This is a genomic window from Pseudomonas sp. SDO5271_S396 (assembly GCF_054071795.1).
Window position 1 is genome coordinate 1 of record NZ_JBSVWB010000045.1, and the last position, 52808, is coordinate 52808.

The following is a 52808-nucleotide window of genomic DNA, read 5'->3' on the forward strand; positions in this document are numbered from 1 at the left end:
CTGCAGATCATCGCCAGAATGGCTGGCGCAGCCTGCCAAAAACAGGCTGGCACAAAGGTATAAAACAAAACGCATCATTCTTCTTCTCCCGCAGGCTCGCGCCCCGGTTTACTTCAGGCCTTGCCCGGAAAACATCAGAACTTTGTCACCGGCGTATTGCACGCTGATAAAGCTGTTTTTATCGCCCCAGGTACAGCTGGACATGCCCAGTGCGCCGGAACAATCGGTCGGCTTGCCCAACAGCGACTCCACCTCGGCCTTGGCCATGCCAGCCGAAAGCTTCGCGTAATTTTCCTGATTGACCTTGCTGCAGGCGCCCAACAGCACGCAAAAAGCCAGCAGGGCGAGACGGCGTAACGACATGGAATAACTCCTGGAGAGACAAAGCAGCGTGGGTATCTGCCAGAAGCTTAGAAGGGAAAACAGGTGTCTGGTTCCCGATGAACAAAAACAAAAAAGCCCCGAAAACGCTGAAACGTTTCGGGGCTTCTTTAAGGGTGATCCGGCTCACAACCAGGCCAATCACCTATCGCATCGACTTACTGCTTGTGGTACGCCGTCACACGCTCGACTTCTTCCTTCGAACCCAGGAACACCGCCACACGCTGGTGCAGGCCTTCAGGCTGGATGTCGAGAATGCGCTGGTGACCATCGGTGGCCGCGCCGCCAGCCTGTTCCACCAGGAACGACATCGGGTTGGCTTCATACATCAGGCGCAGCTTGCCGGGCTTGGACGGCTCGCGGCTGTCGCGCGGGTACATGAACAGGCCACCACGGGTCAGGATGCGGTGCACATCGGCCACCATCGCCGCCACCCAACGCATGTTGAAGTTTTTCTTCAGCGGGCCTTCCTCGCCTTCCATCAACTCGTTGACGTAGCGCTTCACCGGTTCTTCCCAGTGACGCTGGTTGGACATGTTGATGGCGAATTCCTGGGTGGTCGCCGGGATGGTCAGGTCTTCGTGGGTCAGCACGAAGCTGCCCATTTCACGGTCCAGGGTAAAGCCCTTGACGCCATCGCCCAGGGTCAGCACCAGCATGGTCTGTGGGCCGTAGATCGCGTAGCCGGCCGCGACTTGCTGGGTGCCCGGCTGCAGGAAAGCCTTTTCGTTCAGGGCTTCGTTCTGGCTCAGGTACTCGTTCGGGCAACGCAGTACCGAGAAGATGGTGCCGACCGGGGCGTTGATGTCGATGTTGGACGAGCCGTCCAGTGGGTCGAACACCAGCAGGTAGGCACCTTTAGGGTATTTGCCCGGGATCTGGTAGGCATTGTCCATCTCTTCGGACGCCATGCCGGCCAGGTGACCGCCCCATTCGTTGGCTTCCAGCAGGATTTCGTTGGAGAGCACGTCGAGCTTCTTCTGGACTTCGCCCTGCACGTTTTCAGTGCCCATGCTGCCCAGGACACCCCCCAGCGCGCCTTTGGAAACGGCATGGCTGATTTCCTTGCAGGCACGCGCCACCACTTCGATCAGGAAACGCAGATCGGCAGGAGTGTTGTTGCTGCGGGTCTGCTCGATCAAATAGCGACTCAAGGTAACGCGGGACATGTAAGGCTCCGGAGAATGGGGGGCTGAAAACCCGCGCAGTTTAGCGCGAGTCGGGGCGTATTTCCTCTAATCAGAGGATTTAACTCCAATAGAGTTCACGGCGTTCCCGCAGGCCGGCGCAACAAACTGTAGGCCATGGCCCCCAGCGCTGCCACACCCAGCAGGAGCACGGCCCACAGGCCGAGTTTCTTCCAGTCGGCGCCCGCCTCGGCTGTGGCGACTACGGCGGGCGTCTGGACCTGCGCCTCCCCGGACACCTTGGCCTGCCCCAGGGTTTTCAGGCGCTCGGCGCTGTAGTCCGGGATCAGCGTCGACAGCGGCAGGTTTGCCGCCTTGACCGAGGCACTGCCCAACGCCAGGGTGAACGGTGGCTCACCCCGCGCCAGGAACACCAACTGCGTGGTGCGCACCGCAAACCGCAACGCCGGGGCATCGACGCCCAGGTCGCCGCCACGCTCATCCACCTGCAATTTAAGCTCGGTGATCACTTGGCCGGGCAACGGCAATTCATCCTGCACCACGTCCTGGCCATTCTGCGCCAGGCGATACAGCACACCCTTGCTCAACGGCTGCCACGCCTGCTTGGCGTCGCGACGCCCCGACAAGGTCACGGGGGCCAGCGTGTTCGGCTGCTTCAGTTCGACGCGCAGGCGTTCGACACTCAAGCCCGCCGGCAGCTGCCAGCTGTATTCCCCGGCCTTGAGCCGTGTGCCCGCCAACGGTGGCGACCACACCAGCGGCAGCGGCAGACTGCTGCTGGTGGCGCTGGTCAATTTGGCTGACGTCAACATTGGCGCCGCCTGCCCTTGCCAGAGCAAACGCAGGTAACGCGCAGGCTGCCCCGGCAGGCTCACGTCATGCTGCTCGACCCGCTCGTCGGCGAACGACAGGCGCGCCACCTGGCCATCGCCCCACGCCTGCCAATGCTGCAAGTCATCACTGGCTTCGATGCTGAACCGCTGGAAGCCATCACGTTCGCGGCTCCAGTCCAGGCTCAGTTGCTGCAACGGCGCCTTGATCGCGCTGGCATCCAGCACCCACCCGCGCCGCATTTGCTTGCCGGGCTTGGCCGCACCGGACGGTTTGACCTCCAGCAACGTGCCATCGGTGGTGGTCTTCATCACCACGCCGGGCAGGGCTTCGCGGGTGTCGGCGGCGTATAGCGGGAACCACTTCACGTCCGTGACAGTGCGACTTTCGGAGCGTTGGGCCGACTGACGCGACAGCGCATACGCCTGTGGCTCGCCCGCAGCGTTGAATATGCGTACGTCGCCGAGGTCTGCCTGGCGCGCATTCAGTTGCACCGCCAGTGGCAACTCCAGCCGATACCACGGGCCGCTGCCACTGACGCTCAGCGGCACCTGGGTGGTGAAGTCGGCAGGCGTTTCCTGCGCCCACACGGATAAAGTCGTACACAAGCCCAGCACAACCACGCTCAACTGACCGTTCAAGAGGATGCTCCTTCCGTTTCCAGCACCGGCTCGACACGCTTGGGCGGCAATGGCGCGAAATAGCCCACCACCAGCAGCAGCCCGCCCACACCGATGAACGACACGATCCGCGCCAGGCCGCCACGGTTGCTCAGTTCCACAAAGAACAGCTTGGCCACCACCACGGCGATCAACGCCGCACCGATCAGCCACACCTCGCGACGATGGCGCAGGTGGCCGCCAATCATCAGGCCCAGGGCGATCAGGGTCCAGACGATCGACAGCCCGGCCTGCACCAGCATCGACTCCAGCAACGCATCCAGATGGAACGGCACGCCGCCCCAATGGTGGGCCGTGCGCATGACCAGCGCGGTAAAGAACGCAAACAGCGAAATACCTGCCACGCCCTGCGCCAACAACTCGATGCGCAGCCCGCGCTGCGGCGCCACACTGCGCGACCACACGTAAATCCCCAGCAACGCAAACAGCAGGCCCAGGTCGAGCGGGTTGAGCAACGGTACATAGGGCAACGGTTCGGCTGCACCGTCGCTGAACATGTTCGCCAGCCAGAACCAGCCCAGCATCAGCACCGCCAGCGGCAGTGCGACCAGCACACGGTACTCGCGCGGATACGCCGACACCGGCCACGGCCATCCGCGTGGCGCAGCCGCCAGCACCAGGTACAGACTCGGCAGAATCGCCCAACCCAGCCAACGCCACGCGTTGTATTCGCTGGACAGCATCATCAGACCGTAGCGCAGCTCCAGTGCCAGCACGCCGATCAGCATCCAGCAGCCCAGCACATGGGCCGCGCTCAATACGTTGGCAGGTACCAGCAGCGCCAAACGACGCAGCGAAATGAAATGCAGGGTGAACACTGTCAGCCACGCCAGCCAGCCGAACTGCGCCGCCGGGTGGTAAAACTCAGTCCACGTGCCCCACAACACGAGACTCGCCGCAGGCATGAGCAACGTACTGGCGATACCCAAGGCGACCCAGCGCAAACGAAGCGCTAGTGCCGTCCAGATCACCACGCTCAGCGCAGCCGCCAGCAACAACAGCGAAGCATGCAGGGTCGCAGGCGCCAAACGCCACACTTCTATGATCACCGCCAAGGCCCACCAGGCCACGCCCCAGGCCAGCAACGCTGTAGACAGCCGGCCGCGGGGCAGGCGCCACGCGCCGACCATTGCCGCCACGGCGATGATCAGCGGTGTCCAGGCGTTGGTCACGGGGTCGAGCGCAAATAGCGCGCCGCCCAACACCTGCCCGACAACGCCACAACGCACGACCACTGGCGAACCGATACGCTGGCCCGTCCACAGGATCGCCAGGCCAGCAACGGCCCAACTGACGATGCTGCCTTGGGTCGAAAACAACAGCGGCGCCAGCAAGTAAACGCAGCCCAGGCCGAGTACGGCGAGCCAGGGTGCACCCAGCCGTTCCCAGCGCAGGGTATGTTCCGGCGCAGCGGTGTGCAATTGATAAAAGCTGAACAACAGCGCCGCGCCCAACAACAACGCGCCCAAGGGGGGGCCCTGCAGCAAAGTGTCCTGGCTGTCGCGCAGTTCGCCGAGGAAAGCGAGCGACGCTCCCAACTGCAGCAACAAGGCGAACGCTCTGGCCACGGGTCGCTGCTGGCGCATGCCGAGCCAGAAGATGCCGGCCCCCTCCACAGCCCACGCCGCTGCCGTCCAGCGCGCATCGAGCCCCAGAGGAATCGCGAGGCTGGCAAAGATCACGCCCAGCGCCAGGCAGGTTTCGGCCAGCAACAAGGCACGCCCGCCGCTGAGCAGCCGCGCCAGCCCCAGGTAGATAATGCCAAGGCCCAAGGCGCTGAATGCGGCAGCAAATTCCAGGTGTTGCACCAGCGCGAACTGCAAGCCGAAGCCCACCAGCGGCGGACCGAACAACAGGCTGCCGTCGACATAATCGCCCTTGGCCGCCGACCAGCGCAGTAACGCGTCGCGGCCTTCAGGCGCCTCCTCCCTCTCCGACAACTTGCGCCGGGCGAACAGCAGGCCGATGGCCAGGTACATCAGAAAAAACAGAATCAGAAACGGCTCGGTGCTCCAGAGCAGCTCCGGCGTGTAGGAGCGCATGCCCCAGGCGAAACCGATGCCGAACGTGCCGACAAACCCGATCAGGTTGAGCAAGCGCCAGGCCTTGAACCAGGCTATCGCGAGGATGCCCGCGTTAAGCAACGCGAAATAACTGAACAGTGCGACGTGGTTACCAGCGCCGGTGGACGCCAGGATCGGCGCGGCGAACCCGCCGAGAGCCGCCGCGCAAGCCAGACCGAGCGCATCCTGGGTAATCGCCAGAATCGCCGAAAACACGGTGACCGCCACCAGCAAACCCAGCGCCGCACCGGGGTCGATCAGCGGGTGCAGACGCATCGCAGCGAATACCGTGAGGTACAACACCGCAATGCCGGTGCCTTGCAGTATCAGCCCGTACTGGCCGTTGCGCAGCCGCAGCCACCAGCCCAGGCCCAGCAGGCCCAGCGCAGCGGCGGCGACACCGGCGTAACGCAGCTCGATCGGCACCACCATGCCTTCGGTGGCGTAACGCAGCAGAAATGCCAGGCCGAGGAACAGCAGCACCACGCCGACGCGCAGTACGGTATTGCCGCCCAACAGCCAGTTGCGCGCACCGCTGATGGCGCGTTCGATCAGGTTCGGGCCGCGAGGTGTAGCGGGTTCTTTGGGAGGTGGTGCCGGTGCCCAGGCGTCATCCGGTAACGGCTGGCTGGCTTCGGCGGTGATGGCAACCGGCGCCAGGTCGGCCGGCAGCTCCCAGACCAGGTCGGCGGCCTTGGCGACAGGTGCGGGCTCGGGAACGGGGGATTCGACAATCACACTGCTCGCAGGCGCTGGCACTTCCAGTTGCCGCAGGCGATCACCCAGCGCTATCAGCGCCTTCTGCGTGGTTTCCAACTGACGTGCCTGTTGGTCTGCCCGATTCGCAAGCTGCGCCAGGCGGATGGCCTGGCCAATGCCCAAACCCAACAGCGCACCAATGCCCGCATCGCTGAACGACTCGTCAAGCGTCCAGCCAAGCGCCAGGCCAATCAGCATGAAAATCCATTGCATGGTCGATATCCCTAGGCAAATCGAGCCCTAGTATATCGACGCGGACCTAATGTGGGAGCGGGCTTGCCCGCGATTGCGGTGTACCAGTCGACATATCTGCAAACTGACAGTCCGCTATCGCGGGCAAGCCCGCTCCCACAGGGGGTATCGTGGTGTTTAGTCGAGGGCTTTCCAGATCTCGGTGGCGTATTCGCGGATAGTCCGGTCCGAACTGAACCAGCCCATCCTTGAAGTATTCAGCACCGCCGAACGCCACCATGCCTTCGAGTCATGCCAATGCGCCTCGACCCGCGCCTGGGCGTCCCAGTACGAATCGAAGTCGGCACACACCAGGAAACGGTCGTAGTCGATCAGCCCGTCGATCAGCCCCACATAGCGCCCCGGGTCATCCGGCGAGAACACCCCGCCCCGGATCGCTTGCAGCACGTCGTTCAAACGATGGGACGCGGCAATGTCCGGCCCGGCGTTGAATTCACCGGCATGTTTGCGCGCCTCCACCTGCTGCGCACTGAGGCCGAAGATGAACATGTGGTCGGCGCCGACACGTTCGTGCATCTCCACGTTGGCGCCGTCCATGGTGCCGATGGTCAGTGCGCCATTGAGGCCGAACTTCATGTTGCTGGTGCCCGACGCCTCGAAGCCGGCGGTGGAGATCTGCTCCGACAAATCCGCCGCCGGAATGATGCTCTCCGCCAGACTCACGTTGTAGTTGGGCAGGAACACCACCTTGAGCAGGCCGCGCACGGTCGGGTCATTGTTGACGGTGCGGGCGATGTCGTTGGTCAGCTTGATGATCAGTTTGGCCTGGTGGTAACTGGCCGCCGCCTTGCCCGAGAAGATCTTCACCCGTGGCACCCAGTCGGTGCCCGGCTCGGCACGAATCGCCTGGTACAGCGCCACGGTGTGCAACAAGTTCAACAACTGGCGCTTGTACTCGTGGATACGCTTGACCTGCACATCGAACATCGCCGCCGGGTTGACCGACACGCCCAGACGCTCATGGATGATTTCGGCCAGTGCGCGCTTGCTGTGCAGGCGCTGCTCGGCGAAGGCCTTGCGGAAGGTCTGCTTCTCGGCGAAAGGCTCCAGCTCAACCAGGCGCTGCTCGGGCTTGTCGAGAATATCCGGCCCGAGGGCCTCCACCAGCATCTCGGTGAGCTTGGGGTTGGCCTGGTACAGCCAGCGGCGAAAGGTGATGCCGTTGGTTTTGTTGTTGATGCGCTCCGGGTAGAGCTTGTGCAATTCGGAGAACACCGTGCTGCGCATCAGTTGGGTGTGCAGACCGGAAACGCCGTTGACACTGTGGGAGCCGAGGAACGCCAGGTTGCCCATGCGCACGCGACGACCGTTGTCCTCTTCGATCAGCGACACGGCGCGCAGCACGTCGAAATCATGGATGCCCTTGGCCCGCAACGAATCGATGTGCTGGGCGTTGATCAAATAGATGATCTGCATGTGCCGGGGCAGCATGCGTTCCATCAGCCCCACCGGCCAGGTTTCCAGCGCCTCGGGCAACAGGGTGTGGTTGGTATAGGACAGGGTTTCGACGGTCACGTCCCACGCCGCTTCCCACGGAATATCGTGCAGGTCCACCAGTTGGCGCATCAACTCGGCCACGGCGATGGACGGGTGGGTGTCGTTGAGCTGGATGGCGGCGTGTTCGCCCAGGCTGAGCACCGAGCCGTGCATGTTCTTGTGCCGGCGCAGCAAATCTTGCAGGGAGGCGGAAACGAAGAAGTATTCCTGACGCAGGCGCAGTTCCTGCCCCGCTTCGGTGCTGTCGGCCGGGTAAAGCACCCGCGAAATGCTTTCGGCGCGGGCCACTTCGGCGACGGCGCCCAGGTGATCACCCGCGTTGAAGCGCTCCAGGTGCAGATCTTCGACAGCGCGCGCACGCCATAAGCGCAGCGTGTTGACGCTGGCACCACGCCAGCCCACTACCGGGGTGTCGTAGGCCACGGCCCGTACGGTCTCGTTGGGCCACCACACCTGGATCATCTTGCCCGAGGCATCGGCCTTGGTTTCGACGCTGCCGCCAAAGCCAATCGGGTAGATCACTTCGGCCCGCTCGAACTCCCATGGGTTGCCGAAATCCAGCCAGCGCTCGGTCTGCTCCTGCTGCCAGCCGTCGACAATCGCCTGGCGGAACAGGCCGTGCTCGTAACGAATGCCATAGCCATGACCCGCCACGCCGAGGGTCGACATGCTCTCCATGAAACATGCGGCCAGGCGCCCCAGGCCACCGTTGCCGAGTGCCGCATCGGGCTCCAGCAGGCGGATGCGCTCAAGGTCCACGCCCAGTTCCGCCAGCGCTTCGCGGGCGATCTCCAATACCCCGAGGTTGCTCAGGCTGTCGTAGAGCAAACGGCCAATGAGGAATTCGAGGGACAGGTAATACACCCGCTTCTGGCCTTTGCGGTAAATGCGCCGCGTATGGTCCATCCAGTGATCGACCATCTGGTCGCGGGCCGCCAGGGCAATGGCTTCGAACCAGTCGTGGTCGAAGGCGTGATCCGGGTCCTTGCCCACCGCGTAGGTGAGTTTGGTCAAGACGGCATCGCGAAATGCGGCTACCTCTGCTTCTCGTGCAAGCGGTTCCTGAGACATCGGTGCGACCTCGGGCGAGATTGAAGGAGTTGCTAGAGCCTAGTCGGTCTGACAGACGGTAGACGCTCTGGTTCGGCACTTTTTTAACGCATTTAACTGGGCAAGGTTTTGATGCATTGGCCGTGCCTGCTTTGACGCCAGCGCGCCTTTTGGCCGAAACCCACAAAATATTGTTCAAAAAATCACCAATCCCGGTATGATCGCGCGCCCGGATAACGCCACACCTTTTGGAACCCCGATGAAGCCTCAACTGATCGCCGCCGCGGAACTCGACCGTCTTGAAACGTGGCAGAAATACTCCGCCCATATGTGCGGCGGCTGCGTGTCCAGCTGCTGCACGCTGCCGGTCGAAGTAAAGATCAAAGACCTGATCCGCATCGGCATCGTCGACGAGTTCGAGCGCGGCGACCCGCCGAAGAACATCGCCAAACGCTTGCAGAAGGAAGGCATTGTCGAGCGCTTCAATTCCAAGTCCGAGATTTTTACCCTGCAGCGCATGAGCAACAACGACTGCCTGTACCTGGATCGTAAGAGCCGCTTCTGCACTATTTATGACAAGCGCCCGGATACCTGCCGCAATCACCCGAAAATCGGGCCGCGCCCGGGGTATTGCGCGTACAAGCCGAAGGAAGTGGTGCGCGAGACCCGGTTCAAGACTCTCGATAAGTTCTGATCCAAATCTTGTAGTGGCTTCAAGGGCCTCATCGCAGGCAAGCCAGCTCCCACATTTTGATTTGTGAACACATTCAAGTGTGGGAGCTGGCTTGCCTGCGATGGGGCCAGCAGAGAAAAACACACAAACCGCAGGCATAAAAAAACGCCCCCGGCCTTTCGACCGGGGGCGTTTTTCATTCAGCCTGAGTTAACTCAGTTCTTGGCTTTCTTGGCAGCGCGGGTACGCTCGCCTTCGTCCAGGATCTTTTTGCGCAGACGGATCGACTTCGGCGTCACTTCGCACAGCTCGTCGTCCTGGATGAATTCCAGGGCCTGTTCCAGGGTGAAGCGAACAGGTGGAACCAGGGCGATGGTTTCGTCTTTACCCGAAGCACGCATGTTGTCGAGCTTCTTGCCTTTGGTTGGGTTGACGCCCATGTCGTTGTCACGGCTGTTCAGACCGATGATCTGACCGTTGTAGATCTCTTGGCCGTGTTCAACGAACAGCTTGCCACGCGCCTGAAGGGTTTCCAGGGAGTAGGTCAGCGCCTTGCCGGTTTCTACCGAGACCAGAACACCGTTCTGACGGCCGGACATGTCGCCGGACTTCATGGTGTCGTAGCGATCGAAGATCGAGGTCAGGATGCCAGCACCGTTGGTCAGGGTCAGGAACTGGTTACGGAAACCGATCAGACCACGCGCAGGGATGTTGTATTCCAGACGTACACGGCCCTTGCCATCCGGCACCATGTTGGTCAGGTCGCCCTTACGCAGGCCCATCTCTTCCATCACCTTGCCCTGGGATTCTTCCGGGGTGTCGATGGTGACGTTTTCGAACGGTTCCTGCTTCACGCCTTCAACCTGACGGATGATCACTTCCGGACGGCCTACAGCCATCTCGAAGCCTTCGCGACGCATGGTTTCGATCAGTACCGAGAGGTGCAGCTCACCACGGCCGGAAACCTTGAACTTGTCAGCCGAGTCGCCTTCTTCAACGCGCAGTGCAACGTTGTACAGCAGCTCTTTGTCCAGACGCTCCTTGATGTTACGGGAGGTCACGAACTTGCCTTCTTTACCGCAGAACGGCGAGTCGTTCACCTGGAAAGTCATGGAAACGGTTGGCTCGTCAACGGTCAGCGGCTTCATCGCCTCGACGTTGTCCGGGTTGCACAGGGTGTCGGAGATGAACAGCGACTCCATACCGCTGATGCACACGATGTCGCCCGCTGCCGCTTCTTCAACGTCGATGCGGTGCAGACCGTGGTGACCCATCAGCTTCAGGATGCGGCCGTTGCGTTTCTTGCCGTCGGCGCCGATGGCGACAACCGGGGTGTTCGGCTTGACGCGACCACGGGCGATACGGCCAACACCGATAACACCCAGGAAGCTGTTGTAGTCCAGTGCAGAGATTTGCATCTGGAACGGACCGTCACGGTCAACCGCCGGCGCCGGTACGTTGTCGACGATCGACTGGTACAGCGGGGTCATGTCTTCGGCCATGTCGGTGTGGTCCAGACCGGCAATGCCGTTCAGGGCCGAGGCGTAGACGACTTTGAAGTCCAGCTGTTCTTCGGTGGCACCCAGGTTGTCGAACAGGTCGAAGATCTGGTCCAGAACCCAGTCCGGACGCGCGCCTGGACGGTCAACCTTGTTGATGCACACGATCGGACGCAGGCCGGCTTCGAACGCCTTCTTGGTCACGAAACGGGTTTGCGGCATAGGGCCGTCCTGGGCATCGACCAGCAGCAGCACGGAGTCAACCATGGACATTACGCGCTCTACTTCGCCGCCGAAGTCGGCGTGGCCCGGGGTGTCCACGATGTTGATGTGGTAGCCGTTCCAGTTGATGGCGGTGTTTTTGGCCAGAATGGTAATGCCGCGCTCTTTTTCCTGGTCGTTGGAGTCCATCACGCGCTCGTCGTTGAGCTCGTTGCGCTCCAGGGTGCCGGATTGACGCAGGAGTTTGTCTACCAGGGTGGTTTTACCATGGTCAACGTGGGCGATGATGGCGATGTTGCGTAGATTTTCGATCACTTGTGTATCTCGATCAGAGGATTCGGTGTGCTGACAGGTCGTGGCAGCGATTAACAATAGAGTCAGGCCTTGCCGTTACAGCTTGACGGCAGAGTCGGGGGGCCGATGACGCAGGCCACAGGCAAACAGCCCCGGGCTCTTAGCTCGGTCGATAAACGCGCACATTGGCATGCCCCTCACTGAGCAGATGGTGGGCATGCAGGCGACTCATCACGCCTTTGTCGCAATACAGCAGGTACTGACGGCTGTTATCCAGTTCCTTGAAACGCGCGTTCAATGCATAGAACGGCAGCGTTTGTACGTCGATGCCGGCGACTTCCAGCGGCTCGTCTTCAGCGGCATCCGGGTGACGGATGTCGATGACGATCTGGCCAGCCAGGGCTTCGCTGACTTCTTCGATCTGCACATCCTGGCCCAGTTCGTCGATCACGCGATCGATCGGGACCAGCCTGGCGTTCTCAAGCGCACGCTCCAGAACCGCCATGTCGAATTCTTTCTCTTCATGCTCCACGCGGTGACGCTTGGCGTGGGTCTTGGGGTTCACCGAGATGACCCCGCAGTATTCCGGCATATGGCGGGCAAAGTTGCCGGTACCGATCAGGTCCGCCTGGTCGATGATGTCCTGCTTGTGGCTGGCGATCAGCGGGCGCAACACCAGTTTTTCGGTGACGCAATCGATGATCGACAGGTTCGGCAGCGTCTGGCTCGACACCTGGGACAGCGCTTCGCCGGTCACCAGTGCGTCGATGTGCAGGCGATCAGCGATTTTCGACGCCGCGCGCAACATCATACGCTTCAATACGACACCCATATGACTGTCGTCGACTTTGCCGAGAATTTCGCCGAGCACTTCCTCGAACGGCACGCTCACGAACAGCACACGCTGGGAGCTGCCGTATTTCTTCCAGATATAGTGCGCAACTTCCATCACGCCCAATTCGTGTGCACGCCCGCCCAGGTTAAAGAAGCAGAAGTGGCTCATCAGGCCACGGCGCATGATCTGATAGGCCGCGACTGTCGAATCGAAACCGCCGGACATCAATACCAGCGTCTGTTCCAGCGCACCCAGCGGGTAACCGCCGATGCTGTTGTGCTGGCTGTGGATCACGAACAACCGTTGGTCGCGAATTTCGATGCGCACTTCGATTTCAGGCGATTTCAGCGAAATTCCGGCTGCACCGCACTCGCGACGCAGCTTGCTGCCGACGTATTTCTCCACGTCCATGGAGCTGAACGGGTGCTTGCCGCCGCGCTTGCAGCGCACCGAAAAAATCTTGCCCTCGATGGCCTGGCCGAAGTGCTGCCTGCACTTCTCGGTGATGTCATCGAAGTCGCCCAGCGGGTACTCGTCCACTTGCAGAAAATGCGCGATGCCCGGCATGCAGCTCAGGCGTTCGGTCATTTCTTTCAAGGCTTTGGCGTCGGTGACGCGGGTTTCCAGCTCGAGGTTGTCCCACACGCCGTTCACCACCACAGCCGGGTCCAGATCGCGGAGCACGGCACGGATGTTCTTGGCCAACTGACGGATGAAACGCGTCCGTACCGGTCGGCTCTTGATGGTGATCTCGGGGAAGACTTTAACGATTAATTTCATGGAAACAGCGCGCGCCAGGCCTGCTGAAAAAGGGGGGCGCGGATTATAGCGGAAATCGCTCAAGGTTTAACCAGTTAATATGTACAGGTGCCTCAAGGCACCATAAAGGTGCGCAGATGAGAAAAAATGCCACATTACAGTGCGATATTTTTTCCATTCGAGCGCAATGCACCTTTATAGGGGCTATTTTGAGGCAAAAAACCCATGTCGGGGCACTGGCATGCAATTTGCTCTCTTGTGAGGCAGGTTGCCATGGCGGAGTATCCGCGCCGGCATCACCCATATTCTAGGGCTAACTCCACTACCCCAGCCCGAAGCCACCCGGAGGACACTATGTCGAAGTCGGTTCAACTCATCAAAGATCATGACGTTAAATGGATTGATCTGCGCTTCACGGACACCAAAGGCACTCAGCACCACGTGACCATGCCGGCTCGCGACGCGCTGGAAGACGACTTCTTCGAAGTCGGCAAGATGTTCGACGGTTCCTCCATCGCTGGCTGGAAAGGCATCGAAGCCTCCGACATGATCCTGCTGCCGGACGACGAAACCGCCGTTCTGGACCCGTTCACCGAAGAACCGACCCTGATCCTGGTGTGCGACATCATCGAACCTTCGACCATGCAAGGTTACGACCGCGACCCACGCGCCATCGCTCACCGCGCCGAGGAATACCTGAAGACCACCGGTATCGGTGACACCGTCTTCGCAGGTCCGGAGCCAGAGTTCTTCATCTTCGACGAAGTGAAGTTCAAATCCGACATCTCCGGCTCCATGTTCAAGATCTACTCCGAGCAAGGTTCGTGGATGTCCGACCAGGACGTGGAAGGCGGCAACAAAGGCCACCGTCCAGGCATCAAAGGCGGCTACTTCCCGGTTCCGCCGTTTGACCACGACCACGAAATCCGTACTGCCATGTGCAACGCACTGGAAGAAATGGGTCAGACCGTCGAAGTTCACCACCACGAAGTGGCAACTGCCGGCCAGAACGAAATCGGCGTCAAGTTCAACACTCTGGTGAAGAAAGCTGACGAAGTTCAAACCCTGAAGTACGTTGTACACAACGTTGCTGACGCCTACGGCCGCACCGCGACCTTCATGCCGAAGCCTCTGTACGGCGACAACGGTTCGGGCATGCACGTTCACATGTCCATCGCCAAAGACGGCAAGAACACCTTCGCCGGCGAAGGCTATGCCGGCCTGTCGGAAACCGCCCTGTACTTCATCGGCGGTATCATCAAGCACGGTAAGGCCCTGAACGGCTTCACCAACCCGGCGACCAACTCCTACAAGCGTCTGGTACCTGGCTTCGAAGCCCCGGTGATGCTGGCCTACTCGGCTCGCAACCGTTCCGCCTCGATCCGTATCCCTTACGTCAACAGCCCACGTGGCCGTCGTATCGAAGCACGCTTCCCGGACCCGGCTGCCAACCCGTACCTGGCTTTCGCAGCACTGCTGATGGCCGGCCTGGACGGTATCCAGAACAAGATCCACCCTGGCGACGCCGCCGACAAGAACTTGTACGACCTGCCGCCTGAAGAGGCCAAAGAGATCCCACAAGTGTGCGGCAGCCTGAAAGAAGCCCTGGAAGAGCTGGACAAGGGCCGTGCGTTCCTGACCAAAGGCGGCGTGTTCAGCGACGACTTCATCGATGCCTACATCGCCCTGAAAAGCGAAGAAGAAATCAAGGTCCGCACCTTCGTACACCCACTGGAATACGAGCTGTACTACAGCTGCTGATCCGGTAGCGCTGCTTGACGCGGCGTAAAAAAAACTCCCAGTCGGCGCAAGCCGCTGGGAGTTTTTTTGTGCCTCGGTTTACGCCAGCGCATCCCACCCGCGTACCAGACCGAGCAGATGCACGACCCCGTACAACAGGCAGATCACGGAACTGACAATGATGAAGCGAGTGCTGCGCCCGGTGCCGATCAGGGCGAATGGCCCAAGCAGTGCGCGCACAAGATAGATCAGCGTGATCACGCACAACGCAGGGCGCAACAAGGGGAGCGGCCCTATAACCCCGGCGCCGGACAAGGCGTAAGCGCCCCAGCTGGCAAGCACCAAGGCAATCGCGAGCGTGATGACGGCGGGAAACCAGCGCCCCTCCTGCGCCGCAACGGCCATGCGCTCGCCCGCACCAAACAAGCGATACCAGGAGGGGCCCACCAGAATCACGCCAATGTGCGCCAAGGCCGCCACCAGGCTGAGCCCTCCTCCTATCAACAGTGCCACGTTGTATCCATTTGCCATGCGGTCACTCCTTGCTGCACACCTGTGAGGATCAGAGAGCGCCTTCAGCCAAGTTCATCGCCTCGGCCTCTCGCACCAGGTAGGGCAGTTTATTGGGCTTTTGACTCCATTGCGCGTGATCCGCCAGGGGAGGAATACGCTGCAGGATCACCGGCCAGTGGTTAACCAACTCGGCATTGAGCGCAAGAAAATGCCGATTACTGTCATCCAGCCGGTTTTCAGCGGCAATGGCTTCCTCGGGACACTCCGGCACACATAAACCACAGTCAACACACTCCTCTGGGTTGATGACCATGAAATTCGGCCCCAAGTGGAAAGCGTCTGCCGGGCAGATGTCGACACAGTTGGTATGACGGCATTGAATGCAGTTGTCAGTCACTACGTAGGTCATAGCGTGCCTCGTATATGTCTGGTGGGTTCAGGCCGTAAGGCCGCCATCGATCACGAACGTCTGCCCGGTGATGTAGTCGGCCTGGCCTGACAACAAAAAGCTGGCCAGGGCTGCCACTTCACGGACCTCGCCAAAACGCTTGAGCGGAATGGTGTCAGTGATCGATTTGCGCACCGGGTCGGCAATCTGCTCGACCATTTCCGTTGCAATGAAGCCAGGCGCAATCGCGTTGACCGTGATCTTGAAGCGTGCGAGCTCCAAGGCCATGGTCTTGGTGATCCCGATCATCGCCGCCTTGGTCACCGAATAGCCCAGTTGCCCCTTGTTGCCTTTCAGCCCACTGACCGACGACATGTGCAAGATCTTGCCGCGGCGTTCGGAAGCCATTGCCGGTGCCAGGCATTTGCTGAAATACACGGCGGAATCCAGGTTGGTCGAGACGACATCGCGGTAACGCTCAATATCGAACTTGAACAGCAATTGGTCGCCGGTGATGCCCATATTGTTGATCAGCCCATAGGGCTCGCCGAGGGTCTGCACCAACTCTGTACACACGGCCTCGACCGAGCCGTGATCCCGCCCGTCACAGGCATACCCACGCGCCCAGCCACCCTCGGCCTCGACTTCCTGCTCAAGCTCACGCGCGGCGGTCGCTGACGACTGATAGGTGAATGCCACTTGGTAGCCTTCCCGCGCCAGGGCTAACACCAGCGCACGCCCAATGCCGCGACTGCCGCCCGTGACCATTATCCATTTGCCGTTTGAAGCCTGTTGAACACCCATGACATAGATCCTTCAGCCTGTTAAGCACTTTGCCGTTACACCACCGGCAAAACGGTTTTCCGAGTTTCCGCACGACTGAAGAACTCAAAGATCTCCTCGAAGTAACGGTCTCGATGCTTCTTGTGGTTTTCCAGATGGTTGCAGCCGTCAAAACCCACCACATGCAACGCCTCGCAACATCGACGCAATTGCGTTACGCCGGCTTCGTCAATAAAGCGGTCGTTGCGGCCATAGAGGTAGGCGATCGGCAGATGCCGTACACCTTGCAGCGAGTGGTCGATGGCACAGGTTCCTGTGGGTACCGCCAGGCGACTGGCACTGAGCCAGCGCATGACCCAGCGCAGCGGCCCGCGCGTGAAGTAACTGCGCATCGAGACCGGCACACTGTCCAGCACTGCGCAGGTGAAGGGCGTCGCGTCCTGTGCCAGAGCATGGGCCACGTGGTATCCACCAAATGACCAGCCCATCAGATGGATAGGCAAGCCAGGGTTGTCCCGCGAGACCTTCCTGGCGATCGCCAACACATCCTCGGCAAACGCTCGCCCGCCGATGGTGCTGCCACCAAAGCCTTTGAAGTTGAACGTGACCACGTGATACCCCTGTTCGAGAATCACCTGATCGAACCTGTTTTCGAAGAAGTAATGCATGCCGTACTTGAGAAACGGATGACACAAAATCACCACGCCCCGGGGCTGCATCACATCGGTGCGCTGCGTCGTCCCTTCGAGCCGGCTGCCGTCGCGCGCCACCTCGACGAAACCTGTCGCGCGCGCCGGCACTTCGCGTTTCCAGCCCTGCACCTGGCGAAACATCACCCGGATAAACAGCCTGGACAGGACACTGCCCAACCCGTTCGGTGGCGGCGCGCCCCTGCTCATGCACGCCTCCACTGCCGAGCTTTCATCTCGGCATAGCCGAACGCGGCCTCATAGCTGGGACCAGCCACCCAGGCGCTGAGAAACTGCACGCCCTGCACCGGAAAGCCATGATGGAACACGTGCCCCTTGAGATCGGTACCCACCATCGCGCCGTAGCCAGAGCCGTCGGTGTTGTTGGTGAATTTCACATAGGTGTGCGGCGTCGCCACTTCCGTATGCAGGATATGTCCACGCAACCCCGGCACATGCTCCAACAGACGCTCAACCAGCATGTCGCAGGCCCGTTTCTTCTTGGCGCGATAGTCCTCGGTCCGACGCTGCGGCCAATGGCCGATCGAGTCGAGCACGTTGATACACACGACCTGGCCCGCAGCAGGGTCCAGCGCGTGGTAGTTGGTGACCTCGACCGGTGACATCGCCCAGAACGCCCGCTCACTGAGCGACGCTTCATAACCGCTGCGCTCGGCCTCTATGCGCAGTTCGGCAGCGGCTGCCGGGTCAGCGGCGAACATCATTGACTCACTGTGATGTAAACCCAGTTGTGCCGGTGGCACATCGGTCACCAGGTAGACCGTGGTGGTAGAACGTGCCGGCTTCAACGCAGTGAGTTTTTCCCGGGTAGCCGTCAGCTCCACATCCGCCGCGAACAAATGCTGTACCGCGTAGTGCGGGGAGGCATTGATGTACACCCGTGACGAATGGAATACGCCACGGTTGGTACGGATACCGGTGGCATTGCCTTGCCCGTCGGTCAGTACCTCCTCGACCCGCGTACCGAGCTGGATCTGCCCACCCGCCTGCTCGACCTGTCGGGCCAACAAGTTGGATAAATGCTGTGAAGAACCGCGGACATAGGCATTGCCACGGTTGAGCGTGGCGTACACCACATGCAGGTAATACAAGTAACCCAGGTCTTCGGAGTAACCACCGACATAGATGCCGGGCGCCGCCAGGATTTCGATCAGATAGGGATCGTCGAACAGTTCCGCCAGCGCCTGGCGCACGGTCTTGTGCTTCAGGTTTCGATGGGCGAAACGCAGTTGAGCCATGTCCGGCTCAAACGTGCCGTCCATCATCTGGAACTGGTAATAACCGTTGCGACCATAGGTCCGAACATGCTCGAAAAAGGTCGCAATGGCCTCGGCCTGGTGAGCGAAGCGCTCGGTCAACTGACGCTCGACGTCGTCCGCGTCATTGGCCAGCGCCAACGCAGTCCCGTTCTGGTAGGCACAGAAATAGTCCTGGGGGTAAACCAGGTCCAGCGCTTCTTCCAACCCGAGACTGCGCAGGATACGAATCAGGTTGCCCTCCTCGTCCATGCCGCTGAGCTTGTGCAGGCTGCAGTCGAAGACCGCCTCTTGCTTCGGACGGCTGAACGTGGAGGCATAGCCGCCGACGACGATATGCTTGTCCACCATCAGCAGGCGAATGCCTGGATTACGCTTCACCAGCATGGCCGCACAGGCCAGGCTGGTGATCCCCGCACCGACAAAGATCGCGTCCCAATCGGCGTCACTCATTGGCGCAACCCCAGCTTGTCGACCCAGGCGTAGATCTCGGCAAACCGCTCGTCATTGAGCTTGGCGTTGCTTGCGGAGCGCCAGACTTCCTCGATCTGCGCCTTGTCATCCGGGGCGACCGGAAATGTGAACGAGGTGTGCAGCGCGATTTCCGGGTTGTAGGTAAACATGTCGATCAGCACCGGCATGATCCGACTCGCCATGGCCCGCACCTGCGCGATGGCTTCAGGACTCGCCGTTTCAAAGAACGACTCGCTGATCCAGCGACCAAAGGCAATGTGCCGCGCCTCATCATGGTGATGCTCACGAAACATGGTCCGGGTCATCGGCTCGATGCCCGGGCCCTGGGACGTGTGCATCGCCCCCAACTCCGCCACCCATTCGATCAGCAGCGTGAACAGCACGCCCACCGCCGGCTCCATCTTCGGCAACGTCACCGTCAGCAACTCGAACAGGCCGACCGGCGGCTTCCACAACTGCAACCCGGCCTTTGCCATGAACCGTTTGAATGTCAGGGTGTGCACGATCTCCTCCTTGGAGAAGACCATCAGATACTCCTGCAGGTCTTCGGAGATAGTCTCGTGAAACTGAGTGACATAGCCCATGTACAACGGCGGAATCGTCTGCTCCAGCCAGATGAACATGGAGATATCACGCCCCGTCTCCAGCCATGCCAGTTCCAGCTTCTGTGCGTCACTCAAGCCCTCGATAAACCGTGTACCGTTGATCCACAGATGATCGGGGTTCTTGGGGTACAGGCTGAGATCAATCTCTTGGTCCCAGGGCAGCACCGTTGCGTGGTCCATGGTCCTGTGGTGCGAAACGGCACTCAGCTTGCGGACCTTGGACTCCCTTGCCTTTGAAATGGTGAGTGTCTGCTTGGACATTCCCCTGCTCCTCTGCGTAACTGAGAATCTGCCGATCAGGCAGGGACGGCCGCCGATGCCTTGAGCTCGACCACGAACTCACACAGCTGACGCAGCGTGGCGATCTTGCGACTGGCGAACGAATCCGGGTCCAGCGCCAAACCGATCTTCTTCTGCACCACGACCTGCATTTCAACGAAATCCAGGCTGTCGAGCTCCATCGACTCGATGCTGGTATCCAGGGTTACCGCATCTTCGTCGACATCCTTGAGCTCCAGAATCAGATCGCGAACAACAGCAAATACTTCAGATACAGTGGTCATTGCAGAGCTCCTTCGTGGGTTAAATCGTTTTTGCCATCAGGCCAAGCGTGATGGTCATGACGTGGCGCTCATTGACGTGCACCCCCAGATCGAGCGTGCCCACGGCTTTGCCGGGGCTTTCGATCAGGGTGATGTTGTCGATTTCACAGCGAATGTCGGTTGGCAATTCGTCAAGCGAACGCAACGACGAACAAAAGGTGATCTGGTGGCTGGTCTGCACCACCAGGTGGCTCGTCAGGTCCTCCAGCCGGTCGAGCCGGGTTTGCTGGCGAAACTGTGGAGACAGGCGCTCGAAGACCACGTCGAGGTGGTATCGAATGAAATAGGAAAAGATCAGCGCATCGAGTGCCACCCAATCATCCATTCCGCGACCGACGTCATCACGAAACGCTGCGAGCCAGGCCGTGACCTCATCGCGCGCCAGCGAAAAGCCAGGAGTACTGGACAGCCACAACGGCGCCTCGACGTTGCGCACATGTCCAATGACATGCTCACCGCCGCCCACGCTGGGCTGCAACTTGAAGCCGGTGCTGTCGCTGCGCTCCCGAGTCGACAACGCGACCTGGCTGTCACGCAGCACCGGCGCCTTGAGCAGCGCCTTGAATTGCACCCATTCCTCGGGCAGAACCTGATTGACCCGCCCCATGTGGTGCTTGATGGGCAGCATCGTGAGCATGCCGTGGACCACGATATCGTCAGCGGCCATTTGGCGTGCCGCCTCACGGTCGAAGTGAATCGGGTTACGGTCACCCGAGAGGTCCGCCCAGGCTTCGATCTGCTCGGCTCCAAATTGCAGCTGCATGATCAGACCACCTTGCGCAGCATGATGCCGGCGTTGGCACCACCGAAGCCGAAGCTCAGGTTCAGCACATTGTTCAGGTCTTGCCCATGCAAGTGCTCGTTAGGCACGTAGTTGAGGTCACACTCGGGATCGGCCTCATCCATATGAATAGTCGCCGGGATCGTCCCTTGGGCGATGGCCTTGAGGCAGAAGATCGCCTCCACGGAACCTGCGGCACCGATCAAATGGCCGGTATAGGACTTGGTGCTGGACATCGGGATGCCGTAGGCGGCATCGCCCAGCGCCAGTTTCACCGAGCGGGTTTCGTTGACATCGTTGAGCGGCGTCGACGTACCGTGCAGGTTCACGTAATCGATCTGAGACGCTTCGACACCGGCCTGGCGGCAGACGTCATTGATCACCCGAACCCGCGCCTGCATGTCTTCGGCCGGAGCCGTCATGTCGTAGGCGTCCGAATAGTTGGCGTAACCGGTGATCTCCCCCAGAATCCGCGCGCCGCGCGCCCGCGCCGACTCGTACTCTTCGAGGCACAGCACCGCCGCACCCTCCGAGAGCACGAAGCCACTACGGCCTTTGCTGAACGGGCAACAGGCCAGGCGAGTATTTTCCTGCTCCTTGCTCAACGCCTGCATCACATCCACCGACCAGACGTTGAACTGCTCCTTCAACGACTCGCTGCCGCCCGCAATCATCACTTTGGCGCGGCCACCACGGATCGCCTCATAGGCTTCACCAATGGCAATGGTGCCTGTTGCACAGGCCGCCACCGGGCTGTTCTGGATACCCCGCATGTTCCAGTTCATGGTGATGCCGGCAGTCGCGGCGTTGCACATCGACATAACCGTCGCAAACGACGTCGAGATGCCATGCTCACGGTATTCGTTGTTATTGCTGTTGGCCGTATCGAGCCCACCCCAGCCGGTCCCCAGAATCACACCGCGATCAAAGGGCGAGACCACCTCATCCAGCGGTGTGTCACCAAACGCCATTTGCAGCGCTTCATGGGTCGCTACCAGGCTGTATTTGGCGAAAAGCGGCAACATCTTGGAGATTTTCTTCGGAAACGGGCGCATCGCCTCGCGACCGAAATCTTCGATGAAACCGAAATAACGGGCATGGATACTGGGATCGTCAAAGCTGTGCCGACGGTATCCGACCTGATAATCCATCATGGCGTCCCAGATGGCGTCGACATTCGGGCCAAGCGAGCAAATAGCCCCGTAACCGGTTACAACGACCCGACGCGGTTCTGAAGAAGCGAACTCTTTCATGTTCTTACCTGTTTCGATGTCTTGGCTGGGCATGCCTTGCAAAATAGTGAGCAGTGCAAGCCTGCGCTGACTACTCAGACTTCCGATGGCATGTTCGGGCATATGTAAAAGTTGAGCGTCAAGCTACACAAATTGTGCAGCCAGACTTCACAAACTTTTACTTTTAAAAACTTTCGGGGTGTGAGTGGCGCAACATTGAAGCGCCGCTGGGGATAATTTGTCGCAGCCCTTCCAGCAATACAACTGTATCTAAGTGCAGGTGACAACCAACGGGACAGAACTAAATAATAAATCTCGAACCTGCACCAAAGTACAGATTGCCAATTGACAGGCATTGATGCCTGAGTAATAGCAAAATGCTTTCTATCCGCTGAAAACCTCACGCTCAGAATCACACACAGGCAAAAGCCCCCTTTTTGCGCTCAACACTGCAAACTAGAGTATTTATACTATGGAAAGAGTGGAATTCTACGTGCTCGAATATAGTGCGACGCCCCACGCCTGGGCATCTGACTTATATAGTTTACGTAAACAAGTGTTCGCCGATCGTATGAACTGGAAGGTTAATATCAGTGGTGGCCTCGAATTCGATGAGTACGACAACGAACAGACGACCTATTTGATCGGTGCTATAAATGGGATCCCATTAGCAGGTCTTCGCCTGATCAATACGTTAAACCCTTACATGGTGGAAGGTCCCTTTAGAGACTTCTTCCGTATTGACCCCCCCAAACATTCGCGCATGGCCGAATCCAGCCGTTTTTTTGTCGACAAGACTCGCTCTCGCGCACTGGACCTGGGTCACATGCCATTAACCGAAATGCTGCTTTTCAGCATGCACAATTACGCCGCCAGCAGTGGGCTGGACTCGATCATCACGGTTGTGAGCAATGCCATGGGGCGGATCGTGCGCAACGCCGGTTGGCATTACGACGTACTGGACAGCGGCGAGGCCTCGCCGGGAGAAAAGGTGTTACTGCTGAACATGCCCGTGAACGAGCTCAACCGCCAGAGACTGCTGCTCAACATCGAACGCAAGCACCGCTTGCCATGGGATCAGGCAAGCCAGTGGCCCCGCCACCTGCACTGGCACGAGCCCTTGTTCGACAGGCAACGACGCTGCGGCGCTTGAGTCAGAGAATGCCCTTGCGCTGAGCCTCATACACCGCTTGTTTGGCATTGCAGACGTTCAGCTTCTCAGAGATGTTGGACATGTGAAATTTGACCGTCCGCTCGGAGATCGCGCAGATCAGCGCGATCTCCCGGTAGGACTTGCCCATCATCACCCACTTGAGCACCTCCAGCTCCTTCACCGACAACGGCCCGCTCTGAGCGCGAAAAAACAACTCATCGAGTGTTCTCAGACTTAGCAATCGATGATGAAAATGAATCAGTGCCATTTGTAAGCGCGCCTGCTGGCCCACCATAAGCCGATCAACTTCGGATTGCGGTCCACCACTGGACAAACTCAAGGAGCTGAACATGCCACTGGCATCATGCAATATAAAAGTTGCGCCAGAGGATATCTGGTACTGGCTTGATCTTCTTAATAATTCCTGACTCTTTTCACTGGCTATTGCCTGGCGCGCATCACTCCAGGAAAAAGGCGCACAGCACTTCAGGCCATGCTGAATAATAGGATCCACTAAGTGATAGCTGCCCTCTTTATACGTTTTCAGCCACGCTTCCGGATAATTAGATATAACCAGAGGTGGCACTTCGCGATTACAGGGAACAGCGAAATAAGCATAACTTAAGCCTTGCAGGTCTCCCAGCAGAAATTCAAGCTCGTTACGCAAATGAGTATCGTCAACCAGGGAGCGATCCATGAAGTTATTTCTGCTTTCCATATTATGAGCTCGTCATTACATACTGGAACCGCGAGATAATCACTCAACCTTGGGAGGGGGCATTAGATTTAGCGCGATGTGCTCAGCCGGCTTCCGACCGCGCAATTTACGCATACTAAATACCCGTCAATAAAAGTCAAGCGTAGGATTTATCTGAAATTAATGGGTCGAGTTAATCAAATTGAAATCAATGATGATGACCATGTCTTCTATTTGATAGCTACCTGGTTGCAAGGCAAGATAAGGTGTTGCGCTTCTATGGAGAAAATTCGTGGCCACTCGACTCATACTCGCTTTAATTCTCTTCAGCACCACCGCGTTTGCTGCTCCGCCCACTCTCGCGCCTTTACTCGGCAGCATCGCCGAACGCCTGACCATCGCCGACCAGGTGGCCTTGAGCAAATGGGACAGTCACAAGGCCGTGGAAGACCGCCCGCGGGAACAGGACGTCATCAACAGCGTGAAAACCCAGGCGCCGAGCTACAAACTGGACCCAGCCGCCGCCGAGCAGTTTTTTTCGGCGCAGATCGAAGCCAATAAACTGGTGCAGTACACCCACTTTTCCGACTGGGCATTGCAAGGCAAGGCACCTGACGCTCCGCGGCCGGACCTTGTGAAGCAAATACGCCCGCAGCTGGATGACCTGCAAAAACGCCTGCTGCAGCAATTGGCCGACTTCACCCCGCAACGCACCGACCCGCAGTGCCCCGCATGGCTCGCCCAAGCCGTACATCAGCCGCTGAACGATCCACTGCGCCAACTGGCAATGATCCGCGCCACCGCCGAGCTGTGCATCCACAAAGGCTGAAGCCTGCAAACCCGATCAAAATGTGGGAGCAACTGTCTTGATGACTGATCGTTCCCATGCTCTGCGTGGGAACGCATCCTGTGACGCTCCGCGTCACGACTTCAAAGGCTGACGCGGAGCGTCCAGGGCGGCATTCCCAAGCGGAGCGTGGGAACAATCAAAGCCAGCTCCCACACTGCCCACATCCTTCCAGGCGATTCAGCGTAATTTCCTGCATCCTGAACAACCTTCACAAAATCGCACTATATTGGTGCGACGGGCTGCACCCTTCCCATCTGCTCAGCCCATTTTGGTTCGAAACTTCCCGAGCAAGCTGGCAAAACGCCAGAGTTTCGCGCCAAAAACCCCCATTTCAGGGCGTGCGCGCTTCTTTTCGGAGCCTTGGTTTGTTTTTTGCATTTTCCTTGCATCAGCGTGCGCCTCAAGCCCGCGCCTTGCTCCAAAAGAGGTCCCGATGACCATCAGCGATGCACTGCACCGTTTGCTACTCGACAACCTGACCACCGCGACCATTCTGCTCAATGACGACCTGCGTCTGGAGTACATGAACCCGGCGGCGGAGATGCTCCTGGCCATCAGTGGCCAGCGTAGCCATGGGCAATTCATCAGCGAACTGTTCACCGAGTCGGCCGAAGCTCTGAGCTCGTTGCGCCAGGCCGTGGAGCAGGCCCATCCGTTCACCAAACGTGAAGCGATGCTCACCGCCCTTACCGGCCAGACCCTGACCGTCGACTACGCCGTGACGCCCATTCTGAGCAACGGCGCCACGCTGTTGCTGCTGGAAGTGCACCCCCGTGATCGCCTGCTGCGCATCACCAAGGAGGAGGCGCAGTTGTCCAAGCAGGAAACCAGCAAGATGCTGGTACGCGGCCTGGCCCACGAGATCAAGAACCCCCTCGGCGGGATCCGCGGCGCCGCGCAGTTGCTGGCCCGCGAACTGCCGGACGAACACCTCAAGGACTACACCAACGTCATCATCGAGGAAGCCGATCGCCTGCGTAACCTGGTGGACCGCATGCTCGGCTCCAACAAGCTGCCCTCGCTGGCGATGACCAACGTGCATGAGGTACTGGAGCGCGTCTGCCAACTGGTGGAGGCCGAAAGCCAGGGCTGCATCACTTTGGTGCGCGACTACGACCCAAGTATTCCCGACGTGTTGATCGACCGTGAACAGATGATCCAGGCGGTACTCAACATCGTGCGCAACGCCATGCAGGCCATCAGCAGCCAGAACGAGCTGCGCCTGGGCCGCATCAGCCTGCGCACCCGCGCCCTGCGCCAGTTCACCATCGGGCACGTGCGTCATCGCCTGGTGACCAAGGTCGAAATCATCGACAACGGCCCGGGCATTCCTGCGGAACTACAGGAAACCATCTTCTTTCCCATGGTCAGCGGCCGTCCGGACGGTACCGGGCTGGGCCTGGCCATTACCCAGAACATCATCAGCCAGCACCAGGGTCTGATCGAATGTGAAAGCCATCCCGGCCATACCACCTTCTCGATCTTTCTGCCTCTGGAACAAGGAGCCCCATCGACATGAGCCGTAGTGAAACTGTCTGGATCGTCGATGACGACCGTTCTATCCGCTGGGTCCTCGAGAAAGCCTTGCAACAGGAAGGCATGACCACCCAGAGCTTCGACAGCGCCGATGGCGTGATGAGTCGCCTGGCGCGCCAGCAGCCTGATGTGATCATTTCCGATATCCGCATGCCCGGCGCCAGTGGCCTGGACCTGCTGGCCCGGATCCGTGAGCAGCATCCGCGCCTGCCGGTGATCATCATGACCGCACACTCCGACCTGGACAGCGCCGTGGCGTCGTACCAGGGCGGTGCGTTTGAATACCTGCCCAAGCCGTTCGATGTGGATGAGGCGGTGGCGCTGGTCAAGCGCGCGAACCAGCACGCCCAGGAACAGCAGAGCCAGGAAACCCCGCCAACCCTGACCCGCACCCCGGAAATCATCGGTGAAGCGCCAGCGATGCAGGAAGTGTTTCGCGCCATCGGGCGGCTGAGCCATTCCAACATCACGGTGCTGATCAACGGTGAGTCGGGTACCGGTAAAGAGCTGGTGGCCCACGCGCTACACCGCCATAGCCCACGGGCGGCGTCCCCCTTCATCGCGCTGAACATGGCGGCGATTCCGAAGGACTTGATGGAGTCCGAGCTGTTCGGCCACGAAAAAGGTGCCTTCACCGGCGCGGCCAACCTGCGCCGTGGCCGTTTTGAGCAGGCCGACGGCGGTACGCTGTTCCTCGATGAAATCGGCGACATGCCGGCCGACACCCAGACTCGCCTGCTGCGCGTGCTGGCGGACGGCGAGTTCTATCGCGTCGGGGGGCACACACCGGTCAAGGTCGATGTGCGCATCATCGCGGCGACCCACCAGAACCTCGAAACCCTGGTGCATGCGGGCAAGTTCCGTGAAGACTTGTTCCACCGCCTCAATGTGATCCGTATTCATATCCCGCGGCTGTCGGACCGTCGCGAAGACATCCCGACCCTCGCCCGCCATTTCCTCAGCCGCGCCGCACAAGAGCTGGCCGTCGAGCCGAAGCTGTTGAAGAGCGAGACCGAGGAATACCTGAAGAACCTGCCGTGGCCCGGCAATGTGCGCCAGCTGGAGAACACCTGCCGCTGGATCACCGTGATGGCGTCCGGGCGCGAAGTGCATATCAGCGACCTGCCGCCGGAACTGCTGAGCCTGCCGCAGGATTCGGCACCGGTGACCAACTGGGAACAGGCGCTGCGCCAATGGGCCGACCAGGCGCTGGCACGCGGTCAATCGAGCCTGCTGGACAGCGCCGTACCGGCGTTCGAGCGGATCATGATCGAAACCGCCCTCAAGCACACCGCCGGCCGACGCCGCGACGCTGCCGTGCTACTGGGCTGGGGGCGCAACACCTTGACGCGCAAGATCAAGGAATTGGGCATGAAGGTCGATGGTGGGGATGACGACGAGGGTGACGAAGCCTGAATCTCAGCCTCACTGAAGATCCAGTGTGGGAGCGGCGCAGAACCCGAATACCGTGCACCGCTTCAATGCACCATGAACTGGCATCGGGCACGGATCCAATACCTGAAACTTCAGCGCTGCTGAAAAAATCTTGAAAGCCAAAAACCCCAAAGCCCCGTATTCCGGGGCTTTGCGCTTTCTTGAGAAATTTTTCGACACAACCTGACAACTCTGGCACGCGCCCTGCAGTAACTCCAGTACTACCCAGTTTCGGGGACCTTGGTACAGGCAGGCCGAGAATCCCCTCTTTAACACCGAAGCCCGTTGCGGCTTCACCCCGTTTTGGGAGCCCTGGTACAGGCAGGCCGGGAACTCCCTTCTTTACACCCGGGGCTTATGCGGCGCATTGCCCATAGCCCCAGCCCGTTTCGGGAACCTTGGTACAGGCAGGCCGGGGATTCCCTCTTTTATTCTTCCCGGAGATGGATCTCCAACCGCCAGCGGCCATCGGCCTTTTCACCGTTCCACTCGCCGCGCAATGGCCGCGCCGCCACCAGGTTGAGCAGCAAGCCGCTGTCGGTCTTGCGCACGCGCCAGTTCACATCCTTTTGATTGACCTTGAGTTGCCCACTGACGACTTTGCCTTGCGCGTCGAACAGCAACGCCACGGTGCCGTCGATATGCTCGCCGTGCAGCTTGGGTTCGCTGTTGAACCACACCACCAATCCATCCGCCGCCGTTTCAATCTGCTGCAACGCGACCGGGTCCGGGGTGGTCAGGCGACCGATCATCAGCCCCACCATCAGACCGACAATTGCCAAAGAGCCCATGACCCGAGGCATAAGCTTCGGCCTTGGGTCCTCTTCGGGGGTAGAATGCAGCGCATCTTTGCCTTCGGAGCCGTGCATGTTTCACGTCATCCTTTTTCAACCAGAAATTCCGCCGAATACCGGCAACGTTATCAGGCTGTGTGCCAACAGTGGCTGCCACCTGCATTTGATCGAGCCCCTGGGCTTCGACATGGACGACAAACGCCTGCGTCGCGCCGGGCTGGACTACCACGAGTACGCCACGCTCAAACGCCACGCAGACCTGGCAAGTTGCCTGGAAAGCCTGGGCCACCCACGGCTGTTCGGGTTCACCACCAAGGGCTCGCAGCCGTTCCATGATGTCAGCTTTGCCGAGGGTGACGCCTTCCTGTTCGGCCCCGAGAGTCGTGGCCTGCCGGCCGACGTGCTGGACGCCCTGCCCGATGGCCATCGCCTGCGCTTGCCGATGCGCGAAGGGTGCCGCAGCCTGAACCTGTCCAACACCGTAGCCGTTGCTGTCTACGAGGGCTGGCGCCAGCTCGGGTTCAAGTAATACACAAGCAAAATGTGGGAGGGGGCTTGTGTGGGAGCTGGCTTGCCTGCGATAGCATCAACTCGGTATCACTGATAAACCGAGGTGTCTGCATCGCGGGCAAGCCCGGCTCCCACACAAGCCCCCTCCCACATTGGGTTCTGCGTCGGATTCGAAATTACTGAACCGTCGACGAACCTTCCTGTTGCATGCGCTGCAGCTCTTGCGCGTACAGGGCATCGAAGTTCACCGGTGCCAGCATCAGCGCAGGGAACGAGCCACGGGTGACCAGGCTGTCCAGGGTCTCACGGGCATACGGGAACAGGATGTTCGGGCAGAACGCGCCCAGGGTGTGACTCATGGACGCTTCGTCCAGGCCCTGGATCAGGAAGATACCGGCCTGTTGCACTTCAGCGATGAAGGCCACTTCTTCGCCGTTCTTCACGGTGACGGACAGGGTCAGCACCACTTCGTGGAAATCGCCTTCCAGGGCTTTCTGGCGGGTGTTCAGGTCCAGGGCAACGCTTGGGGTCCATTCCTGACGGAAGATGGCCGGGCTTTTCGGCGCTTCGAACGACAGGTCGCGCACGTAGATGCGCTGCAGCGAGAACTGTGGCGATTGGGCTTCTGCTGCTTCGGTGTTCTGTTGGTCAGTCATCGCAGATCCTTCTTGATCTTGGGGTCTTTTAGGGTTTAGGAGTCAGACGAGCAGCAGCGCATCGAGTTTACCGGCGCGCTCCAGGGCGAACAGGTCGTCGCAACCACCGATGTGCTTGGCGCCGATCCAGATCTGCGGCACGGACGTGCGCCCCGCCTTCTGGGCCATTTCGGCACGCACCTGGGGTTTGCCGTCGACCTTGATCTCTTCGAAGGCAACGCCCTTTTTCTCAAGCAGGGCCTTGGCCCGCATGCAGTAAGGGCACCAATCGCTGGAATACACGACAACCTGGCTCATATCACTTCACCAGCGGCAGGTTATCGGCGCGCCAGCTGCTGATGCCACCCGACAGTTTGGCGGCGGTAAAACCGGTCTTGAGCATTTCGCGGGCGTGGGTACCAGCATGCTGGCCCTGGGCGTCGACCAGGATGATGGTCTTGGCCTTGTGTTTTTCCAGCTCGGCCAGGCGGGCGATCAGCTTGTCCTGCGGGATGTTCAGTGCACCGACGATGTGGCCGGTGGCAAATTCCTTGGCGGGGCGGATGTCCACGACAACGGCCTCATCCTTGTTGACCAGCGCGGTCAGCTCCGCCGTGCTCAGGCTGCGGCCACCGCGGCTCAATTCGTGAGCGATCAGCAGCGCCAGCAGGATGACGAAGGCACCCACGAGCAGGTAGTGGGCAGTGGCAAATGCAATCAGGTGATCGACCATCAAGGAGGTTCCAGGGCGTTAAAATGGCGGTAAGTATACACAGCCGTCAGGGGGGGCCAACCCCCGTAAAGCGGTGACGTCGTCGGAACTTCGCTTTAAACTGCCACTCCCTTTTCAATTGTCTTCCTTTATTACCGCCGCGAGAGGATCTATGACTACCACGCCTAAACCTTTGGTCCTGATAATTCTCGATGGCTTCGGACACAGTGAAAGCCACCACGACAACGCCGTGTACTCGGCCAAAAAGCCTGTACTGGACCGCCTGACCGCCACCGTGCCCAACGGCTTGATCTCCGGTTCCGGCATGGACGTGGGCCTGCCGGACGGCCAGATGGGCAACTCGGAAGTCGGCCACATGAACCTCGGCGCCGGACGAGTGGTGTACCAGGACTTCACCCGTGTCACCAAAGCCATCCGCGACGGTGAGTTCTTCGAGAACCCGACTATCTGCGCGGCGGTCGATAAAGCAGTTGCAGCCGGCAAGGCCGTGCATTTCATGGGCCTGCTGTCCGACGGCGGCGTCCACAGCCACCAGGACCACCTGGTCGCCATGGCCGAACTGGCTTTCAAACGCGGCGCCGACAAGATCTACCTGCACGCCTTCCTCGATGGCCGTGACACCCCGCCAAAAAGCGCGCAATCGTCCATCGAGTTGCTGGACGCCACGTTCGCCGCCCTCGGCAAAGGTCGTATCGCCAGCCTGGTGGGCCGCTACTTCGCCATGGACCGTGACAACCGTTGGGACCGCGTATCCCAGGCCTACAACCTGATCGTCGACGGCCAGGCCGAGTTCAACGCCGCCACCGCCCAGGCCGGCCTGGAAGCCGCCTACGCCCGTGGCGAGAGCGATGAATTCGTCAAGGCCACCACCATCGGTGAGCCGGTGAAAGTGGAAGACGGCGACGCCGTGGTGTTCATGAATTTCCGCGCCGACCGCGCCCGCGAGCTGAGCCGGGTCTTTGTCGAAGACGACTTCAAGGAATTCGAACGCACCCGCCAGCCAAAAGTGCAGTACGTGGGCCTGACCCAGTACGCCGCCAGCATCCCCGCCCCGGCGGCCTTTGCACCTGGCAGCCTGGACAACGTGCTGGGTGACTACCTGGCCAAAAACGGCAAGACCCAACTGCGTATCGCCGAAACCGAGAAATACGCCCACGTGACGTTCTTCTTCTCCGGCGGTCGCGAAGAGCCGTTCCCGGGCGAAGAGCGCATCCTGATCCCCTCGCCGAAAGTCGCCACCTACGACCTGCAACCGGAAATGAGCGCGCCGGAAGTGACCGACAAGATCGTCGACGCCATCGACAACCTGCGTTACGACGTGATCGTGGTCAACTACGCCAACGGTGACATGGTCGGCCACAGCGGCAACCTCGAGGCCGCGGTCAAGGCCGTGGAATGCCTGGACACGTGCGTCGGTCGTATCGTCGATGCCCTGGAAAAAGTCGGCGGCGAAGCACTGATCACCGCCGACCACGGCAACTGCGAGCAGATGTCCGACGAGTCCACAGGGCAGGCCCACACGGCCCACACCACCGAGCCGGTGCCGTTCATCTATGTCGGCAAGCGCGACCTGAAAGTGCGTGAAGGCGGCGTACTGGCGGATGTGGCGCCGACCATGCTGAAACTGATGGGGCTGGAGAAGCCGGTGGAAATGACCGGTACTTCGATTCTGGTCTAACCCGTAAAAGCACCGCGAGCCCCTGTGGGAGCTGGCTTGCCTGCGATAGCATAAACTCGGTTTCCCTGAAACACCGAGGTGTCCGCATCGCAGGCAAGCCAGCTCCCACAAGGTTGAGAGGTGCTTTTGAGTCTGTCTTTTTGCCACACCCTCGCCACTCAGCGCCTAACTTGCCTTCCAGCCCGAATTGGGCGTTTTTTTTGCAGCGCTTGCCGGGCATACTAGGCCGTCCCTTTCCCTGGTGTCGCCCGCCTCTATGCTTCGCGCCTTGATTACCCTTGCCCTTGTCTGCCTGCTCCAACCGGCCTTTGCCGACGAGCGCGCACAAACCCAACAACAGTTGGACGCCACGCGTCAGGACATTGCCGAGCTGAAAAAGCTGCTGGGCAAGCTCCAGGAAGAGAAGTCCGGCGTGCAAAAAGACCTGCGCGGTACGGAAACCGAGATGGGCAAGCTGGAGAAGCAGGTCCAGGAGCTGCAAAAAGAACTAAAGAAGAGCGAGTCGGAACTGGAGCGACTCGACGCTGAGAAAAAAAAACTCCAGAGCGCACGCGTTGAACAGCAACGCCTGATCGCGATCCAGGCTCGCGCCGCCTACCAGAACGGCCGCCAGGAATACCTCAAGCTGCTGCTCAACCAGCAGAATCCGGAAAAATTCGCGCGCACCCTGACCTATTACGACTACCTGAGCAAAGCCCGCCTGGAGCAATTGAAAAGCTTCAACGAGACCTTGCGCCAGCTGGTCAATGTAGAACAGGAAATCGCCAACCAGCAGTCCCAGTTGCAAGATCAGAAAGTCGCCCTCGACACCCAGCGCAACGAGCTGGACAAAGTCCGCAAGGAGCGCCAACTGGCCCTGGCCAGGCTCAATGACGACGTGAAGGCCCGTGACGCCAAGCTACAGGCCCGCGAGCAGGACCAGGCTGACCTGGCCAAGGTCCTCAAGACCATCGAAGAAACCCTGGCACGCCAGGCCCGCGAGGCCGAGGAAGCGCGACAAAAAGCGCTGATCGCCCAGCAGGAAGCGGAAAAAAAGCGTCAGCGTGAAGCCGAACTGGCTGCCACCACCGACGCCCCGGCGCCGCGCAAACCGGCGCATGCGGCTCCCGGCCCGCTGGTTTCCAGCGCAGGTGAATCGTTCGGCGGGCCTTTTGCTGCAGCCCGGGGCAAACTTCCATGGCCCGTTGATGGTCGATTACTGGCACGCTTTGGGGAAACCCGCGGCGATGACACTCGCGCCAAGTGGGATGGGGTGATGATCAGCGCCTCCGCCGGCAGCCAGGTCCATGCCGTTCACGGCGGACGTGTGGTATTTGCCGATTGGCTGCGGGGTGCCGGTTTGCTGGTGATTCTTGACCACGGTAATGGCTATTTGAGCCTTTATGGCCACAATCAGACGTTACTCAAGTCGGCAGGTGATGTGGTAAAAGCCGGTGAATCCATCTCTACTGTCGGAAACAGTGGTGGCCAGGACACCCCGGCGCTGTACTTCGCTATTCGTCAGCAGGGTCGCCCGAGCGATCCCGCACAATGGTGTCGCACCCAAGGATAAGGGTCGCATCTACATTAGGAGTTCGTTCGACATGCTGCATTTGTCCCGCCTCACTTCGCTGGCCCTGACGATCGCCCTGGTGATCGGCGCGCCCCTGGCTGTCGCCGACCAGGCCGCTCCAGCCGCACCCGCCGCCACGGCCGCGACCACCAAGGCACCGTTGCCACTGGACGAGTTGCGCACCTTCGCCGAGGTGATGGACCGGATCAAGGCCGCCTACGTCGAACCTGTAGATGACAAGACCCTGCTGGAAAATGCCATCAAGGGCATGCTCAGCAACCTCGACCCGCACTCCGCCTACCTGGGCCCGGAAGATTTCGCCGAACTGCAGGAAAGCACCAGCGGCGAATTCGGCGGCCTGGGCATCGAAGTCGGCTCCGAAGACGGCAACGTCAAGGTCGTCTCGCCGATCGATGACACCCCGGCGTCCAAGGCCGGCATCCAGGCCGGCGACTTCATCGTCAAGATCAATGGCCAGCCGACCCGCGGCCAGACCATGACCGAAGCCGTCGACAAGATGCGCGGCAAGGTCGGCCAGAAAATCACCCTGACCCTGGTACGCGATGGCGGCACACCGTTTGATGTGACCCTGACCCGCGCCACCATCACGGTCAAGAGCGTCAAGAGCCAGTTGCTGGAGTCGGGCTACGGCTATATCCGTATCACCCAGTTCCAGGTCAAGACCGGTGACGAAGTGGCCAAGGCGCTGGCCAAGCTGCGCAAGGACAACGGCAAGAAACTCAGCGGCATCGTGCTCGACCTGCGCAACAACCCGGGCGGCGTGCTGCAAGCAGCGGTGGAAGTGGTCGACCACTTCATCACCAAAGGCCTGATCGTCTACACCAAGGGCCGTATCGCCAACTCCGAGCTGCGCTTCTCGGCCACCGGCAACGACCTCAGCGAGAACGTGCCACTGGCCGTGCTGATCAACGGCGGCAGTGCCTCGGCCTCGGAAATCGTCGCCGGCGCCCTGCAAGACCAGAAACGCGGCGTGCTGATGGGCACCAACAGCTTCGGCAAAGGCTCGGTGCAAACCGTGTTGCCGCTGAACAACGAGCGTGCGCTGAAGATCACTACCGCACTGTATTACACGCCCAATGGCCGTTCGATCCAGGCTCAGGGCATCGTGCCGGACATTGAGGTACGCAAGGCCAAGATCACCAACGAGGCCGACAGCGAGTACTACAAGGAAGCGGACCTGCAAGGCCACCTGGGCAATGGCAACGGCGGCGCCGACCAGCCTACCGGCAGCGGCACCAAAGCCAAGCCGATGCCGCAGGACGATGACTACCAACTGGCCCAGGCACTCAGCCTGCTCAAGGGCCTGAGCATCACCCGCAGCCGTTGATATGCGCTTTGCCCTGATCATCGCTGTGCTGTGCAGCCTGGCAGGGGTCGTTCAAGCGGCCCCCGCCAGCGAGTCGCCCAAAGCCTACCTGACCCTGATCATCGACGACCTCGGGCAAAACCTGCCCCGGGATCGTCGCGTGCTGGCCCTGCCTGGGCCGGTGACCACAGCGATCATGCCCGACACCCCCCACGCCGCCGAGTTCGCCCGCGAAGCCCACAAGGCCGGCAAGATCGTGATCCTGCACATGCCCATGGACCCGGCCACAGGCCCGTTCGCCTGGCACCCCGAGCTGCCCATCGAAGAGCTCGGCAAGCGCCTGGACGCCGCGTTCCAGGCCGTGCCCTACACCGCCGGCATCAACAACCACATGGGCAGCCGCATGACTGCACAGCCCGAGGCCATGGCCTGGCTGATGGCCGAGCTGCAACGGCGCAACAAGTTCTTTGTCGACAGCCGTACCAGCGCGCAGACCGTCGCGGCCGCTGAGGCCCAGAAAATCGGCCTGGCGCACGTCTCGCGGGACGTGTTCCTCGATGACGAACGCACCGAAGCGGCCATCACCACGCAGTTGCAGACAGCAATCAAACTGGCTCACAAACAGGGTTCGGCGGTGATGATCGGCCATCCGTACCCACAAACGCTGGCAGTGCTGGAACGTGAGCTGCCCAAGCTCAAGGCCCAGGGCGTGGACTGGATCGACATCAAGCTGATGATCAGCGTGCGCAGTAACCAGGCCATGGCTGCCCACGGAAAAAACGGAACCTATCTGCCTGCGCGTAGATAACTACCGCCCAGCCTGAGCGACCTTCTTCGATAGTTGCCTCTCCCACCCCAAGGAGAGCCTTCGAATGACGCCTCTGCAATACAACGACCTGCTCATCAGTTTTACCGACGAATTCTTGCCACTCTGGAACGACCAGGGCTCTGGCGCGCACAAAGCTGTCAGCCTGTGGCGACCCAGCACCGCTGCCGACGCCCTGGGCCATTTTTTCCCGCTGGGCGACGTGGCCACCGACAGCTACCTCAATATCAACCAGCGAAAGATCGTCGCGGTGGTCAGCGACGCCAATAAAGTCGGCGGCACCGCCCTGCGTTCACCGGATGATTATCAGTTGGTCTGGAAAGACAAAGGCTCGGGCGCACGGACCGACTTTTCCCTCTGGCAGCCCCTGCCGCCTGAAGGGTATGTCGCCATGGGCCTGGTGTGTGGCGTCGGTTATGAAAAGCCTTCGCGCAATGCCGTACGCTGTGTGCGCGCCGACCTGACCGTCAGTGCACAGCCCGGCGACTTGATCTGGAATGATTTCGGCAGCGGAGCCACCGAAGACTTCAGTGCCTGGTCGATCACCCCGCCGGACGCAGCGCCTGGCGAAATCTGCCTGGCGCCCGGCACTTTCGTTGGCAACGCGCGCTACGCCCGGCCCGATCAACCGACCTACGCGCTGCGTCTCAAATTTGCGGCCCAACTGGCCGAACCCACTCCGCCACCGCCCCTCACCGGTTATGAAGCGCCCACCGCAGAAGAAACCTCCCCGGCACCCCAGGTATGCGAATTGCCGTGGTTCTGCGTAAAAGACCCGGCACTGCGTGCAACCGAGCAATTACACACCTCGCCCACCTACCGACTGGAGCGCATCGACCGCCATCAGTTCGTCGGATTCGGGCACAACACGTCCAACACCAGCCAACCGTTCATGTGGACAGCGACCAAAGGCGAAACCGACAACTCCTCAATCGCGCTGGCAGCGACCTGCCGCGTAGCGATGTGGCGAGCATGGTCAGCGAGTATCCGTCCGCTGGCGATGAACTTCTCGGCCAATCTGGAGCCGGCCTTCACTCATACCCAGCGCTCCGCCAAAGGCTGGAATGAAGCATCCCCTCTGGAAATCATCACCTACGTGCCCGCCAGGAAAGCCGTCGTGGCCTACCTGATCCAGAGCGAATACCGTTTGCTGCGCCAGGATGGCAGCCAAGTGGCGTCCACCCTCAGCTACACCAACGGCGATCATATCTATATGAGTGAATTTCCCAGGGATGAGCCCGCGCCGAATATCCAGCCAGAGCGCGAGCCGCCTGTGGAAAAGCCCGCACCCGCCGTCGAGCCCGAGGACGACACTCCGGCGGCAGAACCGGTGTTAGAGGTACCTGGCCATGATCTGGTCGACAACACCCTCACTCCGTAACTGATCGAGCGCCGCCTGAAGCTTCGCGACCAGGTCATCCGGCACCTCTTTGTTCAGCGCCAGGTACAGCTGGGCACTGTTGAAGCGCAACACGGTTTTCAGTTCGGTCACCCCGACCTGGCGGGCCAGGTAACGGCCTGCCGGGTCACCGGTGGCCCACAGGTCGATCTGACCGTCCACCAGCTTTTGTGCGTTGTCCTGGTCACGCAGAGCGACAATCGGGTTGAGCCCCTGCTTCTCCAGGGTTTCGGCGATGGCGTCACCTTTATAGGCGCCAATCTTGTAGCGGCGAGCATGCTCAAGGTCGGCCAGCTGGATCTTGCTGTCGGCCTTGGCCAGCAACACCCAGTCATCCGGGCCGAGGGGGCCGACCCATTTGAACAGGGCTTCGCGATCCGGCAGGCGAGCCATCACAAATACGCCGTAGCCAGGCTTCTCCAGGGCGAGTTTGTAGATACGCTCCCAAGGAAATCGCAGAGTGAGATTGTAGGAAACGCCTGCACGCTTGAAGGTCTCGCGCACGATGTCCACGGCGATGCCTTCGATGTTCTCGTCCTTGGCGAAGTTCTTGCCGTTTTTCGCCATGTTGTAGGGCGGGAAGTTTTCCGTCAGCAACACCACGGAGGCGTCAGACGGTTCCTCGGCCCGGACGGTGCCTGCCAACAGCAAGGAGGCACCGGCGAGGGAGAGCAGCAGGTGTTTGAACATGAAAGGTACCGAAATCCATGGCAAGCGCAGAGAGTGCCGCGCGCCTGCCATGGTGTCCAGCAGCGATTAACGAACGACGATACCGCGCGCCGCCATGTACGCCTTGGCCTCGGGGACGGTGTATTCGCCAAAGTGGAAAATACTCGCCGCCAGCACCGCACTGGCGTGGCCTTCGAGCACGCCATCGGCCAGATGCTGCAAGTTGCCGACGCCACCGGAGGCGATCACCGGAATGCCCAGCGCATCACTGATGGCGCGGGTCACGCCCAGGTCGAAGCCGTTTTTCATGCCGTCCTGGTCCATGCTGGTCAGCAGGATTTCACCCGCGCCCAAGCCTTCCATCTTCATTGCCCACTCCACCGCGTCCAGGCCGGTCGGCTTGCGACCGCCGTGGGTGAAGATCTCCCAGCGCGGGGTTTCGCCCGGGCCGGAAACCTTCTTGGCGTCGATGGCAACGACGATGCACTGGGAACCGAAGTGCTGCGCGGCTTCGCCGACGAACTCCGGGTTGAACACCGCAGCGGTGTTGATCGAGACCTTGTCGGCACCTGCATTGAGCAGGTTGCGGATGTCTTGCACGGTGCGCACGCCACCGCCCACGGTCAACGGGATGAACACCTGGCTGGCCATGCGCTCCACGGTGTGCAGCGTGGTGTCGCGGCCATCGACGCTGGCCGTGATGTCGAGAAAGGTAATCTCGTCCGCGCCTTGCTCGTCGTAGCGACGGGCGATTTCCACCGGGTCACCGGCGTCGCGGATGTTCTCGAACTTGACGCCCTTGACCACGCGACCGTTGTCGACGTCCAGGCAAGGGATAATGCGTTTGGCCAGCGCCATGGTCAGTCCTCAGCCGTTGTAGGCGTCGCAGTAAGCCTGGGCTTCGGCGACGTCCAGGGTACCTTCGTAGATCGCACGGCCAGTGATGGCGCCGATGATGCCTGGCGCCCTGGCGTCCAGCAGCGACTTGATGTCGCCCAGGTTGTGAATGCCGCCGGAGGCGATCACCGGGATCTTCGTTGCGCCAGCCAGCGCAGCGGTGAACGGCACGTTGCAGCCCTGCATCATGCCGTCTTTGGCGATGTCGGTATAAACGATGGCAGACACGCCGTCGGCTTCGAACTGTCTGGCCAGGTCGATCACCTGCACGGTGCTGATTTCAGCCCAGCCGTCGGTGGCGACGAAACCGTCTTTGGCATCCAGGCCCACGATCACTTTGCCCGGGAACGCCCGGCAGGCCTCGGCAACGAAAGCCGGGTCTTTCACGGCCTTGGTGCCGATGATCACGTAGCTCACGCCCGCCTTGACGTAGTGCTCGATGGTTTCCAGGGAGCGGATACCGCCACCGATCTGGATCGGCAGGTTCGGGTAGCGCTTGGCGATGGCGGTCACGACTTCACCGTTGACCGGCTGACCTTCGAAGGCGCCGTTCAAGTCCACCAGATGCAGGCGACGGCAGCCCCCTTCCACCCATTTGGCAGCCATGCTCACGGGGTCGTCGGAGAACACGGTGGAGTCTTCCATGCGGCCTTGGCGCAGGCGTACACAGGCGCCGTCCTTGAGATCGATAGCGGGGATAATCAGCATCTGGCAAACCTTATTCGATATTCAGCAATGCTTGGAAATCAGGGTTTCTCAAGCGACCACAAGTCGCTTTCGAGGCTTTCGAACCTTTCTTTAAGGAGCGTCTGCGTGTCGAAAATCGCCCTGTTGTAATAGTGCGGAGCAATTTCAGTGGTGAACAGCTCAAGAATCTCGGCGACCTCGAACGAGCCCAGCTTGAGCTCGAAGCGGTCTTCCATGAAGCGCTGGATCTTCTGGGTGGCCTCACGCTCTTGCTCGGGCGCAAGGTTCAGGATCGGTTGCTTCGGCTTCTTGGCCATTTACCAGCGCCCGTCCCAGGCGGCGAAGTTCTGCAGCAATTGCAGGCCATGGGTATGGCTCTTCTCCGGGTGGAACTGCACGGCAAAGCGTGAGCCTTCGGCCAATGCGGCGGCGAAGTCGACGCCATAGTGCCCGCCCCCCACCACCTGGCCCGGTTTACCGGCGGTGATGTAGTAGCTGTGCACGAAGTAGAAACGCGCCAGGTCCGGAATGCTGTGCCACAGCGGGTGATCCACTGCCTGGCTGACTTCGTTCCAGCCCATGTGCGGGACTTTGAGGTGGGCGCCGTCTTCGTGCAGGTCCTTGCCGAAGAACTTCACCTGACCGGGGAACAGGCCGATGCAGTCGACGCCGTCGTTCTCTTCACTGCGGTCGAGCAAGGCTTGCATGCCCACGCAGATGCCGAGAAACGGGCGGTCCTGGCTGACTTCGCGCACCAGGCTGTCAAAGCCCAGGCGACGGATCTCGGCCATGCAGTCGCGAATCGCGCCAACCCCGGGGAACACCACCCGATCGGCTTCGCGAATCACATTGGCATCACTGGTGATCAGCACCTTGCCGGCGCCTACGTGCTCGAGGGCCTTGGCCACCGAGTGCAGGTTACCCATGCCGTAATCGATAACCGCGACCGTCTGCATTACAGGACGCCCTTGGTCGATGGCATCTGCCCGGCCATGCGCTCATCCAGCTCGACAGCCATGCGCAGCGCGCGGCCGAAAGCCTTGAACACGGTTTCGATCTGGTGGTGGGTGTTGGTACCGCGCAGGTTGTCGATGTGCAGGCTGACCAGTGCGTGGTTGACGAAACCCTGGAAGAACTCCTGAAACAGGTCGACGTCGAAGCCGCCCACGGTGGCGCGGGTGTACGGCACGTGCATCTGCAGACCAGGGCGGCCCGAGAAGTCGATGACCACACGCGACAGCGCTTCATCCAGCGGAACATAGGCATGGCCGTAGCGACGGATGCCTTTTTTGTCGCCGATGGCCTTGGCGAATGCCTGGCCGAGGGTGATGCCCACGTCTTCCACCGTATGGTGGTCGTCGATGTGCAGGTCGCCCTTGCTGACGATATCCAGGTCGATCAGCCCGTGACGGGCGATCTGGTCCAGCATGTGCTCAAGAAAAGGTACACCGATATCGAATCGGGCCTTTCCGGTGCCATCCAGGTTGATCGAGGCTTTGATCTGGGTTTCCAGAGTGTCGCGCTCGACGGACGCCTTACGTTCGGCCATCACCAGCTCCGCAAAATCATTGGGCGAAAAAGGCAGCCATTATAGGGGCGCGGGCGACAAACAGAAACATCGGAGGGGATAAGACTGATGGAGTGTCGGGGATAGACATGTGCATACAAGCGGGCGCTCCAGGATGGTGCGCCCGACTGAAGACAAATGAATATCAAGTGTGGGAGCTGGCTTGCCTGCGATACAGGCACCTCGGTCATTCAGCCAGATCGAGGTGATGCTATCGCGGGCAAGCCCGCTCCCACAGGGTTAGTGGAACAGTACCGCGGTTTTCTGCAGGGTCACCCACACCCCCCATGCCAACGGAATGCCCACCACCAGCCAGGCGGCGATCGCCATTGGTACGGTGCCAGGGGCCGCTTTCCACTCCAGAGAAGTGGTGGCATCAGCGCCTTTGTCATGGCCCAGCGCCTGTTCGGCGGCCAGTTCGGCGTCAGTCATGAAGTACTTGTCGGCCACTGGGCGCACCAGCAGGTTGCAGATGAAACCCAGCACCAGCAGGCCGGCGAGGATGTACAGCGTGATGTCGTAGGCCGCAGCGCGTTCAACGCCGATGCTCAACTGGTACTCACGGATGTAGTTCACCAATACCGGGCCCAATACGCCCGCCGCCGCCCAGGCGGTCAGCAGACGACCGTGGATTGCGCCGACCATCTGGGTGCCGAACAGGTCGGCCAGGTACGCAGGCACGGTTGCAAAGCCACCGCCGTACATCGACAGGATGACGCAGAACGCGGCCACGAACAGCGCCACGTTGCCCAGGTGACCCAGGTTCGGGATCAGCGCGTACAGGGCAAAACCCAGGGCGAAGAATACGAAGTAGGTATTTTTACGGCCCAGGTAGTCGGAGAACGACGCCCAGAAGAACCGGCCACCGATGTTGAACAGGCTCAACAGACCGGTGAAACCTGCCGCGATGGCCGCGATGGAGGCCAGTTGGCCAGCATTGAGTTGACCGAACGGCACATCGACGCCCAGCAACTTGCCGCCGAACACTTCCTGCAGCAGCGGAGAAGCCATGCCGAGGATACCGATACCGGCAGAAACGTTCAGGCACAGCACCAGCCACACCAGGCGGAACTGTGGGGTTTTCCACGCCACATTCACGTGAACGTGACGGTGGGTGATCATCGCATTGCTGGCTTTCTTCGCCGGCGCGGTCCAGCCCTCAGGCTTCCAGCCGGTAGGCGGAACGCGGTACGACAACGCACCACCGATCATGAACACGAAGTAGATCGCCGCCATTACCAGGAAGCTCTGCCACACGCCCACGCTGGTCGGCGAGGCGAAGTGCCCCATCAGCGCTGCGGCCAGAGGTGCACCCACCATCGCGCCGCCGCCGAAGCCCATGATCGCCATGCCGGTAGCCATGCCGCGCTTGTCCGGGAACCACTTGATCAAGGTCGACACAGGCGAAATGTAGCCCAGACCCAGGCCGATACCACCAATGACGCCGGAACCGATCCACATCAGCCAGATCTGGTGGGTATAAATACCCAGCGCCGAGATCAGCAGGCCGCCACACCAGCACAGTGCCGATACAACGCCTGCCTTGCGTGGCCCGGCATGTTCCAGCCAGCCGCCCCAGATCGCTGCCGAGCAGCCCAGGAAGATGAAGAACAGGGTGTAGATCCAGCCCAGCATGGAAATAGGCCAGTCGCATTGGGACGAGAAAACCTGAGCGATGAAGCTCATGTCCGGCGCGCAGGCGACCGGTGCGGTAATCCCCAGCGCCTTGGACAATGGCAGCCAGAACACGGAGAAACCGTAGGCCATGCCGATGCAGAGGTGGATGGCCAACGCGGCCGGCGGAACCAGCCAGCGGTTGAACCCTGGCTTGGCGATAATGCGCTCCTTGGACAGGAACGCAGGCTGTGCGGCAGTATGAGCGGCCGCGGAGCTAGTGCTCATTAGTGTTTCCCCCAGTTATTGGTATTTGTCCGTCAGGCGCTCTCTCCCTCAGCCTTTCACGCAAAGCGTTGGCTGTTGTTGTTGAGTAAAGCTCCTTGTTAGGCGCGACGCTGTGTCGCAGACGACAGACGAACGTGCAGAGATTAGCACCTGTGGATGACAGAAAAACCAAACTGATATCACCTTTTTCCGGAAATCTGTTTGTTTGGCGCCAAAAACCCGTTTTGCCAGGGTTGGATACGTTGTAACGATCCGTGAACTGACGCAGGCCGTCGGACGTTATACTCTGCGGCTAAATTTTGAATTCGACATACAAGGACTCGCCCATGAAAGCGTTCGGCAAAATCCTGGGTCTGGTACTTCTCGGGCTGTTGCTGATCATTGTGGCCCTGGGCTTCGCCCTGACCCACCTCTTCGATCCCAACGACTATAAAGACGAGATTCGCCAGATTGCCCGCGACAAGGCCCACATCGAGCTGACGCTCAATGGCGATATCGGCTGGAGCCTCTTCCCCTGGCTCGGCCTCGAACTGCACGAAGCCAGCGTGGCGACCCTGACCAACCCGACGCAACCGTTCGCCGACCTGCAGATGCTTGGCCTGTCGGTACGCGTACTGCCGCTGTTGCGCCGCGAAGTGCAGATGAGCGATGTGCGTGTCGAAGGCCTCAACCTGCGCCTGAACCGGGACAAGCACGGCCATGGCAACTGGGAAGACATCGGCAAGACAGCCACCGTGCCGACCACCAGCGGCACTCCAGCGGCCACGCCCGCCGAGCCTGCAACCGAGCCCAAGCCAGAGAAACCGCCGCAGCCGATTCGCCTGGACATCGACAGCCTGACCGTCAACAACGCGCGGGTCGAATACAACGACGAGCAGACCGGCAAGCAGTTCAGCGCCGAAAGCATCCAATTGAGTGCCGGCGCCGTGCATGAAGGCGCGAGCATTCCGGTGAAGCTCACCGCATTCTTCGGCAGCAACCAGCCGGTGATGCGCGTCAAGACCGAACTCAACGGCAACCTGCGCATTCAACGCGCGATCAAGCGCTACCAGCTCGAAGACATGCGCATCAGCGGCGAAGCCACGGGTGAGCCGCTGCTGGACAAAACCGTGACCTTCTCCACCCAGGGCCAGTTGCTGGTGGACCTGGCGGCCAATATCGCCGAATGGACCAACCTGAAGCTTTCGGCCAACCAGTTGCGCGCCCTGGGTGAACTGAAGGTCAACAACCTGGACAAGACCCCGCAGTTCAACGGCGCCTTGTCCATCGCCCAGTTCGACCTGGCCAAGTTCCTCGACAGCATCGGTCATCCCTTGCCGCCAATGGCCATGGGCAGCCTGAGCAAGGTCGAGCTGGTCAGCCGCCTGCAAGGCACGCCTACCAGCGTGGCACTGGAAGACCTGAACCTGAAACTCGACGGCAGCACCTTCACCGGACGCGTGGCCGTGGACGATTTCGCCAGGCAGTCCCTGCGCGTACAACTCAAGGGCGACAACTTCAACGCCGACAACTACTTGCCGGCCAAATCCGAATCCGCCAAGGGCGCCGCCGCCGCGCGCCAGGCCGAAGTGCAGAACAGCGAAGCCGGCGCCATGGCCGCCGGTGGCACCACGCCCTTGCCGGACGCACCGACCAAAGGCGCCTGGAGCACCGATAAACTGCTGCCACTGACCCGTCTGCGCGAACTGGATGTGAATGCCGACCTCGCCTTCGACCAACTGACCCTGAGCAAGCTGCCGATCCAGAACGCAGCGCTGAAAGCTTCCGGTGTCGACGGTCAGCTCAAGCTCGACACCTTGAGCGGCGGCCTCTACAACGGTACGTTCCAGGCCAACGGCACACTCGATGTGCGCCAGGACATCCCGGTGCTGGCCCTGCAAAGCCGTATCAAACAGGTACCGGTGGAGCGCATTCTCCAGGCTCAAGGGCAAAACCCGCCGGTCAAGGGCCAGATCACCCTCGACAGCAACCTCAGCGGGCGCGGCAACAGCCAGAAAGCGCTGATCGACAGCCTCAACGGTACCGCCAGCTTTGTGATCAACAACGGCGTGCTGCTCAACGCCAACCTTGAACAACAATTGTGCACCGGCATCGCCCTGCTCAACCGCAAGACGCTGAACGGTGAACAGCGTGGCAAGGACACGCCATTCCAGGAGTTGAAGGGCAACCTGACATTCCGCAATGGCGTGGCCAACAACCCCGATCTCAAAGTGCGTATCCCGGGCCTGACGGTCAACGGCAACGGTGACATCGACCTGCGCGTGCTGGGCATGGACTACCGCGTCGGCATCATCGTCGAAGGCGACCAGCGCGAAGTGCCGGACCCGGCCTGTGAAGTGGGCTCCAACTTCCAGGGCATCGAGGTGCCGCTGCGCTGCCGTGGCCCGCTGGAACTGGGTGCCAAAGCCTGCCGCCTGGACAAGGACGGCTTGAGCCAGGTGGCCATCAAGGCCGCCGGCAACAGGTTGGGCGAGAAGCTTGAAGAGAAGCTCGACAAGGTAAACCCGCAGCTCAAAGACGCTCTGAAGGGCCTGTTCAAACGATGAGAAACGAGCAGTTTTCAACGGCGGTGCTGGACTGGTACGACCGCCACGGCCGCCACGATCTTCCCTGGCAGCAGAGCATTACGCCGTATCGGGTGTGGGTCTCGGAAATCATGCTGCAACAGACCCAGGTGAGCACGGTGCTCAATTACTTCGACCGCTTCATGGCCGCCCTGCCAACGGTCGAAGCCCTGGCGGCAGCGCCGGAAGATGAAGTGCTGCACCTGTGGACCGGCCTGGGTTACTACACCCGGGCGCGCAACCTGCAGAAGACCGCGAAGATCGTCGTGGCCGAGTACGGCGGCGAGTTTCCCAGGGATGTCGAAAAGCTCACCGAACTGCCGGGCATCGGCCTGTCCACCGCCGGCGCGATTGCCAGCCTGAGCATGGGCCTGCGCGCGCCGATCCTCGACGGCAACGTCAAGCGCGTGCTGGCGCGCTTTACCGCGCAGGAGGGCTACCCGGGCGAACCCAAGGTGGCCAAACAGCTGTGGGCCACCGCAGAGCGTTTCACACCCCACGATCGCGTCAATGCCTACACCCAGGCGATGATGGACATGGGAGCCACGCTCTGCACCCGCAGCAAGCCCAGCTGCCTGCTATGCCCGCTGGAGAAGGGCTGCGAAGCCCATATGCTGGGCCTGGAGACACGCTACCCGATCCCCAAACCGCGCAAGGCCCTCCCACAGAAGCGCACGCTGATGCCTTTGCTGGCCAACACCGAAGGGGCGATTCTGCTTTACCGTCGCCCATCCACCGGGCTATGGGGTGGTCTGTGGAGTTTGCCGGAGCTGGATGACCTTGAAGACCTGGACCACCTAGCCCATCAGCATGGATTGGAACTGGGCAAGCAACAGGCACTGCCAGGGCTTGTCCACACCTTCAGCCACTTCCAGCTGGCCATCGAGCCCTGGCTGGTGCAGGTCGAGGAATCCGTCCATCACGTGGCCGAGGCCGACTGGCTCTGGTATAACCTCGCCACCCCGCCGCGCCTGGGCCTTGCCGCCCCGGTGAAGAAACTGCTGAAGCGCGCGGCCGACGTATTGAATGCAGGAGAGTCGTCATGACCCGCACCGTAATGTGCCGCAAGTACAAAGAAGAATTGCCCGGCCTGGAACGCCCTCCGTACCCGGGCGCCAAGGGTCAGGACGTGTTTGACCACGTCTCCGCCCAGGCCTGGGCCGACTGGCAGAAACACCAGACCCTGCTGATCAACGAAAAACGCCTGAACATGATGAACGCCGAAGACCGCAAATACCTGCAAGGCGAAATGGACAAGTTCTTTTCAGGCGAGGAATACGCCAAGGCAGACGGCTACGTGCCACCTGCTCAATAACTGATCAAAATCCGGGGTCGGAACGTAAGCGACGGTAATAATTAAATATTTTTCGAAAACTTGCTTGACGCCCCCCTGAAAAACCCGTTTAATGCGCCCCGTTGCCCAGATAGCTCAGTCGGTAGAGCAGGGGATTGAAAATCCCCGTGTCGGCGGTTCGATTCCGTCTCTGGGCACCACTATTAAGTTTCAGGTGGTGCCAATACCATCCGAAACACAAAAAACCCGCCTGGTGCGGGTTTTTTATTGCCTGCGATTCGAGCCACTTCGTCATGCCGTACGCTAGTAGCGTTATGATATGATTCAAAATATGCCAAGGCAGGCGAATCACAGGATATGGATGCATCCTTCTCCGTTACCCGCCAGCCCTGCCATTCAACACCCGAGCAGGCTACCGCGACGGAAATCACCCCCTCTCGCCGCCCCGCTCAAACACTTGCATTCGTTTGACACCCAATCTTGAAGAACCTCGACATCAGTCGGTATGGAAGCGTTATGCCAACAAGGAGCCTGAGATGACCCGCCCATTCGCCCGCCTGAAGGTTGCGCTGGTGTTTACCGCATCACTTCTTTGCCTCGGTAACGCCCAGGCTGCGAACGAAGAGCTTGCCCAGGAAGTAAAGGAGAGCATTCAGGAGCAATGGGACAAGGACACCTCACCCGGTGAGAACAAGGTGAAAGAAGTCACCCTGATCAAAAAGGGCACGAACAAATACCGCGGACTTCTCGAGGTTGCCGGCCCGGACGGCGACGAAACCTTGAGCGTGGACGTCATGGTCGACGAGGACAATCTGATCTGGGAAATCGTCGACTGACATCCCTCTTATTGCAACATCCCTGGCATTACGCCGCCCAGCGCAGTGCTTATCCCCTAGGGCACATGGAGAAGTAAATGGCATACACATCGATCATTTTCAAAAACCCGAACACGGGCGCGATGAAGGAAGCTCCTGTCGGGTTTTCCTGGACGACGTTCTTTTTCGGCTGCTTCCCGGCGCTGTTCCGTGGCGACCTGAAATACGGCCTGATCCAGTTCGTGATCGCCATGATCACCATGGGCCTGAGCAACATCGTCTTTGCCTTCCTGTACAACTCCTTCTACATCAAGGACCTGATCGGCCAGGGCTTCAAGGCTCAGTCGATTGCCAGCGGCGACCTCAACTTCGCCTCGGCAAAGGTCGGCATACAGATTCCGGTACTGGAAGCTGCCTGACTCAAGGTCGCATCCACCACAAAAAGCCCGCTGCATGCGGGCTTTTTGCTGTCTGAGTCAAAGCGATCACGCCCACGGCTGCCCCCCATCACTTGAGCAAAAACACCTTCAGCGGATTGTCATTCAAACGCCCCTCGAACGCCGCAGGCAGATGCTCCAGCGATGTGCCTTGCAGCAGCGCAGCCCCTTTGTGCGCCACAATCACCCAACACGGTCGAGGCAGCGCATTCAAACGCTCGACCTCATTGCGTCCGACAAACAGCGGCTGCTCGTCATGATCCAGATTCATCATGTAACGCACCGCCCAGGTATCCCGACCCAAATCGACAAACACCAGGGGACCTGGTTGCGTCGCTCGCAGCGCTTCCACGCGCCCTACAAACTGCCGCGTATCGAATTGCAAGTCCTTGGCCGGCTCCACCACCGCAACCAACAGCAACCATTGCGCCGCCAGCGCGATCAGGCTGAGCCACACCAATCGCGCTGCCCGGCGCCAAGCAATGAGCGCGCCCGCCTGGAGCACAATCAACGCGCCCAGCAATAGTGGCAACGACACATCCGGCCAATAGCCGTGCTTCTGCCAACGGTGCTGGCAAATAAATACAACCAGCACACACAACGCAGGCAGCGCCAAGACAAGCCCTGTGTAGGCCCGGCGCGCCCCCACCAGCCACCCCTGCGCCTGAAGCAGCCCATAGGCTGCGACAGCGGCAAACATCGGCACCATGGGCAAGATGTAGTAGGCACGCTTGAAGTGCGGCACCGACAACCCGAGCAAAATCATCAGGCCACAAGCGCCGAGCCGCACCACCAACTGGGTGTCGGCGTCATCCAGCCTTTGCGGCCAGCGCTGACGTAACGCCACCAGCGTCGCCAACGCCAAAGGCACCACAGGGAAGTAGCGATACAGGCTGAGCTTGAAGTAGAAATAGAACGGCTCGCCAATCTCATCCAGGCGCCCGCTTACCTGCATCCTGAACACCTCATCGGCAAAGGCCTCGCCACCACTGATCCGCGCCAGCTTCATCAACAACCACCAGCCGGCAGCCAACAGCAGCAGGCCGGCAGTGCCGTGAATCAGCACCTGTTTGACTCGCTCACCCGGGCGCGACAACGCCCAGTACACGCACACCACGCCGCACACCTCGACCAAGCCCAGCGGCCCACGAATCGCAAAACCCAGCAGGAACAGCGGGAACACCGCGAACTGCCGCCACCGCGACTGCAACCGTTCGCCGCTGTGCAGCAGGTAGAACGCTCCCACACACAGCAGCGCCACCATTTGATCGAGGCAGACCGAACGAGACTTCTCAAGCAGTTGAGTGGTGAGCAAGGTCAGCAACACCGTGAGCAGTGCCCACTGGCGGCCGGACGCGACCAGCAGACGATAGATCACGGCAACCACCCCAGCCGACGCCAATGCTGTCGGCAGCACATTGGCCAGATGGTTGGGGGCGCCAAACAGGCGGGCAAAGACAAAACTGAAGAAGGTCGCGGTGCCCGGGTAGTCCGCGTACGGCTGGCCGTAGGTGGTAGGGAAAAGACTCGCACCATGACGAAACATTTCTTGCAGGAACAACGCCCAGCGCCCGTCAAACCCCTGGGGCTGCTGATCCCAGATGCCCAAAGTGAACAACAGCAAAGCCATCAGGAAAATGCCCAGGGACTCCAGGCGAAAACGGTTGCGGTGATCCATCGGTTGACCTGTCAGGTAGAGGGCGCCGCCTTATGGTGCCGACTGCACTGCTGAATAGCGCCTGAACAGACCTGAACATTCCCGCGCTTAGCGACCTGCGGGCCATACCCACGCCGGAACCAGGCGAATGTAGATCAACTCGCCAACCAGCTCGATAAGGGTTTGCAGGATCACCGCCGCCGCCGCCAGCCCACGCACATCCTCGGGCAAGGCCAGCGCCAGGGGCAGCACCACCAGTGAGTTACGGGTCGACGCGCTGAACGTCACCGCCCGTGCCGTCGCCGCCGGCAACGCAAACACGCGCGCGGCCAGAGCCCCCAGCAGCGGCACCAGCACCAGGAAACCCAGGTAGACCGGGATCGCCGGCAACAACCACTCGATATCACGCACCACCGAGGTGATCTGCGACGCGATCACTACAAACAACACCCATGCCATGGCTGGCACCGGCAACCAGGCCCAGGCATTGCTCCAGGCCCGGATCAGTTTCAATCGGGGCGTCAGCGACGCAGTGAGCACCGCCACCACCATCGGCAGCACAATCAACAGCAGGAACGCCTCGATAAAAGGCCCTGGCGCCACCACCACCGACTGCGTGCCCAGCATCAGCCCCAGGTACACCGGCAGCAGCACCAATTGCAGCAACAACAGCACCGGCGTCGCCGCCAGCATCGCCCGCGCGTCGCCCTTGCCGATATGGGTAAACACCACCACGTAGTCGATGCACGGCGTCAGCAATACCAGCAACACCCCCACCAGCAGTGCCGGGCGCTCAACGAGCCCCAGGGTCAGCCCCCACACCAGCAAGGGCACCAGAATGAAATTGGCCAGCAACAATGCCGACAGAAAGCGCCTGTTGCCCAAGCCCTGGCGCAAGTCCAGAAAGGGAATTTGCAGGAACATCGCGTACATCAGCACGGCGATGGCAGGGGTTATCCAGGCATGGAGGCCGCGCGCCAATGAAGGCGCAAGCAGACCGAAGGCAGCGGCAAGGGCCACGACGATGAAGTAGAGCGGGATCTGGTTGTGTTCGAGGGTGTCGCGGGTCATAAGCCGGCTCTATCGGATCGCTAAAGCGCAAGGTTATGCATGTGGAGGTTGACGGTCGAGCGATATAACCAGCGAGTTATCAGGGGTACTCCTGCCGAGCATGCAGCACGGTCAGTATTTCAATCCAATCCGTAATTCGATACACCACCAGATAGTCAGGGTGCACGACAATCTCTCGAGTACCCGCCACTCAACCCGCATCTTGCGTTTTTCGCTTGGATTCAATCAAAACGCGCATCTCAGCCATAACCTGCTCATGCGGAATGTTTGGTCGAGGGTCATCCATCGAAGCCTGTACCTTGGCGCGAAACCAGCGGTCATAGCTGGCAGCCTGCTCTTCTGTTTCAAACTCTGAAACGATGGGAGAAAGTGGGATGCTCATAGAGACCTCCTTGAAGGATGCCTGCCAGTCTAATCGGTCCATGGTGTGCTGTCGTTCCTCTCGGATATATGGCCTTTTTAAGAGAGACGAAGGTTAGTGAAGCTGTCGAAAGAGATACAAGTGCTGGCAAACTGCGCAACCGTTACCAAAAATAAAAACCCGGACAGGCTCAAAAACAATGAACCTGAATGACGCTTCATCGCAGGCACCTGCCGCCCCGCTCAAGCTCAGCCAGAGCGCGCCCTTCAAGGAGCCCGCCGCCGACGGCTACCTGCTTGGCGGTTTCACCTGGCGCCATATCCGCACCGATCTCAATCGCCCCGTGGTGATCATCAACGCCGCCACGTCCGTGCGCTGCCGTCATTACGCGCGCTTTGCCGATTACTTGTTCGCCAACGGTCTCGACGTGATCACCTTCGACTATCGCGGCATTGGCGAATCCCGCCACGGTTCGCTGCGCGGGCTCAAGGCCTCGTGGTCGGACTGGGGCGTGCTGGATTTCGAAGCCATGTTGCAGCGCGCGCAGCGGGAGTTTCCCGGCCAGCCGATCGATGTGGTAGGCCACAGCTTCGGTGGCTGTGCCGCGGGGCTCGGGGCGTCTGGCGCCGTGATTCGGCGACTGGTCACCGTGGGCGCGCAGTTTGCCTACTGGCGCGATTATGCGGCGAACGGACGCTGGCGGATGGTTTGCAAATGGCATGTGGTGATGCCCCTGCTGACCGCGCTGCTCGACTACTTCCCCGGCAAGCGCATGGGCTGGCTGGAAGACACACCGGCAGGCGTGGTGCGCGACTGGAGCACGCCAACGCCGCGCTACGAAACCCGCCCCAGCGCCAAGGCCCTCGGCACATTGCCCTTCCGCCATGTCAAAGCGCAGGTACTGGCGATCAGCATCACCGATGACCCCTTCGGCACCGTCGCGGCCATCGAACGCTTGCTCGGGTACTTCGTGCACAGCGAACGCACGCACCTGCGCATCGCGCCTGAAGACATCGGCGAAAACGACGTCGGGCATTTCGCCTTCTTCCGCAGCGCCTATCAGGATCGCTTGTGGCCGATTGCACTGGCGTGGCTTCAACACGGCGAGCTGGCACCGGACACACCCGGGCACCGCGTGACGGAACGCGCCTAGAACTCCTTGGGATTTCGCTCAACCTGCGCTTCAATACGCCACCCAGTTCCCGACCCCAAGGACGTGCGCCCATGGCCTCGCCGAACAAGCAACAAAAACGTGCCCACCGGGCAAAGGCCAAGGCCAAGCAAAACCGCACCCAACGTGCCGGCGCGGCCAAACCGGATGCCTTTGCCGGCGATGACAGCCGTATCGATCTGGAATCGGTGGATTTGACGGAGTTGTTCGTCGAGATGCGCACGGCCGGCGAGACCAGTCAGCAGGCGCTGTGCGCGGCATTCCTGGCCCACCCGCTGCTGGCGCTGGTGCTGGAGCAGGAAGGTGAGGAGGAAGCCACCGACTTTATCCTGGCCGCCCTGATCGAGTACCGCCAGTGGGCCACCGACACCGAGGACGAAGCCGCCGCCCTGGCATGGATCGAATCGCCCGAGTTCCAGGCGGATTACGTCGCGGCGTCCCAGGCGCTCGCCAACCCGGCAGACTGACGCAAAACAAAATGTGGGAGCGGCGGCGCGACGATTCGACTTGCTCGCGAATGCGGAGTGTCAGTCACCAGATGCGCTGACTGATCCACTGCATTCGC

50 protein-coding genes, 1 tRNA gene and 2 pseudogenes are annotated in these 52808 nt (G+C 60.4%); 20 read left to right on the top strand and 33 right to left on the bottom strand.

The features are described from left to right. From ACW9IN_RS23975 to ACW9IN_RS24000, 6 genes and pseudogenes are all read right to left on the bottom strand, one after another. Window positions 1–78, bottom strand: a pseudogene (locus tag ACW9IN_RS23975) (lipocalin family protein); the annotation flags it as partial. A 30-nt stretch (window positions 79–108) separates the two neighbouring features. Continuing rightward, window positions 109–363 (bottom strand): hypothetical protein, encoded by a 255-nt coding sequence (locus tag ACW9IN_RS23980; protein WP_457368150.1) that lies wholly within the window; start codon window positions 361–363, stop codon window positions 109–111. A gap of 176 nt (window positions 364–539) precedes the next feature. Next, window positions 540–1550 (bottom strand): class 1 fructose-bisphosphatase, encoded by a 1011-nt coding sequence (locus ACW9IN_RS23985; RefSeq protein WP_457368151.1) that lies wholly within the window; start codon window positions 1548–1550, stop codon window positions 540–542. 95 nt (window positions 1551–1645) lie between these two features. After that, on the bottom strand, window positions 1646–3001 hold the full coding sequence (locus ACW9IN_RS23990) for a DUF3999 domain-containing protein (protein WP_457368152.1): 1356 nt from the start codon (window positions 2999–3001) through the stop codon (window positions 1646–1648). Further along, window positions 2998–6075: a DUF2339 domain-containing protein gene (locus tag ACW9IN_RS23995; protein ID WP_457368153.1), complete on the bottom strand. Its 3078-nt coding sequence runs from the start codon at window positions 6073–6075 to the stop codon at window positions 2998–3000. Before ACW9IN_RS23995 ends, ACW9IN_RS23990 begins: the two co-directional genes overlap by 4 nt. Window positions 6076–6231: 156 nt before the next feature. Beyond that, the gene (locus tag ACW9IN_RS24000; protein WP_457368154.1) at window positions 6232–8682 is read right to left on the bottom strand and encodes a glycogen/starch/alpha-glucan phosphorylase; all 2451 of its coding nucleotides are present in this window, start codon (window positions 8680–8682) and stop codon (window positions 6232–6234) included. Window positions 8683–8920: 238 nt separating this feature from the next. Between ACW9IN_RS24000 and ACW9IN_RS24005 the strand changes: the two genes are divergently transcribed. Next, window positions 8921–9355 carry a YkgJ family cysteine cluster protein gene (locus tag ACW9IN_RS24005; RefSeq protein ID WP_457368155.1) on the top strand — a complete coding sequence of 145 codons (435 nt, stop codon included), beginning with the start codon at window positions 8921–8923 and terminating at the stop codon, window positions 9353–9355. A 194-nt stretch (window positions 9356–9549) separates the two neighbouring features. Here the strand turns inward: ACW9IN_RS24005 and typA are convergent, their stop codons facing one another. Next, complete coding sequence (typA, locus tag ACW9IN_RS24010; protein ID WP_457368156.1) at window positions 9550–11370, bottom strand: translational GTPase TypA; 1821 nt, start codon at window positions 11368–11370, stop codon at window positions 9550–9552. A 139-nt stretch (window positions 11371–11509) separates the two neighbouring features. Then, window positions 11510–12964 (bottom strand): tRNA uracil 4-sulfurtransferase ThiI, encoded by a 1455-nt coding sequence (gene thiI, locus ACW9IN_RS24015; protein WP_457368157.1) that lies wholly within the window; start codon window positions 12962–12964, stop codon window positions 11510–11512. A 333-nt stretch (window positions 12965–13297) separates the two neighbouring features. Between thiI and glnA the strand changes: the two genes are divergently transcribed. Next, the gene (gene glnA, locus ACW9IN_RS24020) at window positions 13298–14704 is read left to right on the top strand and encodes a glutamate--ammonia ligase (RefSeq protein ID WP_169428462.1); all 1407 of its coding nucleotides are present in this window, start codon (window positions 13298–13300) and stop codon (window positions 14702–14704) included. A 78-nt stretch (window positions 14705–14782) separates the two neighbouring features. On the opposite strand, the gene ACW9IN_RS24025 is transcribed toward glnA, so the two are convergent. Genes ACW9IN_RS24025 through ACW9IN_RS24065 form a run of 9 tightly spaced genes read right to left on the bottom strand, consistent with a single transcriptional unit; the run spans window position 14783 to window position 22048 of the window. Further along, window positions 14783–15214, bottom strand: coding sequence for a hypothetical protein (locus ACW9IN_RS24025; RefSeq protein WP_457368158.1), 432 nt, complete (start codon window positions 15212–15214; stop codon window positions 14783–14785). A 31-nt stretch (window positions 15215–15245) separates the two neighbouring features. Beyond that, the gene (fdxA, locus tag ACW9IN_RS24030) at window positions 15246–15605 is read right to left on the bottom strand and encodes a ferredoxin FdxA (RefSeq protein ID WP_457368159.1); all 360 of its coding nucleotides are present in this window, start codon (window positions 15603–15605) and stop codon (window positions 15246–15248) included. 27 nt (window positions 15606–15632) lie between these two features. Further along, the gene (locus ACW9IN_RS24035) at window positions 15633–16388 is read right to left on the bottom strand and encodes an SDR family NAD(P)-dependent oxidoreductase (protein WP_457368160.1); all 756 of its coding nucleotides are present in this window, start codon (window positions 16386–16388) and stop codon (window positions 15633–15635) included. Window positions 16389–16423: 35 nt separating this feature from the next. Further along, window positions 16424–17266 (bottom strand): alpha/beta hydrolase, encoded by an 843-nt coding sequence (locus tag ACW9IN_RS24040; RefSeq protein WP_457368161.1) that lies wholly within the window; start codon window positions 17264–17266, stop codon window positions 16424–16426. Beyond that, entirely contained in the window at window positions 17263–18786 is a 1524-nt protein-coding gene (locus tag ACW9IN_RS24045; protein WP_457368162.1) for a phytoene desaturase family protein, read from the bottom strand. The genes ACW9IN_RS24040 and ACW9IN_RS24045 overlap by 4 nt, the downstream gene beginning before the upstream one ends. Beyond that, window positions 18783–19673, bottom strand: a complete 891-nt coding sequence (locus tag ACW9IN_RS24050) for a diiron oxygenase (RefSeq protein WP_457368163.1) — start codon at window positions 19671–19673, stop codon at window positions 18783–18785. The genes ACW9IN_RS24045 and ACW9IN_RS24050 overlap by 4 nt, the downstream gene beginning before the upstream one ends. Window positions 19674–19708: 35 nt before the next feature. Further along, the gene (locus ACW9IN_RS24055) at window positions 19709–19975 is read right to left on the bottom strand and encodes an acyl carrier protein (protein WP_457368164.1); all 267 of its coding nucleotides are present in this window, start codon (window positions 19973–19975) and stop codon (window positions 19709–19711) included. Between the two features lie 19 nt (window positions 19976–19994). After that, on the bottom strand, window positions 19995–20777 hold the full coding sequence (locus ACW9IN_RS24060; RefSeq protein ID WP_457368165.1) for a MaoC family dehydratase: 783 nt from the start codon (window positions 20775–20777) through the stop codon (window positions 19995–19997). A gap of 2 nt (window positions 20778–20779) precedes the next feature. Next, window positions 20780–22048 (bottom strand): beta-ketoacyl-[acyl-carrier-protein] synthase family protein, encoded by a 1269-nt coding sequence (locus ACW9IN_RS24065; RefSeq protein WP_457368166.1) that lies wholly within the window; start codon window positions 22046–22048, stop codon window positions 20780–20782. 451 nt (window positions 22049–22499) lie between these two features. On the opposite strand from ACW9IN_RS24065, the gene ACW9IN_RS24070 reads away from it, so the two are divergent. Then, window positions 22500–23180 (top strand): acyl-homoserine-lactone synthase, encoded by a 681-nt coding sequence (locus ACW9IN_RS24070; protein WP_457368167.1) that lies wholly within the window; start codon window positions 22500–22502, stop codon window positions 23178–23180. Window position 23181: 1 nt separating this feature from the next. Here the strand turns inward: ACW9IN_RS24070 and ACW9IN_RS24075 are convergent, their stop codons facing one another. Beyond that, the gene (locus ACW9IN_RS24075) at window positions 23182–23877 is read right to left on the bottom strand and encodes a LuxR family transcriptional regulator (RefSeq protein ID WP_457368168.1); all 696 of its coding nucleotides are present in this window, start codon (window positions 23875–23877) and stop codon (window positions 23182–23184) included. Between the two features lie 292 nt (window positions 23878–24169). On the opposite strand from ACW9IN_RS24075, the gene ACW9IN_RS24080 reads away from it, so the two are divergent. The 3 genes from ACW9IN_RS24080 to ntrC all read left to right on the top strand — a co-directional run bounded on the left by ACW9IN_RS24080 (window position 24170) and on the right by ntrC (window position 27679). Then, window positions 24170–24706 (top strand): chorismate mutase, encoded by a 537-nt coding sequence (locus ACW9IN_RS24080; RefSeq protein ID WP_457368169.1) that lies wholly within the window; start codon window positions 24170–24172, stop codon window positions 24704–24706. Between the two features lie 454 nt (window positions 24707–25160). Further along, on the top strand, window positions 25161–26246 hold the full coding sequence (gene glnL / locus ACW9IN_RS24085; protein WP_024072896.1) for a nitrogen regulation protein NR(II): 1086 nt from the start codon (window positions 25161–25163) through the stop codon (window positions 26244–26246). After that, window positions 26243–27679 (top strand): nitrogen regulation protein NR(I), encoded by a 1437-nt coding sequence (gene ntrC / locus ACW9IN_RS24090; protein WP_457368170.1) that lies wholly within the window; start codon window positions 26243–26245, stop codon window positions 27677–27679. The genes glnL and ntrC overlap by 4 nt, the downstream gene beginning before the upstream one ends. A gap of 446 nt (window positions 27680–28125) precedes the next feature. On the opposite strand, the gene ACW9IN_RS24095 is transcribed toward ntrC, so the two are convergent. Beyond that, window positions 28126–28566 carry a hypothetical protein gene (locus ACW9IN_RS24095; protein ID WP_457368171.1) on the bottom strand — a complete coding sequence of 147 codons (441 nt, stop codon included), beginning with the start codon at window positions 28564–28566 and terminating at the stop codon, window positions 28126–28128. On the opposite strand from ACW9IN_RS24095, the gene ACW9IN_RS24100 reads away from it, so the two are divergent. Next, window positions 28565–29020, top strand: coding sequence for a tRNA (cytidine(34)-2'-O)-methyltransferase (locus ACW9IN_RS24100; RefSeq protein ID WP_457368172.1), 456 nt, complete (start codon window positions 28565–28567; stop codon window positions 29018–29020). The genes ACW9IN_RS24095 and ACW9IN_RS24100 overlap by 2 nt on opposite strands. Before the next feature lie 157 nt (window positions 29021–29177). Here the strand turns inward: ACW9IN_RS24100 and secB are convergent, their stop codons facing one another. Genes secB through ACW9IN_RS24115 form a run of 3 tightly spaced genes read right to left on the bottom strand, consistent with a single transcriptional unit; the run spans window position 29178 to window position 30369 of the window. Continuing rightward, the gene (secB, locus tag ACW9IN_RS24105) at window positions 29178–29657 is read right to left on the bottom strand and encodes a protein-export chaperone SecB (protein ID WP_457368173.1); all 480 of its coding nucleotides are present in this window, start codon (window positions 29655–29657) and stop codon (window positions 29178–29180) included. A gap of 42 nt (window positions 29658–29699) precedes the next feature. Further along, window positions 29700–29954 (bottom strand): glutaredoxin 3, encoded by a 255-nt coding sequence (grxC, locus tag ACW9IN_RS24110; RefSeq protein WP_010213876.1) that lies wholly within the window; start codon window positions 29952–29954, stop codon window positions 29700–29702. A gap of 1 nt (window position 29955) precedes the next feature. After that, window positions 29956–30369, bottom strand: coding sequence for a rhodanese-like domain-containing protein (locus tag ACW9IN_RS24115; protein WP_176997282.1), 414 nt, complete (start codon window positions 30367–30369; stop codon window positions 29956–29958). 151 nt (window positions 30370–30520) lie between these two features. Between ACW9IN_RS24115 and gpmI the strand changes: the two genes are divergently transcribed. From gpmI to ACW9IN_RS24140, 5 genes are all read left to right on the top strand, one after another. Further along, window positions 30521–32047 (top strand): 2,3-bisphosphoglycerate-independent phosphoglycerate mutase, encoded by a 1527-nt coding sequence (gene gpmI, locus ACW9IN_RS24120; RefSeq protein WP_457368174.1) that lies wholly within the window; start codon window positions 30521–30523, stop codon window positions 32045–32047. Between the two features lie 256 nt (window positions 32048–32303). Further along, the gene (locus tag ACW9IN_RS24125; protein WP_457368175.1) at window positions 32304–33599 is read left to right on the top strand and encodes a murein hydrolase activator EnvC family protein; all 1296 of its coding nucleotides are present in this window, start codon (window positions 32304–32306) and stop codon (window positions 33597–33599) included. A gap of 31 nt (window positions 33600–33630) precedes the next feature. Beyond that, window positions 33631–34947, top strand: a complete 1317-nt coding sequence (locus ACW9IN_RS24130; protein ID WP_457368176.1) for a S41 family peptidase — start codon at window positions 33631–33633, stop codon at window positions 34945–34947. 1 nt (window position 34948) lies between these two features. Continuing rightward, on the top strand, window positions 34949–35734 hold the full coding sequence (locus ACW9IN_RS24135; protein ID WP_457368177.1) for a divergent polysaccharide deacetylase family protein: 786 nt from the start codon (window positions 34949–34951) through the stop codon (window positions 35732–35734). A 64-nt stretch (window positions 35735–35798) separates the two neighbouring features. Further along, on the top strand, window positions 35799–37133 hold the full coding sequence (locus tag ACW9IN_RS24140) for a Vps62-related protein (protein WP_457368178.1): 1335 nt from the start codon (window positions 35799–35801) through the stop codon (window positions 37131–37133). Here the strand turns inward: ACW9IN_RS24140 and ACW9IN_RS24145 are convergent. From ACW9IN_RS24145 to ACW9IN_RS24175, 7 genes are all read right to left on the bottom strand, one after another. Further along, entirely contained in the window at window positions 37086–37841 is a 756-nt protein-coding gene (locus ACW9IN_RS24145; RefSeq protein WP_457368179.1) for a substrate-binding periplasmic protein, read from the bottom strand. The genes ACW9IN_RS24140 and ACW9IN_RS24145 overlap by 48 nt on opposite strands. A gap of 66 nt (window positions 37842–37907) precedes the next feature. Continuing rightward, on the bottom strand, window positions 37908–38678 hold the full coding sequence (hisF, locus tag ACW9IN_RS24150) for an imidazole glycerol phosphate synthase subunit HisF (protein ID WP_003187786.1): 771 nt from the start codon (window positions 38676–38678) through the stop codon (window positions 37908–37910). 9 nt (window positions 38679–38687) lie between these two features. Further along, entirely contained in the window at window positions 38688–39425 is a 738-nt protein-coding gene (gene hisA, locus ACW9IN_RS24155; protein WP_457368180.1) for a 1-(5-phosphoribosyl)-5-[(5-phosphoribosylamino)methylideneamino]imidazole-4-carboxamide isomerase, read from the bottom strand. Between the two features lie 38 nt (window positions 39426–39463). Then, the gene (locus ACW9IN_RS24160) at window positions 39464–39721 is read right to left on the bottom strand and encodes a DUF2164 domain-containing protein (RefSeq protein ID WP_457368181.1); all 258 of its coding nucleotides are present in this window, start codon (window positions 39719–39721) and stop codon (window positions 39464–39466) included. Continuing rightward, entirely contained in the window at window positions 39722–40360 is a 639-nt protein-coding gene (hisH, locus tag ACW9IN_RS24165; protein ID WP_457368182.1) for an imidazole glycerol phosphate synthase subunit HisH, read from the bottom strand. Beyond that, window positions 40360–40953 carry an imidazoleglycerol-phosphate dehydratase HisB gene (hisB, locus tag ACW9IN_RS24170; RefSeq protein ID WP_017849940.1) on the bottom strand — a complete coding sequence of 198 codons (594 nt, stop codon included), beginning with the start codon at window positions 40951–40953 and terminating at the stop codon, window positions 40360–40362. Before hisB ends, hisH begins: the two co-directional genes overlap by 1 nt. A gap of 258 nt (window positions 40954–41211) precedes the next feature. Beyond that, window positions 41212–42873, bottom strand: a complete 1662-nt coding sequence (locus tag ACW9IN_RS24175; protein ID WP_457368183.1) for an OFA family MFS transporter — start codon at window positions 42871–42873, stop codon at window positions 41212–41214. 326 nt (window positions 42874–43199) lie between these two features. Here ACW9IN_RS24175 and ACW9IN_RS24180 point away from each other — a divergent pair, with 326 nt between their 5' ends. From ACW9IN_RS24180 to ACW9IN_RS24205, 6 genes are all read left to right on the top strand, one after another. Further along, complete coding sequence (locus ACW9IN_RS24180) at window positions 43200–45419, top strand: AsmA family protein (RefSeq protein WP_457368184.1); 2220 nt, start codon at window positions 43200–43202, stop codon at window positions 45417–45419. Then, window positions 45416–46483: an A/G-specific adenine glycosylase gene (mutY, locus tag ACW9IN_RS24185; RefSeq protein WP_457368185.1), complete on the top strand. Its 1068-nt coding sequence runs from the start codon at window positions 45416–45418 to the stop codon at window positions 46481–46483. The genes ACW9IN_RS24180 and mutY overlap by 4 nt, the downstream gene beginning before the upstream one ends. Continuing rightward, the gene (locus ACW9IN_RS24190; protein WP_457343728.1) at window positions 46480–46752 is read left to right on the top strand and encodes an oxidative damage protection protein; all 273 of its coding nucleotides are present in this window, start codon (window positions 46480–46482) and stop codon (window positions 46750–46752) included. Before mutY ends, ACW9IN_RS24190 begins: the two co-directional genes overlap by 4 nt. A gap of 103 nt (window positions 46753–46855) precedes the next feature. After that, window positions 46856–46931: transfer RNA gene (locus ACW9IN_RS24195), tRNA-Phe, on the top strand. Between the two features lie 336 nt (window positions 46932–47267). Next, window positions 47268–47567, top strand: coding sequence for a hypothetical protein (locus ACW9IN_RS24200; protein ID WP_457368186.1), 300 nt, complete (start codon window positions 47268–47270; stop codon window positions 47565–47567). Between the two features lie 77 nt (window positions 47568–47644). Continuing rightward, a complete protein-coding gene (locus ACW9IN_RS24205) occupies window positions 47645–47965 on the top strand; it encodes a hypothetical protein (RefSeq protein ID WP_457368187.1) in 321 nt (106 codons plus the stop codon). An 88-nt stretch (window positions 47966–48053) separates the two neighbouring features. On the opposite strand, the gene ACW9IN_RS24210 is transcribed toward ACW9IN_RS24205, so the two are convergent. The 4 genes and pseudogenes from ACW9IN_RS24210 to relB form a co-directional block, all read right to left on the bottom strand. Then, window positions 48054–49661: an ArnT family glycosyltransferase gene (locus ACW9IN_RS24210; RefSeq protein ID WP_457368188.1), complete on the bottom strand. Its 1608-nt coding sequence runs from the start codon at window positions 49659–49661 to the stop codon at window positions 48054–48056. Window positions 49662–49748: 87 nt separating this feature from the next. After that, window positions 49749–50711, bottom strand: coding sequence for an arsenic resistance protein (locus ACW9IN_RS24215; RefSeq protein WP_457368189.1), 963 nt, complete (start codon window positions 50709–50711; stop codon window positions 49749–49751). A 79-nt stretch (window positions 50712–50790) separates the two neighbouring features. After that, window positions 50791–50901: pseudogene (locus ACW9IN_RS24220) on the bottom strand (type II toxin-antitoxin system RelE/ParE family toxin); the annotation flags it as partial. Then, complete coding sequence (gene relB, locus ACW9IN_RS24225) at window positions 50902–51093, bottom strand: type II toxin-antitoxin system RelB family antitoxin (protein WP_457368190.1); 192 nt, start codon at window positions 51091–51093, stop codon at window positions 50902–50904. It lies immediately after the preceding pseudogene. A 178-nt stretch (window positions 51094–51271) separates the two neighbouring features. Between relB and ACW9IN_RS24230 the strand changes: the two genes are divergently transcribed. Both ACW9IN_RS24230 and ACW9IN_RS24235 read left to right on the top strand, forming a co-directional pair. Further along, window positions 51272–52225 (top strand): alpha/beta hydrolase family protein, encoded by a 954-nt coding sequence (locus ACW9IN_RS24230; RefSeq protein WP_457368191.1) that lies wholly within the window; start codon window positions 51272–51274, stop codon window positions 52223–52225. 71 nt (window positions 52226–52296) lie between these two features. Next, complete coding sequence (locus ACW9IN_RS24235; RefSeq protein ID WP_457368192.1) at window positions 52297–52710, top strand: hypothetical protein; 414 nt, start codon at window positions 52297–52299, stop codon at window positions 52708–52710. The last annotated feature ends 98 nt before the right edge of the window (window positions 52711–52808 follow it).

Bases quoted from the DNA above. Each gene is read 5' to 3' on its own strand.
- ACW9IN_RS23980 (WP_457368150.1), bottom strand. From the start codon at position 363: ATGTCGTTACGCCGTCTCGCCCTGCTGGCTTTTTGCGTGCTGTTGGGC.
- ACW9IN_RS23985 (WP_457368151.1), bottom strand. From the start codon at position 1,550: ATGTCCCGCGTTACCTTGAGTCGCTATTTGATCGAGCAGACCCGCAGC.
- ACW9IN_RS23995 (WP_457368153.1), bottom strand. From the start codon at position 6,075: ATGCAATGGATTTTCATGCTGATTGGCCTGGCGCTTGGCTGGACGCTT.
- ACW9IN_RS24000 (WP_457368154.1), bottom strand. From the start codon at position 8,682: ATGTCTCAGGAACCGCTTGCACGAGAAGCAGAGGTAGCCGCATTTCGC.
- ACW9IN_RS24005 (WP_457368155.1), top strand. From the start codon at position 8,921: ATGAAGCCTCAACTGATCGCCGCCGCGGAACTCGACCGTCTTGAAACG.
- thiI (WP_457368157.1), bottom strand. From the start codon at position 12,964: ATGAAATTAATCGTTAAAGTCTTCCCCGAGATCACCATCAAGAGCCGA.
- glnA (WP_169428462.1), top strand. From the start codon at position 13,298: ATGTCGAAGTCGGTTCAACTCATCAAAGATCATGACGTTAAATGGATT.
- ACW9IN_RS24025 (WP_457368158.1), bottom strand. From the start codon at position 15,214: ATGGCAAATGGATACAACGTGGCACTGTTGATAGGAGGAGGGCTCAGC.
- fdxA (WP_457368159.1), bottom strand. From the start codon at position 15,605: ATGACCTACGTAGTGACTGACAACTGCATTCAATGCCGTCATACCAAC.
- ACW9IN_RS24035 (WP_457368160.1), bottom strand. From the start codon at position 16,388: ATGGGTGTTCAACAGGCTTCAAACGGCAAATGGATAATGGTCACGGGC.
- ACW9IN_RS24040 (WP_457368161.1), bottom strand. From the start codon at position 17,266: ATGAGCAGGGGCGCGCCGCCACCGAACGGGTTGGGCAGTGTCCTGTCC.
- ACW9IN_RS24045 (WP_457368162.1), bottom strand. From the start codon at position 18,786: ATGAGTGACGCCGATTGGGACGCGATCTTTGTCGGTGCGGGGATCACC.
- ACW9IN_RS24050 (WP_457368163.1), bottom strand. From the start codon at position 19,673: ATGTCCAAGCAGACACTCACCATTTCAAAGGCAAGGGAGTCCAAGGTC.
- ACW9IN_RS24055 (WP_457368164.1), bottom strand. From the start codon at position 19,975: ATGACCACTGTATCTGAAGTATTTGCTGTTGTTCGCGATCTGATTCTG.
- ACW9IN_RS24060 (WP_457368165.1), bottom strand. From the start codon at position 20,777: ATGCAGCTGCAATTTGGAGCCGAGCAGATCGAAGCCTGGGCGGACCTC.
- ACW9IN_RS24065 (WP_457368166.1), bottom strand. From the start codon at position 22,048: ATGAAAGAGTTCGCTTCTTCAGAACCGCGTCGGGTCGTTGTAACCGGT.
- ACW9IN_RS24070 (WP_457368167.1), top strand. From the start codon at position 22,500: ATGGAAAGAGTGGAATTCTACGTGCTCGAATATAGTGCGACGCCCCAC.
- ACW9IN_RS24075 (WP_457368168.1), bottom strand. From the start codon at position 23,877: ATGGATCGCTCCCTGGTTGACGATACTCATTTGCGTAACGAGCTTGAA.
- glnL (WP_024072896.1), top strand. From the start codon at position 25,161: ATGACCATCAGCGATGCACTGCACCGTTTGCTACTCGACAACCTGACC.
- ntrC (WP_457368170.1), top strand. From the start codon at position 26,243: ATGAGCCGTAGTGAAACTGTCTGGATCGTCGATGACGACCGTTCTATC.
- ACW9IN_RS24100 (WP_457368172.1), top strand. From the start codon at position 28,565: ATGTTTCACGTCATCCTTTTTCAACCAGAAATTCCGCCGAATACCGGC.
- ACW9IN_RS24095 (WP_457368171.1), bottom strand. From the start codon at position 28,566: ATGCACGGCTCCGAAGGCAAAGATGCGCTGCATTCTACCCCCGAAGAG.
- secB (WP_457368173.1), bottom strand. From the start codon at position 29,657: ATGACTGACCAACAGAACACCGAAGCAGCAGAAGCCCAATCGCCACAG.
- grxC (WP_010213876.1), bottom strand. From the start codon at position 29,954: ATGAGCCAGGTTGTCGTGTATTCCAGCGATTGGTGCCCTTACTGCATG.
- ACW9IN_RS24115 (WP_176997282.1), bottom strand. From the start codon at position 30,369: ATGGTCGATCACCTGATTGCATTTGCCACTGCCCACTACCTGCTCGTG.
- gpmI (WP_457368174.1), top strand. From the start codon at position 30,521: ATGACTACCACGCCTAAACCTTTGGTCCTGATAATTCTCGATGGCTTC.
- ACW9IN_RS24125 (WP_457368175.1), top strand. From the start codon at position 32,304: ATGCTTCGCGCCTTGATTACCCTTGCCCTTGTCTGCCTGCTCCAACCG.
- ACW9IN_RS24130 (WP_457368176.1), top strand. From the start codon at position 33,631: ATGCTGCATTTGTCCCGCCTCACTTCGCTGGCCCTGACGATCGCCCTG.
- ACW9IN_RS24135 (WP_457368177.1), top strand. From the start codon at position 34,949: ATGCGCTTTGCCCTGATCATCGCTGTGCTGTGCAGCCTGGCAGGGGTC.
- ACW9IN_RS24140 (WP_457368178.1), top strand. From the start codon at position 35,799: ATGACGCCTCTGCAATACAACGACCTGCTCATCAGTTTTACCGACGAA.
- ACW9IN_RS24145 (WP_457368179.1), bottom strand. From the start codon at position 37,841: ATGTTCAAACACCTGCTGCTCTCCCTCGCCGGTGCCTCCTTGCTGTTG.
- hisF (WP_003187786.1), bottom strand. From the start codon at position 38,678: ATGGCGCTGGCCAAACGCATTATCCCTTGCCTGGACGTCGACAACGGT.
- hisA (WP_457368180.1), bottom strand. From the start codon at position 39,425: ATGCTGATTATCCCCGCTATCGATCTCAAGGACGGCGCCTGTGTACGC.
- ACW9IN_RS24160 (WP_457368181.1), bottom strand. From the start codon at position 39,721: ATGGCCAAGAAGCCGAAGCAACCGATCCTGAACCTTGCGCCCGAGCAA.
- hisH (WP_457368182.1), bottom strand. From the start codon at position 40,360: ATGCAGACGGTCGCGGTTATCGATTACGGCATGGGTAACCTGCACTCG.
- hisB (WP_017849940.1), bottom strand. From the start codon at position 40,953: ATGGCCGAACGTAAGGCGTCCGTCGAGCGCGACACTCTGGAAACCCAG.
- ACW9IN_RS24175 (WP_457368183.1), bottom strand. From the start codon at position 42,873: ATGAGCACTAGCTCCGCGGCCGCTCATACTGCCGCACAGCCTGCGTTC.
- ACW9IN_RS24180 (WP_457368184.1), top strand. From the start codon at position 43,200: ATGAAAGCGTTCGGCAAAATCCTGGGTCTGGTACTTCTCGGGCTGTTG.
- mutY (WP_457368185.1), top strand. From the start codon at position 45,416: ATGAGAAACGAGCAGTTTTCAACGGCGGTGCTGGACTGGTACGACCGC.
- ACW9IN_RS24190 (WP_457343728.1), top strand. From the start codon at position 46,480: ATGACCCGCACCGTAATGTGCCGCAAGTACAAAGAAGAATTGCCCGGC.
- ACW9IN_RS24200 (WP_457368186.1), top strand. From the start codon at position 47,268: ATGACCCGCCCATTCGCCCGCCTGAAGGTTGCGCTGGTGTTTACCGCA.
- ACW9IN_RS24205 (WP_457368187.1), top strand. From the start codon at position 47,645: ATGGCATACACATCGATCATTTTCAAAAACCCGAACACGGGCGCGATG.
- ACW9IN_RS24210 (WP_457368188.1), bottom strand. From the start codon at position 49,661: ATGGATCACCGCAACCGTTTTCGCCTGGAGTCCCTGGGCATTTTCCTG.
- ACW9IN_RS24215 (WP_457368189.1), bottom strand. From the start codon at position 50,711: ATGACCCGCGACACCCTCGAACACAACCAGATCCCGCTCTACTTCATC.
- relB (WP_457368190.1), bottom strand. From the start codon at position 51,093: ATGAGCATCCCACTTTCTCCCATCGTTTCAGAGTTTGAAACAGAAGAG.
- ACW9IN_RS24230 (WP_457368191.1), top strand. From the start codon at position 51,272: ATGAACCTGAATGACGCTTCATCGCAGGCACCTGCCGCCCCGCTCAAG.
- ACW9IN_RS24235 (WP_457368192.1), top strand. From the start codon at position 52,297: ATGGCCTCGCCGAACAAGCAACAAAAACGTGCCCACCGGGCAAAGGCC.